This is a genomic window from Streptomyces sp. NPDC006339 (assembly GCF_040612775.1).
Lineage (GTDB): Bacteria > Actinomycetota > Actinomycetes > Streptomycetales > Streptomycetaceae > Streptomyces.
This window is the reverse complement of sequence record NZ_JBEXQW010000001.1, coordinates 54,722-109,770: the sequence shown is the minus strand read 5'-3', so window position 1 is coordinate 109,770 and position 55,049 is coordinate 54,722. Positions and strand designations below refer to the sequence as shown.

The 55,049-nt window shown below is 74.3% G+C and carries 54 protein-coding genes and 1 tRNA gene (2 of these 55 running past the window's edge); 24 read left to right on the top strand and 31 right to left on the bottom strand.

Annotated features, from left to right (window positions below; all coding sequences use genetic code 11):
* Positions 1 to 219: the end of an ROK family protein gene (locus ABZ135_RS00560; RefSeq protein ID WP_356690271.1), read on the top strand. Its footprint begins 720 nt before the window's first position; 219 of the gene's 939 nt are visible here — the last part of the coding sequence; its start codon lies beyond the left edge, outside the window; the stop codon is at positions 217 to 219.
* A 79-nt stretch (positions 220 to 298) separates the two neighbouring features.
* Here the strand turns inward: ABZ135_RS00560 and ABZ135_RS00555 are convergent, their stop codons facing one another.
* Positions 299 to 478 (bottom strand): hypothetical protein, encoded by a 180-nt coding sequence (locus ABZ135_RS00555; protein ID WP_356690269.1) that lies wholly within the window; start codon positions 476 to 478, stop codon positions 299 to 301.
* A 144-nt stretch (positions 479 to 622) separates the two neighbouring features.
* On the opposite strand from ABZ135_RS00555, the gene ABZ135_RS00550 reads away from it, so the two are divergent.
* The gene (locus ABZ135_RS00550) at positions 623 to 1,720 is read left to right on the top strand and encodes an NUDIX domain-containing protein (RefSeq protein WP_356690267.1); all 1,098 of its coding nucleotides are present in this window, start codon (positions 623 to 625) and stop codon (positions 1,718 to 1,720) included.
* Between the two features lie 181 nt (positions 1,721 to 1,901).
* On the opposite strand, the gene ABZ135_RS00545 is transcribed toward ABZ135_RS00550, so the two are convergent.
* Together ABZ135_RS00545 and ABZ135_RS00540 are read right to left on the bottom strand one after the other, a co-directional pair.
* Positions 1,902 to 2,615, bottom strand: a complete 714-nt coding sequence (locus ABZ135_RS00545) for an MBL fold metallo-hydrolase (protein ID WP_356690265.1) — start codon at positions 2,613 to 2,615, stop codon at positions 1,902 to 1,904.
* 83 nt (positions 2,616 to 2,698) lie between these two features.
* On the bottom strand, positions 2,699 to 4,063 hold the full coding sequence (locus tag ABZ135_RS00540) for a dipeptidase (RefSeq protein WP_356690263.1): 1,365 nt from the start codon (positions 4,061 to 4,063) through the stop codon (positions 2,699 to 2,701).
* A gap of 236 nt (positions 4,064 to 4,299) precedes the next feature.
* Between ABZ135_RS00540 and ABZ135_RS00535 the strand changes: the two genes are divergently transcribed.
* Entirely contained in the window at positions 4,300 to 5,670 is a 1,371-nt protein-coding gene (locus ABZ135_RS00535; RefSeq protein WP_356690619.1) for a geranylgeranyl reductase family protein, read from the top strand.
* A gap of 132 nt (positions 5,671 to 5,802) precedes the next feature.
* Here the strand turns inward: ABZ135_RS00535 and ABZ135_RS00530 are convergent, their stop codons facing one another.
* Complete coding sequence (locus ABZ135_RS00530; RefSeq protein WP_356690261.1) at positions 5,803 to 6,276, bottom strand: nitroreductase family deazaflavin-dependent oxidoreductase; 474 nt, start codon at positions 6,274 to 6,276, stop codon at positions 5,803 to 5,805.
* Positions 6,277 to 6,428: 152 nt separating this feature from the next.
* Here ABZ135_RS00530 and ABZ135_RS00525 point away from each other — a divergent pair, with 152 nt between their 5' ends.
* Positions 6,429 to 7,133, top strand: coding sequence for a TetR/AcrR family transcriptional regulator (locus ABZ135_RS00525; RefSeq protein WP_356690259.1), 705 nt, complete (start codon positions 6,429 to 6,431; stop codon positions 7,131 to 7,133).
* A gap of 174 nt (positions 7,134 to 7,307) precedes the next feature.
* Here ABZ135_RS00525 and ABZ135_RS00520 read toward each other — a convergent pair whose 3' ends face one another.
* Complete coding sequence (locus ABZ135_RS00520; RefSeq protein ID WP_356690257.1) at positions 7,308 to 8,060, bottom strand: maleylpyruvate isomerase family mycothiol-dependent enzyme; 753 nt, start codon at positions 8,058 to 8,060, stop codon at positions 7,308 to 7,310.
* A gap of 173 nt (positions 8,061 to 8,233) precedes the next feature.
* Positions 8,234 to 9,496, bottom strand: a complete 1,263-nt coding sequence (locus ABZ135_RS00515) for an MFS transporter (protein WP_356690255.1) — start codon at positions 9,494 to 9,496, stop codon at positions 8,234 to 8,236.
* Between the two features lie 201 nt (positions 9,497 to 9,697).
* Between ABZ135_RS00515 and ABZ135_RS00510 the strand changes: the two genes are divergently transcribed.
* The 3 genes from ABZ135_RS00510 to cpt all read left to right on the top strand — a co-directional run bounded on the left by ABZ135_RS00510 (position 9,698) and on the right by cpt (position 12,426).
* The gene (locus ABZ135_RS00510; protein WP_356690253.1) at positions 9,698 to 10,933 is read left to right on the top strand and encodes an ROK family protein; all 1,236 of its coding nucleotides are present in this window, start codon (positions 9,698 to 9,700) and stop codon (positions 10,931 to 10,933) included.
* Between the two features lie 83 nt (positions 10,934 to 11,016).
* Complete coding sequence (locus ABZ135_RS00505; protein WP_356690617.1) at positions 11,017 to 11,814, top strand: class I SAM-dependent methyltransferase; 798 nt, start codon at positions 11,017 to 11,019, stop codon at positions 11,812 to 11,814.
* A 54-nt stretch (positions 11,815 to 11,868) separates the two neighbouring features.
* Positions 11,869 to 12,426, top strand: coding sequence for a chloramphenicol phosphotransferase CPT (cpt, locus tag ABZ135_RS00500; RefSeq protein WP_356690615.1), 558 nt, complete (start codon positions 11,869 to 11,871; stop codon positions 12,424 to 12,426).
* A gap of 18 nt (positions 12,427 to 12,444) precedes the next feature.
* Here the strand turns inward: cpt and ABZ135_RS00495 are convergent, their stop codons facing one another.
* Both ABZ135_RS00495 and ABZ135_RS00490 read right to left on the bottom strand, forming a co-directional pair.
* The gene (locus ABZ135_RS00495; RefSeq protein ID WP_356690251.1) at positions 12,445 to 13,029 is read right to left on the bottom strand and encodes a DUF4865 family protein; all 585 of its coding nucleotides are present in this window, start codon (positions 13,027 to 13,029) and stop codon (positions 12,445 to 12,447) included.
* Between the two features lie 29 nt (positions 13,030 to 13,058).
* A complete protein-coding gene (locus tag ABZ135_RS00490) occupies positions 13,059 to 13,646 on the bottom strand; it encodes a TetR/AcrR family transcriptional regulator (protein ID WP_356690249.1) in 588 nt (195 codons plus the stop codon).
* 621 nt (positions 13,647 to 14,267) lie between these two features.
* Here ABZ135_RS00490 and ABZ135_RS00485 point away from each other — a divergent pair.
* A complete protein-coding gene (locus ABZ135_RS00485) occupies positions 14,268 to 14,675 on the top strand; it encodes a DUF6083 domain-containing protein (RefSeq protein WP_356690247.1) in 408 nt (135 codons plus the stop codon).
* A gap of 52 nt (positions 14,676 to 14,727) precedes the next feature.
* Here the strand turns inward: ABZ135_RS00485 and ABZ135_RS00480 are convergent, their stop codons facing one another.
* Positions 14,728 to 15,291: an ATP-binding protein gene (locus tag ABZ135_RS00480; protein WP_356690245.1), complete on the bottom strand. Its 564-nt coding sequence runs from the start codon at positions 15,289 to 15,291 to the stop codon at positions 14,728 to 14,730.
* Between the two features lie 299 nt (positions 15,292 to 15,590).
* On the bottom strand, positions 15,591 to 15,917 hold the full coding sequence (locus ABZ135_RS00475; RefSeq protein WP_356690243.1) for a hypothetical protein: 327 nt from the start codon (positions 15,915 to 15,917) through the stop codon (positions 15,591 to 15,593).
* A 217-nt stretch (positions 15,918 to 16,134) separates the two neighbouring features.
* Here ABZ135_RS00475 and ABZ135_RS00470 point away from each other — a divergent pair, with 217 nt between their 5' ends.
* The gene (locus ABZ135_RS00470) at positions 16,135 to 17,253 is read left to right on the top strand and encodes a PLP-dependent cysteine synthase family protein (RefSeq protein ID WP_356690241.1); all 1,119 of its coding nucleotides are present in this window, start codon (positions 16,135 to 16,137) and stop codon (positions 17,251 to 17,253) included.
* Here the strand turns inward: ABZ135_RS00470 and ABZ135_RS00465 are convergent.
* From ABZ135_RS00465 to ABZ135_RS00455, 3 genes are read right to left on the bottom strand one after another with little or no spacing between them, the layout of a single operon-like run.
* Entirely contained in the window at positions 17,213 to 17,713 is a 501-nt protein-coding gene (locus ABZ135_RS00465) for an SRPBCC family protein (RefSeq protein WP_356690239.1), read from the bottom strand. The genes ABZ135_RS00470 and ABZ135_RS00465 overlap by 41 nt on opposite strands.
* A gap of 58 nt (positions 17,714 to 17,771) precedes the next feature.
* The gene (locus ABZ135_RS00460) at positions 17,772 to 18,206 is read right to left on the bottom strand and encodes an SRPBCC family protein (protein WP_356690237.1); all 435 of its coding nucleotides are present in this window, start codon (positions 18,204 to 18,206) and stop codon (positions 17,772 to 17,774) included.
* Entirely contained in the window at positions 18,203 to 19,150 is a 948-nt protein-coding gene (locus tag ABZ135_RS00455; RefSeq protein WP_356690235.1) for a DeoR/GlpR family DNA-binding transcription regulator, read from the bottom strand. The genes ABZ135_RS00460 and ABZ135_RS00455 overlap by 4 nt, the downstream gene beginning before the upstream one ends.
* Positions 19,151 to 19,318: 168 nt before the next feature.
* Here ABZ135_RS00455 and ABZ135_RS00450 point away from each other — a divergent pair, with 168 nt between their 5' ends.
* Positions 19,319 to 21,781 (top strand): hypothetical protein, encoded by a 2,463-nt coding sequence (locus ABZ135_RS00450; protein WP_356690233.1) that lies wholly within the window; start codon positions 19,319 to 19,321, stop codon positions 21,779 to 21,781.
* Here ABZ135_RS00450 and ABZ135_RS00445 read toward each other — a convergent pair.
* The 5 genes from ABZ135_RS00445 to ABZ135_RS00425 form a co-directional block, all read right to left on the bottom strand.
* Positions 21,751 to 24,159: a right-handed parallel beta-helix repeat-containing protein gene (locus ABZ135_RS00445; protein ID WP_356690231.1), complete on the bottom strand. Its 2,409-nt coding sequence runs from the start codon at positions 24,157 to 24,159 to the stop codon at positions 21,751 to 21,753. The genes ABZ135_RS00450 and ABZ135_RS00445 overlap by 31 nt on opposite strands.
* Positions 24,160 to 24,285: 126 nt before the next feature.
* Positions 24,286 to 24,912, bottom strand: coding sequence for a hypothetical protein (locus ABZ135_RS00440; protein ID WP_356690229.1), 627 nt, complete (start codon positions 24,910 to 24,912; stop codon positions 24,286 to 24,288).
* 167 nt (positions 24,913 to 25,079) lie between these two features.
* On the bottom strand, positions 25,080 to 25,913 hold the full coding sequence (locus ABZ135_RS00435) for an MOSC N-terminal beta barrel domain-containing protein (protein WP_356690227.1): 834 nt from the start codon (positions 25,911 to 25,913) through the stop codon (positions 25,080 to 25,082).
* A gap of 50 nt (positions 25,914 to 25,963) precedes the next feature.
* Entirely contained in the window at positions 25,964 to 26,512 is a 549-nt protein-coding gene (locus tag ABZ135_RS00430) for a DUF6643 family protein (RefSeq protein WP_356690225.1), read from the bottom strand.
* 347 nt (positions 26,513 to 26,859) lie between these two features.
* Entirely contained in the window at positions 26,860 to 28,035 is a 1,176-nt protein-coding gene (locus tag ABZ135_RS00425; protein WP_356690224.1) for a glycosyltransferase, read from the bottom strand.
* 58 nt (positions 28,036 to 28,093) lie between these two features.
* Here ABZ135_RS00425 and ABZ135_RS00420 point away from each other — a divergent pair, with 58 nt between their 5' ends.
* The 7 genes from ABZ135_RS00420 to ABZ135_RS00390 all read left to right on the top strand — a co-directional run bounded on the left by ABZ135_RS00420 (position 28,094) and on the right by ABZ135_RS00390 (position 35,968).
* A complete protein-coding gene (locus tag ABZ135_RS00420; RefSeq protein WP_356690222.1) occupies positions 28,094 to 28,879 on the top strand; it encodes an aspartate/glutamate racemase family protein in 786 nt (261 codons plus the stop codon).
* Between the two features lie 59 nt (positions 28,880 to 28,938).
* On the top strand, positions 28,939 to 29,511 hold the full coding sequence (locus tag ABZ135_RS00415) for a hypothetical protein (protein WP_356690220.1): 573 nt from the start codon (positions 28,939 to 28,941) through the stop codon (positions 29,509 to 29,511).
* A 179-nt stretch (positions 29,512 to 29,690) separates the two neighbouring features.
* Entirely contained in the window at positions 29,691 to 31,286 is a 1,596-nt protein-coding gene (gene lnt, locus ABZ135_RS00410) for an apolipoprotein N-acyltransferase (protein WP_356690218.1), read from the top strand.
* Between the two features lie 89 nt (positions 31,287 to 31,375).
* Positions 31,376 to 31,858 (top strand): NUDIX domain-containing protein, encoded by a 483-nt coding sequence (locus ABZ135_RS00405; protein WP_356690216.1) that lies wholly within the window; start codon positions 31,376 to 31,378, stop codon positions 31,856 to 31,858.
* Positions 31,859 to 31,913: 55 nt separating this feature from the next.
* Positions 31,914 to 32,747, top strand: coding sequence for a 3-hydroxybutyrate dehydrogenase (locus tag ABZ135_RS00400; protein ID WP_356690214.1), 834 nt, complete (start codon positions 31,914 to 31,916; stop codon positions 32,745 to 32,747).
* A gap of 85 nt (positions 32,748 to 32,832) precedes the next feature.
* Complete coding sequence (locus tag ABZ135_RS00395) at positions 32,833 to 34,722, top strand: GAF domain-containing protein (protein ID WP_356690212.1); 1,890 nt, start codon at positions 32,833 to 32,835, stop codon at positions 34,720 to 34,722.
* A gap of 46 nt (positions 34,723 to 34,768) precedes the next feature.
* Entirely contained in the window at positions 34,769 to 35,968 is a 1,200-nt protein-coding gene (locus ABZ135_RS00390) for a CaiB/BaiF CoA-transferase family protein (RefSeq protein ID WP_356690210.1), read from the top strand.
* Here ABZ135_RS00390 and ABZ135_RS00385 read toward each other — a convergent pair.
* Complete coding sequence (locus tag ABZ135_RS00385; protein ID WP_356690208.1) at positions 35,961 to 36,827, bottom strand: LysR family transcriptional regulator; 867 nt, start codon at positions 36,825 to 36,827, stop codon at positions 35,961 to 35,963. The genes ABZ135_RS00390 and ABZ135_RS00385 overlap by 8 nt on opposite strands.
* A gap of 68 nt (positions 36,828 to 36,895) precedes the next feature.
* Here ABZ135_RS00385 and ABZ135_RS00380 point away from each other — a divergent pair, with 68 nt between their 5' ends.
* The 3 genes from ABZ135_RS00380 (at position 36,896) to ABZ135_RS00370 (ending at position 38,942) form a co-directional block, all read left to right on the top strand.
* Positions 36,896 to 37,795 (top strand): EamA family transporter, encoded by a 900-nt coding sequence (locus ABZ135_RS00380; RefSeq protein ID WP_356690206.1) that lies wholly within the window; start codon positions 36,896 to 36,898, stop codon positions 37,793 to 37,795.
* A gap of 195 nt (positions 37,796 to 37,990) precedes the next feature.
* A complete protein-coding gene (locus ABZ135_RS00375) occupies positions 37,991 to 38,584 on the top strand; it encodes an FHA domain-containing protein (RefSeq protein WP_356690204.1) in 594 nt (197 codons plus the stop codon).
* A gap of 253 nt (positions 38,585 to 38,837) precedes the next feature.
* The gene (locus tag ABZ135_RS00370) at positions 38,838 to 38,942 is read left to right on the top strand and encodes a hypothetical protein (RefSeq protein WP_356690202.1); all 105 of its coding nucleotides are present in this window, start codon (positions 38,838 to 38,840) and stop codon (positions 38,940 to 38,942) included.
* A 118-nt stretch (positions 38,943 to 39,060) separates the two neighbouring features.
* Here the strand turns inward: ABZ135_RS00370 and ABZ135_RS00365 are convergent, their stop codons facing one another.
* From ABZ135_RS00365 to ABZ135_RS00355, 3 genes are read right to left on the bottom strand one after another with little or no spacing between them, the layout of a single operon-like run.
* Positions 39,061 to 40,044, bottom strand: a complete 984-nt coding sequence (locus ABZ135_RS00365; protein WP_356690200.1) for a threonine/serine dehydratase — start codon at positions 40,042 to 40,044, stop codon at positions 39,061 to 39,063.
* Between the two features lie 42 nt (positions 40,045 to 40,086).
* The gene (locus tag ABZ135_RS00360; protein ID WP_356690198.1) at positions 40,087 to 41,262 is read right to left on the bottom strand and encodes a C45 family peptidase; all 1,176 of its coding nucleotides are present in this window, start codon (positions 41,260 to 41,262) and stop codon (positions 40,087 to 40,089) included.
* Between the two features lie 51 nt (positions 41,263 to 41,313).
* Positions 41,314 to 42,777: a cytosine permease gene (locus tag ABZ135_RS00355; protein WP_356690196.1), complete on the bottom strand. Its 1,464-nt coding sequence runs from the start codon at positions 42,775 to 42,777 to the stop codon at positions 41,314 to 41,316.
* A 180-nt stretch (positions 42,778 to 42,957) separates the two neighbouring features.
* On the opposite strand from ABZ135_RS00355, the gene ABZ135_RS00350 reads away from it, so the two are divergent.
* Positions 42,958 to 43,596, top strand: coding sequence for a TetR family transcriptional regulator (locus ABZ135_RS00350; RefSeq protein WP_356690194.1), 639 nt, complete (start codon positions 42,958 to 42,960; stop codon positions 43,594 to 43,596).
* 50 nt (positions 43,597 to 43,646) lie between these two features.
* Here the strand turns inward: ABZ135_RS00350 and ABZ135_RS00345 are convergent, their stop codons facing one another.
* The 3 genes from ABZ135_RS00345 to ABZ135_RS00335 form a co-directional block, all read right to left on the bottom strand.
* Positions 43,647 to 44,027 carry a BlaI/MecI/CopY family transcriptional regulator gene (locus ABZ135_RS00345; protein ID WP_356690192.1) on the bottom strand — a complete coding sequence of 127 codons (381 nt, stop codon included), beginning with the start codon at positions 44,025 to 44,027 and terminating at the stop codon, positions 43,647 to 43,649.
* Between the two features lie 428 nt (positions 44,028 to 44,455).
* Positions 44,456 to 45,145, bottom strand: coding sequence for an NUDIX domain-containing protein (locus tag ABZ135_RS00340; protein WP_356690190.1), 690 nt, complete (start codon positions 45,143 to 45,145; stop codon positions 44,456 to 44,458).
* Positions 45,146 to 45,264: 119 nt separating this feature from the next.
* Entirely contained in the window at positions 45,265 to 45,996 is a 732-nt protein-coding gene (locus ABZ135_RS00335; protein ID WP_356690188.1) for a hypothetical protein, read from the bottom strand.
* A 370-nt stretch (positions 45,997 to 46,366) separates the two neighbouring features.
* On the opposite strand from ABZ135_RS00335, the gene ABZ135_RS00330 reads away from it, so the two are divergent.
* Entirely contained in the window at positions 46,367 to 47,191 is an 825-nt protein-coding gene (locus ABZ135_RS00330; protein ID WP_356690186.1) for an arylamine N-acetyltransferase, read from the top strand.
* 51 nt (positions 47,192 to 47,242) lie between these two features.
* On the opposite strand, the gene ABZ135_RS00325 is transcribed toward ABZ135_RS00330, so the two are convergent.
* Both ABZ135_RS00325 and ABZ135_RS00320 read right to left on the bottom strand, forming a co-directional pair.
* The gene (locus tag ABZ135_RS00325; protein ID WP_356690184.1) at positions 47,243 to 47,635 is read right to left on the bottom strand and encodes a hypothetical protein; all 393 of its coding nucleotides are present in this window, start codon (positions 47,633 to 47,635) and stop codon (positions 47,243 to 47,245) included.
* A 63-nt stretch (positions 47,636 to 47,698) separates the two neighbouring features.
* A complete protein-coding gene (locus ABZ135_RS00320) occupies positions 47,699 to 48,793 on the bottom strand; it encodes a glycerophosphodiester phosphodiesterase family protein (RefSeq protein WP_356690182.1) in 1,095 nt (364 codons plus the stop codon).
* A gap of 308 nt (positions 48,794 to 49,101) precedes the next feature.
* Here ABZ135_RS00320 and ABZ135_RS00315 point away from each other — a divergent pair.
* Positions 49,102 to 49,189: transfer RNA gene (locus tag ABZ135_RS00315), tRNA-Leu, on the top strand.
* A 157-nt stretch (positions 49,190 to 49,346) separates the two neighbouring features.
* On the opposite strand, the gene pucL is transcribed toward ABZ135_RS00315, so the two are convergent.
* From pucL to ABZ135_RS00295, 4 genes are all read right to left on the bottom strand, one after another.
* On the bottom strand, positions 49,347 to 50,267 hold the full coding sequence (pucL, locus tag ABZ135_RS00310; protein ID WP_356690180.1) for a factor-independent urate hydroxylase: 921 nt from the start codon (positions 50,265 to 50,267) through the stop codon (positions 49,347 to 49,349).
* Between the two features lie 385 nt (positions 50,268 to 50,652).
* A complete protein-coding gene (locus ABZ135_RS00305) occupies positions 50,653 to 52,152 on the bottom strand; it encodes a SulP family inorganic anion transporter (RefSeq protein ID WP_356690178.1) in 1,500 nt (499 codons plus the stop codon).
* 10 nt (positions 52,153 to 52,162) lie between these two features.
* Positions 52,163 to 52,744, bottom strand: a complete 582-nt coding sequence (locus ABZ135_RS00300; RefSeq protein ID WP_356690176.1) for a carbonic anhydrase — start codon at positions 52,742 to 52,744, stop codon at positions 52,163 to 52,165.
* Between the two features lie 82 nt (positions 52,745 to 52,826).
* Entirely contained in the window at positions 52,827 to 53,105 is a 279-nt protein-coding gene (locus ABZ135_RS00295) for a hypothetical protein (protein ID WP_356690174.1), read from the bottom strand.
* 908 nt (positions 53,106 to 54,013) lie between these two features.
* Between ABZ135_RS00295 and ABZ135_RS00290 the strand changes: the two genes are divergently transcribed.
* A protein-coding gene (locus ABZ135_RS00290; protein ID WP_356690172.1) for an amino acid transporter crosses the window boundary here: on the top strand, positions 54,014 to 55,049 show its 5' portion. The gene runs 956 nt beyond the window's last position; the window shows 1,036 of its 1,992 coding nt (coding positions 1-1,036); the start codon lies at positions 54,014 to 54,016; the stop codon falls past the right edge of the window.

The window sequence follows — 55,049 nt, the reverse complement described above, 5'->3', positions numbered from 1 at the left end:
GCGGCCACCGCCACGCTCGTCGAGGTCGACATCGCCGTGGTCGGCGGCGGAGTGGCGGGCGCCGGCGAGGTCCTCTTCGCACCGCTGCGGCGCAGCCTCCGCTCGTACGCCACGCTCTCCTTCGTGCGGGGCCTCACCGTCGTCCCCGCCCTCACCGGCACGGACGCCGGCCTCCTGGGCGCGGCGGCCGCGGCGCTTCCGGACGCCGCCGGCGGCTGAACGGGCGTGCCGGGACCGGGGCCCTTGGCGCCATGTCGGGCCCGGTCCCCTAGGTGCCGGGCCCGGCCGGCGCGGGGCCTCAGCCCCGTACCGACTCCGCGGAGCGCTGTTCCACGATCACCAGGAACGTGTCCGACTCCAGGTCCATGACCACGCGCGCGGGCAGGCCCTCCTCGCGGCGCGCGTTGGCGAACTCCTCCGCGGGCCAGCTCCCTCGCGGCCCACCGGCCGGAAATCGCTCCAAAACCGTACGGTCCATCTCCGCACCCCCTCGTGCTCGCCGTTTCCAACGACGGTCCCTCGTGAAGTGTTACGCCGGGGAACGGGACCCCGGTTCCCCCGGGGGGTTTCCGTGGCAGGGTGGTGCGGGCAGTCCACTGGGGCCAACCGAAGAGGGGGAATCGTGATCGTCTGGATCAACGGTGCGTTCGGCGCGGGAAAGTCCAGCACCGCGCGCGAGCTGGTCGATCTGATCCCGAACAGCACGCTGTACGACCCGGAGCTCACGGGCGGCGCCATCGGCCGGATGCTCCCGCGGAAGCGTCTCGCGGAGGTGACCGACTTTCAGGATCTGCCGATCTGGCGCCGCATGGTCGTGGACACCGCGGCCGCCCTGCTCGCCGAGATGGGCGGGGTGCTCGTGGTTCCGATGACCCTGCTCCGGCAGGAGTACCGGGACGAGATCTTCGGCGGGCTCGCCGCCCGGAGGATCGAGGTGCGGCATGTGGTGCTCACTCCCGACGAAACGATCCTTCGCGGCCGGATCGACAGCCGCGCCGCCTTCGCCGGCGACCCGGACACCGACCCGGCACAGACCGGTGCCGGGACCCCCGTGGGCGGCGAGACCGCCGCCGAGGCCGCGGCCCGCGCCCGCCGCTGGTGTCTCGACCACATCGACCCCTACCGCGCCGCCCTCGACGGCTGGCTCTCCGCCGACGCGTACGCCGTCGACAACTCCGCGCTCACGGCCGCCGAGACCGCCCGGGCGGTCGCCGACGCCGTCACGGCCGGCCACGCGGCACCCTGCGGCATCGTCCAGACCCCCGAGCCCACCGGCGAGACCCTGGCCGCCGGCGTGCTGCTTTTCGACGAACAGGACCGCTTCCTGCTCGTCGACCCCACCTACAAGCCGGGCTGGGAGTTCCCCGGCGGCGTCGTCGAACGCGGCGAACCGCCCGCCCGCGCCGGCATGCGGGAGGTCGCCGAGGAGATCGGGCTCCACCTCGACACCGTCCCCCGCCTGCTCCTCGTCGACTGGGAACGCCCGCAGCCGCCCGGTTACGGCGGACTCCGCCTCCTCTTCGACGGGGGCCTCCTGCCGGCCGCCGACGCCGACCGCCTGCTGCTGCCCGGCGCCGAACTGCGCGCCTGGCGCTTCGTCACCGAGGCCGAGGCCGCCGATCTGCTGCCGCCCGTCCGCTACCACCGCCTCCGCTGGGCCCTGCGCGCCCGCGAGCGCGGCACGGTCCTCAACCTGGAGGCGGGCGTCCCGGTCGGCTGACCCCACGGCGGCGCCCCGGGGCCGGACCGCCCCCGGCCCCGGGCCGCCACCGTCCGGCGACCACCGCTCACCAGGCCAACGGACGGACGGCGACCGGAGGATGGCGACCGGAGGATGGCGACCGGAGGATGGCGACCGCCGTCCGGCGACCGCCGTCCGGCGACCGGGGGCGGGACGGCCCTCAGAGGTCCCCGGCCGCCGCCTTCTCCAGCCGCTCCGCCGTGTCGGTCGTCACCGGCTCGCCGTGCCCGCAGCACAGCACCGACGGGCGCAGCCCGGCCAGCCGGCGCATCGAGGACAGGGCCTCGGCGCGGTCCACGTGGAAGACGCCGAACATCACGTCCGGCACCGACGCCACCGTGTCGCCGGTGAACAGCACACCGTGGCGCGGGAGATGGACCGCGAGCGAGCCCGGGGTGTGACCGGGGGTGTGGAGGGCCACCGCTCCGTCGCCGAAGCCGAGCGGCTCGCCGTCCGCGACCTCCCGGTCGACCCGGGTCGGCGGGGCCTCGGGGACGGTGAGGCCGTGCGCGTACAGCGGCAGCTCCCAGTCGAGCAGATCCGGTTCGGGGACCGGGAGTTCGCCCCGGATGACCGGGGCGTCCGAGGCGTGCGCCAGGATCTCGGCACCGAAGCGGTCCGCGATCTCCTGCGCCGCGCCCACATGGTCGCGATGGCAGTGGGTGAGCACGATCCGGCGGATGCGGGACGGGTCGAGACCCGCCCCGCGCAGCCCCGACTCGATCTCGTCGGCCGCGCCCGCCCACCCGGCGTCGATCAGGGTCAGCTCCGTGTCCTCCCCGGTGCCGTCCTGCGCGCCGTCGCGCCACAGATACGCCTGGCCGATCGGGAAGCGGAGCATGTGCAGGCGGGGAGTGATCTCTATGAGGTCCATACGGGGAACGTACGTCCACGGCGCCGTCCCCGGGCCGGTCTACGCTCTGGGCGAGTTCCGCCCAGAGCGTGACGCCTGCGCCATCAGGCCCTTGAGCGCGCGTAGTTCAGCAGGAAGTGCGCCTCCGCGATGGCCAGCCGCTCCAGTTCCTGCGGCGAGACCGACTCGTTCACCGCGTGGATCTGCGCGTCCGGCTCGCTCAGGCCGATCAGCAGGATCTCGGACTCCGGGTAGAGCGTGGCCAGCGTGTTGCACAGCGGGATCGAGCCGCCCATGCCCGCCGTCTGCATCTCCTCGCCCGGGTACGCGACCTTCATCGCCTCCGCCATCGAGACGTACGCCGGGCTCGACGTGTCCGCCTGGAACGCCTGCCCCTGGCCGACCTGCTCCAGGCTGACCCGCGCGTTCCACGGCGTGTGCTTCTCGATGTGCGCGTACAGCAGCTCCGTCGCCTTCGCCGCGTCCTGACCGGGCGGCACGCGCAGGCTGATCTGCGCGCGGGCCGTCGCCGGGATCGACGGCGTCGCGCCCGCCACCGGATGGGCGTCGATGCCGATGACCGTCACGGCGGGCCGCGCCCAGATGCGGTCGGCGACCGTGCCGTTGCCCGGCAGCTCCACCCCGTCAAGCACCTTCGCGTCCTTGCGGAAGTCGGCCTCCGGATACTGCAGGCCCTCCCATACCGCGTCCGCCGGCAGCCCGTCGATGACGGTCGAACCGTCCTCCGCCCGCAGCGAGTCCAGTACGCGGATCAGCGCCGCCAGCGCGTCCGGCGCGGCCCCGCCGAACTGCCCCGAGTGCAGGTTGCCCTGGAGCGTGTCGATGGTGACCCGGATCATCGTCATGCCGCGCAGCGTGGCCGTCACGGTCGGCAGCCCGACCCGGAAGTTGCCCGCGTCACCGATGACGATCGCGTCCGCCGCGAGGAGCTCGGGGTGCGCCTCCGCGTAACGCTCCAGACCGCCCGTGCCCTGCTCCTCCGAGCCCTCCACGATCACCTTGACGGTGACCGGCACGCCGCCGTTCGCCTTCAGGGCGCGCAGCGCCAGCAGGTGCATGATGAAGCCGCCCTTGCAGTCCGCCGCGCCGCGCCCGTACCAGCGGCCGTCCTCCCGCTCGGTCAACCGGAACGGCGGCGTCACCCACGCCGACTCCACCAGCATCGGCTGCACGTCGTAGTGCGCGTACAGCAGGACGGTCGGCGCGCCGGCCGGGCCGGGCAGCACGCCGTACACCGACTGCGAACCGTCCGGGGTGTCGAGCAGCGCCACGTCCTCGAAGCCCTCGGCGCGCAGCGCGCCGGCCACCCAGTTCGCGGCGGCCTCGCACTCGCTGCGCGGGGCGACGGCCTCGTCCGCGACCGACTGGAAGGCCACCAGCTCCGTCAGCTCCGCCTTGGCGCGGGGCATCAGGGATGCGACGGTCTCGGCGATCGGATTCGCGGTCATGGGCACGCTCCTGGTGGGTGCGACGTTGTCAGGACGACGCCGTGTATCGGTTGTACGGCGAACGCATGGCCGATCCTACGGCGCAGGGCGACACGGCCGGGCCCCGCTACCGAGCCGTAGGATGCGTGCAGAGCAGGAACGACCGGTCGGATCAGGAGCAGAAGCACATCGTGAGCAGCGAGAACGCAGACGCCGGAGCGGCAGAGACGGACGCGTCCGGAGCGGGGGCGGGGGCGGTGGGTCCGGACGAGGACCGCACCGTCTGGGACGTGGTCGTGGTGGGCGCCGGACCCGCCGGAGCCTCCGCGGCGTACGCGGCGGCCGTCGCCGGACGCCGGGTGCTGCTCCTGGAGAAGGCCGAGCTGCCCCGCTACAAGACCTGCGGCGGCGGCATCATCGGCCCCTCGCGCGACGCGCTGCCGCCCGGCTTCGAACTGCCCCTGCAGGACCGTGTGCACGCCGTCACCTTCTCCCTCGAAGGCCGCTTCGCGCGCACCCGGCGCTCCCGCCGCATGCTGTTCGGCCTCATCAACCGGCCCGAGTTCGACGCCCGGCTGGTCGAGCACGCCCAGAAGGCGGGCGCCGAGCTGCGCACCGGGGTCACCGTCACGCGCGTCGAGCAGCACGGCCCGGCCGTTCCGGACCGCCGGACCGTCGCCGTCGTCCTCGCCGACGGCGAGACCGTGCTGGCCCGTGCCGTGGTCGGCGCCGACGGCAGCGCGAGCCGGATAGGCGCGCACGTCGGCGTGAAGCTCGGCCAGGTCGACCTCGGCCTGGAGGCGGAGATCCCGGTGCCGCCGTCGGTCGCCGAGGACTGGAAGGGGCGCGTCCTCATCGACTGGGGCCCGCTGCCGGGCAGTTACGGCTGGGTGTTCCCCAAGGGCGACACGCTGACCGTCGGCGTCATCTCGGCGCGCGGCGAGGGCGCCGCCACCAAGCGCTATCTGGAGGACTTCATCGCGCGGCTCGGCCTCGCGGGCTTCGAGCCGGCGATCTCCTCGGGGCACCTGACCCGTTGCCGCACCGACGACTCCCCGCTGTCCCGCGGCCGGGTCCTGGTCTGCGGCGACGCGGCCGGCCTCCTCGAACCGTGGACGCGCGAGGGCATCTCGTTCGCGCTGCGCTCGGGACGGCTCGCGGGGGAGTGGGCGGTCCGGATCGCCGAGGCGGGCGACGCGGTGGACGCGCGTCGGCAGGCACTCAACTACGCCTTCGCCATCAAGGCCGGGCTGGGTGTCGAGATGGCCGTCGGCCGGCGGATGCTGGCCGTCTTCGAGCGGCGGCCGGGGCTGCTGCACGCGGCCATCACCGGCCTGCGGCCCGCATGGCGGGCGTTCACGGACATCACGCGCGGGGCGACGACTTTGGCCGGCCTGGTCCGGGGCAACGGCCTCGCGCACCGCGCCCTCGACCTGCTCGACCGCCGGATGGACACGTCGGCGGGCGTGGGGCCGGTGGGGCGGGGTGTGGCGCCGCGCAAGGAGGACGGCGCGGCTGCCGACGAGACGCCGGAGGGAACGCCGGGCGGAACGCCGGGCGGTGCGGGGGACGCCGGCGGGGACAACGACGGTGGCGCGGCCGAGCCGAGGGTGCCCGAGGCGTCCTGAAGCGTCCCCGGTGGCCGGAGCGCCAGAGGGGGCTGAGGGGCCTGGGGCCTGAGGGCCGAGTCGGGCTGGCGGGCGTGACGCGGCCCGCTCGACGGGTACGACAGGGCGGTACGGAGGATCTCCGTGCCGCCCTCACGCGTGGGCGGTCGGGGTGATCCGGAAGACGGGGTGCCTGGGCGCGATGGCGCGCAGCTCGGCGTCGGTGGAGTCGGGTCCCACCCCCTGGAAGAAGACGCCGACCTCGGCCTTCCAGCGCTCGAGGTAGGCGCGGAGCAGGGCGGGCTTGTCGTCGTCCGCGATCTCGACGGCGGTGAACGGCTGCACGTGCTTGCCGAGGTGCAGCTCGCCGCCGCCCGCCGCCCGCATGTTGTGCGTCCACTGGACGTGACCGCGCGGGGCGATGAGGTACTGGGCGCCGTCCACCGTCAGCAGGTTGACGGGGGTGCGGCGCCATTCGCCGCTCTTGCGGCCGCGTACGGCGAGGACGCGGGAGCCCCAGACGCTGATGCCCCGGCGGGTCATCCAGGCGACCGCCCGGTTGACGACGTTGACCGCGAACCAGCCGGGCTTGAGGACGTGGTGGTCGGGCGCGGGGGTGGGGGACATCGGGATCTCCTTGAGCGGGCGGCGCCGGTGAGCACTGCTCCAAACTGTGAGCACTGATCTCGGTTGAGAACAGTGTGCACGGATCGCCGCACTCGGGCAAGAGCAGTGCTCTCGTTTCGGTGCGGTGCTCTGAACGTGGCACACTGCTCGCCATGACCAGCGTCCAAGGAGCCCGCGCCCGCGCGCGGGTCGAGATCACCGCCGCCATCAAGGACGAGGCCCGCCGCCAGCTCGCCGCCGAGGGCGCCGCCAAGCTCTCCCTGCGCGCCGTCGCCCGGGAGCTCGGCATGGTCTCCTCCGCGCTCTACCGCTACTTCCCGAGCCGCGACGACCTGCTGACCGCGCTCATCATCGACGCCTACGACGCCGTCGGCGCCGCGGCGGAACGGGCCCACGCCGCCGCCGAGGCCGCGGCCCCGCGCGACCACCTCGCCCGGTGGACCGCCGTGTGCCGCGCCGTCCGCGCGTGGGCCGTCGAGCACCCCCACGAGTACGCGCTCATCTACGGCTCCCCGGTCCCCGGCTACACCGCCCCCCAGGACACCGTCGCGCCGGCCTCCCGCGTCGGCCTGCTCCTGGTCTCCGTCGCCCGGGCCGCGTACCGCGACCGCGGCATCGCCCTGCCGCCGCTCCCGGCCACCCTGCACCCCGAGGCGGAACGACTCGCCGCCGACCTGGCCCCCGACCTCCCGCCGGCCGTCGCCACCGCCCTCGTCTTCGCCTGGGCCCAGCTCTTCGGCCTCATCTCCTTCGAGGTCTTCGGCCAGTTCAACCGCATCGTCGAGGACCGCGACGCCTTCTTCACCACCGCCGCCGAACGCCTCGGCCGCGAGACGGGCCTCCTCCCGAAGCCCTGACGCGGGCCGAGGCGCCGCGCCAAGGGCTACGCCTCGGCGCCCCCTGGAACAGGGAACGCGGGCGCGCCCTTGGGCCCCTGGCCTCGGACCTGAGCCCGCCTACGAGTCGGGCCTGGTGCGCCCCGGCTGGCTGGGCTGACACCGGCCGGCCGGCGCGCGGTCGGCGTACCGGGTCTACGACCAGGTGATGGCGGAGTTCTCCCGCCACAGCTTCGCCAGGGACGCGTCGCCGGTGACGGTCACGGCCTCCTGCGGAAGCCGGTTCCACAGCGTCAGATAGAGCCGGTCGGCGGGGCCGCTCACCTCGCAGTCGGCCGGTCCCTCCGCATCGGTCCGGGTGCGGGGCGCCTCGGGCGACAGCCGTACGGTCCAGACGTCACCGGTGTCGGTGGCGCGGACCCGCAGGGTGCGCGGCTCGGGCGTGCGCACCCGGCTCCGGTCGCGGCCGTGGAAGGCGCGGAGGAGCTCGTCGACGCCGTCGGCGGCGAGGGCCGGGTCCACCGGGCCGGGCCCGGAGGCGAGCGCCGACTCGGCGTCGGCCCGGTGCACGGTCGTCTCGTGCGCCTGGCGCCGCGCCCAGAACGCGAGCGGCGACGGCGCGGGCAGGAAGGTCCAGCACTCCAGGTCGGCGGGCGCCTCGCGCAGGGCGGTCACCAGACGGGCGTGCCCGTCGCGGACGTACGCGAGGAGCGCGTCGCCGTCGAGGTCGGTCTCGCCGCCGTCGGGGTGGTACGAGGTGTGCCCCTCGACGATGAAGGCGGTGGCCCAGCGGTGGACCATCGTGATGTGCCGCAGCAGGTCGCGGACCCGCCAGCCGGGGCAGGCGGTGACCTCGGCGTCCGGTCCGGCCGCCGACGCGGCGTCCAGGAGGGCCTTGCCGGCGGAGTCGAGCGCGTCGATGTGGGCGTCGGTGCTCAAGGTGTCCATGACCGGATTATCGCGTCCTGCCGCTGGGGTAGGGGTTGTTGGGCTTCCGTCGAGCCCTCGGCCGGTGCCCCGGCCGTCGGCTCCGATGGACGGCGACGGGCACGCAGGCCGGGGACGGGGGGCTACCGCCGGCCGATCGGTGGCCCCGCACCGATCTCGCGCCCGGCGCCGACTCAGCCCCGCCCCGCGGTCTCGGCCGTCCTGGTGTTCCGCGCGGCATAGCCCATGGCGGCCGCACCGGCGGCGAGGACGGCGACCGTGGTGAGGGCCACCGGCAGGGAGAACCAGTCCGCGAGGAAACCGATGGACGGCGGTCCGAGCAGCATGCCGCCGTAACCCAGGGTGGAGGCGGTCGCGGCGCCGCTCGGTCCCGCGAGGGCGCCGGCGCGGGCGACCGCGACGGGGAAGATGTTGGCGAGCCCGAGACCGGTCACGGCGAAGCCGAGCAGCGCGGCCCACACCGTCGGGGCGAGCGCCCCGAGCAGCATGCCGGCGGCGGCGGTGAGCCCGCCCGCGACCAGGGTGCGGGTCTGGCCGAGCCGTTCCAGGAGCGCCGTGCCCGAGAGCCGTCCGGCGGTCATGGTCAGGGCGAACAGCGAGTATCCGGCGGCGGCCACGCCCGGGTGCGCGTGCAGGTCCTGCGCCAGGTGCAGGGCGCCCCAGTCGGCCAGCGCGCCCTCCCCGTACGCCGTGCAGAGCGCGATCACGCCGAAGACGAGCACCGTGCGGCGGGTACGGGCGGGTGGCGCGGAGGCCGCTCCGCCACGGCCCGCCGGGTCCGCCGGGTCGGCGGGGGCGGCGGGCAGGGACTCGGGCGGGGCGGGGGAGGGGTGGCGCAGGAGTACGGGACCGGCGGCGGCCGTCAGGAGCAGACCGGCCGCGGTGAGGCCGAGCAGGTGCGCGGTCGGGGACAGGCTTCCGGCGACGAGCCCGCCGAGTCCCGCGCCGAGCATGCCGCCGAGGCTGAAGGCGGCGTGGAAGCTCGGCATCACGGGCCTGCGGAGGGCGGTGACGAGGTCGACGGCGGCGCTGTTCATGGCCACGTTGATGCCGCCGTACGCCGCGCCGAACGCCAGCAGGACAAGGCCGAGGGCGAGCGGCGAGCGGGTGAGCGCGGGCAGGGCCAGGGAGAGGGAGAGCAGGACGGCGGTGACGACGGTGACGGGGTGGCTGCCGTAGCGGCGGCAGAGCCGTCCGGTGAGCGTCATCGTGACGACGGCTCCGGCGGAGACGCCGAGCAGGGCGAGTCCGAGGTCGCCGGCGGAGGCGCCGGTCTGCTGCTTGATGGCCGGGATGCGGACCACCCAGCCGGCGAAGAGGAAGCCGTCGAGTGCGAAGAACAGGGTCAGGGCGAGGCGGAGGCGGGTCAGGGGGAGGGTGGCGGTGTCTCCGCGGGAGCCCCCCGAGGCGGCCCGTACTTTGTTTAGTAGCGGCACAAACTCAGGATAGGGGCCTCCGCCCGACCGTTTCAACCCGTCGGCCGCCGTGACGGGCCGGGAGGGCCCCGGGCGGCCCGGGAGGTCGCTGCCTCGCCCGGCGCCAGCGCCACCGCCCCGCGCCAGCGCGTCCGGCCCGGGACCCGGTCGAAGAGGGGGAGGGGCCACTCAGGGCGGGGCGATCATGGGAGACTCGGCCCCATGAACGGCAAGGCGACGACGGCGACGCGGACACGGCTGGACAGGGGGCGCAGCGCTCTCGGCCCCGCGCTGGAACTGGTGCACACGGGCAGGGCGCCCACCCGCGCCGTGCTCACCGCCGAGCTCGGGGTGACCCGTGCCACCGCCGGAGCCGTCGCCGCCGAACTGGAGGCGCTCGGCCTCATCCGCGTCGACTCCAACCCCGGCGCCGCCGCCGGTTCCCAGGGCCGGCCCTCGCACCGCCTCGCGGTCGCCGAGAAGGGGCCCGTCGCGCTCGCCGCCCAGGTCCACGCCGACGGCTTCCGCGCCGCCCTCGTCGGTCTCGGCGGCACCATCGAGGCCACCGCGCCCGGCTGCGTCACCGTCTCCGCCGACCCCGCGCAGGTCCTCGGCGCCGTCGTCGAGGCGGGCGCCGCGCTGCTGCGCGCCAGCGGGCGCCGCTGCGTCGGCGCCGGGCTCGCCGCGCCCTCCGCCGTCGCCGAGCCCGAGGGCACCGCCCTCAACCCCCTGCACCTGGCCTGGCCGGCCGGCGCGCCGGTCCGCGAGATCTTCGCCGAGCAGGTCCGCGCCGCCGGCATCGAGGGCCCCGCCTTCACCGGGAACGACGTCAACCTCGCCGCCCTGGCCGAGCACCGCCACGGCGCCGGACGCGGCGCCAAGGACCTGCTCTGCGTGGCCACCGGCCACCGCGGCGTCGGCGGCGCGCTCGTCCTCGACGGCCGTCTGCACACCGGCAGTTCGGGCCTCGCCCTCGAGGTCGGCCACCTCACCGTCAACCCCGAGGGCCGCCCCTGCCACTGCGGCTCCCGCGGCTGCCTCGACGTCGAGACCGATCCGCTCGCCTTCCTCACCGTCGCCGGCCGCGACCCCGGACCCGAGGTCTCCCTCCTCCAGCAGGCCCGTGACCTGCTGCGCGACCACCGCGACGACCGCGGCGTGCGGGTCGCGACCGAGGAGCTGATCGACCGGCTCGGCCTCGGTCTGGCCGGCCTCGTCAACATCCTCAACCCCGACCGGATCATCCTCGGCGGCCTCCACCGCGAGCTCCTCGGCGCCGATCCCGAGCGCCTGCGGGCCGTGGTCGCCGACCGAAGCCTGTGGGGGCGCAGCGGCGGCGTACCGATCCTGCCGTGCACCCTCGACCACAACAGCCTGGTCGGGGCGGCCGAACTGGCCTGGCAGCCGGTCCTGGACGACCCCCTTAAAGCGCTGGGCGGTGCGGCCGCCGCCGAGTAGGGTCCGACCCCATGACCGATCCGCACACAGACGACAGCCAGGGCCGGGACACGGCCGCCGCGGCAGGCGCTCCTCCGACCGCCGTGCAAGACGCTCCTCCGGCCCCGGACGTCTCCACCGACGGCGAGGGCCTCCCGCCCCGCCTCTCCGCCGGACTCACCTTCCACGGGCCGCTGTCCGAGGCCCGGGCCGAGCGGATCGTCGCGCGCCTCGCCGCGGCCTCGCCCGGCACGGTCCTCGACATCGGCTGCGGCTGGGGCGAACTGCTGCTGCGCCTGTGCGCCGCCGTCCCCGGCGCCAAGGGCCTCGGCATCGACATCAACGGCGACGACCTCGCCCTCGGCCGGCGCCTCGCCGCCGCACGCGGCCTCGCGGAACGCGTCGAGTACGCCGAGGAGTCCGGGGTCGCCACCACCCGCGGTCCCGCCGACACCGTCCTGTGCCTCGGCTCCGGCCAGGCGCTGTGCGATCCCGACGCCCCGTACGATCCGGCCGTCGTCCTGCGCGAACTGCGCCGTCTCGTACGCCCGGGCGGCCGGGTCCTGCTCGGCGAGGGATTCTGGCAGCACACGCCCACCGAGGCCGAGCTCGCCCGGATGTGGCCGGGCGCCTCCGCCGACGACCACCTGACGCTGGAGGCCCTGGTGGACCTCGCGATCGAGGCGGGTTTCCGGCCCGCGTGGATCGAGACGGCGAGCCGGGAGGAGTGGGAGGAGTTCGAGTCCGGCTACCGCCACGCGACCGAACTCTGGCTCGCCGCCCACCCGGACCACCCGCTGGCCGCCGAGACCCGCGCCCGTGTCGACCGCCAGCGCTCGGCCTGGCTCGGCTACCGTTCGGTCCTCGGCATCGCCTATCTGACTCTCGTGCCGGTCGGCTGAAAAGCGTTTGATGCCCCGCCGGAACCGGCCTACCGTGGCGCGGTGGCCACTCGGATGATCATCCTCAACGGCGGTTCCAGCGCGGGCAAGTCGGGCATCGTCCGGTGCCTCCAGGCCGTGCTCCCCGACCCCTGGCTCGCCTTCGGCTGCGACTCCTTCGTCGACGCGCTGCCCGCCGCGATGCGCGCCTCGGACGACGGGATCGTGTTCGCGGACGACGGCGGCGTGAGCGTCGGGGACGACTTCCGGACGCTGGAGGCGGCCTGGACGGAAGGCATCGTGACGATGGCCCGGGCCGGTGCCCGGATCGTCGTCGACGACGTCTTCCTCGGCGGCGCCGCCTCACAGGAGCGGTGGCGCAAGGCCCTCGGGGACCTCGACGCGGACGTGCTGTGGGTCGGCGTCCGGTGCGACGGCGACGTCGCCGCCGGCCGGGAGATCGCCCGGGGCGACCGCCCCCGGGGCATGGCCGCGCTGCAGGCGGACCTGGTCCACCGGGGCGTCTCCTACGACCTGGAGGTCGACACCACCCGTACGGAATCCCTGGAGTGCGCGCGCGCCATCGCCGCCCGTGTCGTCACCGACAGCGTCATCACCGACCGCGTCCGCTGAACGGGCCGTCGATCAGGCTCACCACAGCCGCCCCGGGCCGAGCCCCGCGCGCCCCGGGGCCGACAGGTGCAGGACCTGGAAGCGCTCACCCTCGCCTGCCGGTTCGGCGTCCGCCCACAGGGTGAGGGACAGCAGCTCCCAGTGGCGCGGGTCGACGGCGAGGGCGCTCGCCACGACCCCGTCCGCCGCCGCCTGCCGGGCGTGGCGGGCCAGGGCGTCCGCGACGGCGTCACCCGGAGCGGTTCCCTCGGGAAGCGGCCGCCGGTGGCGGGTCGCGGCCCGGGGCGGCGCGGAGCTCGCCGGCCCCTCGTCGTACGCGAGGCCCGTCCAGTGCTGGACCACGGGCCGGCCGAAGTCGCTGACGATGCCCTGGAAACCGGGGCCCCACAGGAACGCGTTCATGCCGGTCGGGTCCGCCCACAGATAGAACGGCGCGTACTGGTTGACCGGCGAGCCGCCGTCCTTCCGCTCCCGCATCAGATACGCCTTGAGGCCGAGGCCCGGGAAGTCGTCGAGGAGACGGCCCCGGGTCGCCACCCGCTCGCGGATGATCTCCATGTCGTAGTCCGCGGGCAGCGTGATCTCGTACTGCATGGCGTGCATCGGGGTGCGGTCTCCTCGGTGAGGTCGGGTCAGGACGTGCGCGGGCGCGGCGGGGACGGCGGGGCGAGCAGGGCGAGCAGGCCGCGTACGGCGGTGTCGAAGGCGGCGGGGGAGCCGGAGGCGCGGGCGAGGACATAGCCGCCCTGGACGGTCGCGACGACGGTCGACGCGATCTCCTCCGCCCGCAGCGGGCCGGTGAACTCCCCGCTGTCCAGGCCCTCTTGGACGATCCCGGCGAGCCGACCGCGCAGCCAGTCCAGCGTCTCGTCGACCGGTGCGCGCAGCGCGTCGTCCGCGAGGACCTCGGGGTCCATCGTCAGCCGGCCCACCGGGCAGCCGCGCAGCACGTCGCGCTCGCGGAGCAGATACGCCTCGATCCGCGCGTACGCCGAACCCTCCGCGCCAAGGACCTCCTCGGCGGCGGCCCGCATCTCGTCGGCGGTCCGCCGGATCGCGGCGAGGGCGAGGTCGGGCTTGCCGGTGAAGTGGTGGTACATGCTGCCCTGCCCGGCCCCGGCCGCCTGCTGGATGGCCTTGGGGCTGGTGCCGACGTAGCCGCGCTCCCAGAGCAGCGCGCGGGTGGCCTCGATCAGTCGCTCGGACGTGCTGGCGCTCATACCGTGCACTGTACATACCAGTAGGTACAGAGTCGAGGAGCAGCCGCCGGGGCGCCGGATGCTCCCGCCGTCGTACGGGCGAAGCCGCCGGCCGTACGACGCCCCGGCACCCTCGCGCGGGCCCCCGCTCGTCCGGGCCGCGGTGATCATCGCCGTGATCGCCACCCTGCGCCGCTTCGGCCCGCGCCGCGGACGCGGGCCGACGGGCTTCCTCGGCGCCGACCGACCCGGGGGCCCGGACGCCTCCGCCGGCGACCAGCGCTCACCGATCGCGGTGCTCGGCCACCGCTTCGCGGCCGGCGAGATCGACGAGGGCGAGTACGGGTGCCGGCTGACCGTCCTGGAGGAACGGTTCGGCCGCCCCACGGCGGGCAAACGGCGCCGCGACTCACGCGGCACGCCCCCCGTAGCGCCCGCGACCACCCCGCAGCGCCCGCGACCCCCCGGCCGCCCCGCGCTCCTGCCCTCCGCCACCGCGTCATCGGCCGTGACCGGTGGGGCGCCGGCGGCAGCCGGGTGGCTCGTGGGGCGGCTCACGTCGCCGGGCGTACCCGATGTCACGTACGGCTTTGCCCGGTTCGCGCCCTACCGCCGTGCGGCGGCAGCGCCGACCCTCGCCTCATGGGGGAACTCGACTCGGCGCCTCGGGCCGCCGCCGCACCGCGACCGGGCACCGACGGTGCCACTGAGCCCGTCTGGGAAGCCGTCGACCGTGAACAGGCGCGCGACGAGGGCGCCGACGGCCCCGCGCCCCCCGCGCCGCCGCGGTGCCCGCGCTGTGGGCGGCTCTGCGACCGGCGCCCCACCTACTACGGCGCGTACGTCCTGCTGGAACCCGGTACGCGTCGGGCCGCGCACCGCGTGCCGGCCGGCCACCGCTGGTACCTGGATCCTGACGGCCGCGCCTGGAAGGGCGGGGACGTCGAGCCCGCGGCGGGCGGGCAGTGCCTCGTGCCGCACCGGGTCGAATGCCCGGCGCTCGTTCTCGTGGAGCCCGCGCCGGACCCCGAGGCGCGTCCGGCGGCCTGAACCGGCCCGCCGATCGTCGCCGATCGTCCTGGACTCCCGGGCGCGGCGCGTGTCAGTGGGAGGCCAGTGCCGTCCGTGCGACCGCGGGTGTGCGCAACGGCTCGTCGGGGGTGCCGAACGGGACGGTCTCCAGCGGCCGGTCGGCGAAGGGGCCCGTGGTGGTGGCGCCGTAGACGGCGCGCTCGCGCGGGGTCGGGGCGAGGGAGGAGGGCGGGGCCTGGAGCGTGAACCAGACGACCTTGCCGGAGTCGCCGTGCGGGCGGGCGCCCCAGCTCTCGCTCACCGCCTGGATGATGGCGAGGCCGCGTCCCGAGGTGGCGAACTCCTCGCCGTCCCCGGTCGCCGCACACAGGTCCGGCAGCCGTGGGTCGTTGTCCCGTACGGAGACGGTCAGCCGGTCGAGCAGCAACTCGACCTCGACCGTGCAGGTCTTGTCGGGCTGTGCGTGGCGGTGCACATTCGTCAGGAGCTCGGTGACACCGAGCGTGGCATGGTCGATCAGTGCGTCGACCTGCCAGTGGCGCAGATGCGCCGACACGATTCTGCGGACCTGTCCGATCCGCGACGGCAGGGCCTGGAGCTCCACCGTGCAGTATCTGCTGGGCTCACTGATCACGGCTGCGACTCCCCGAAGTAGGTCCGGAAGAAGACGGAGATTCGGATCTGTCATGCGGTGTAGCAGGGCGATGGGCTGCTTCGCAGCGTCACCGCCGGTCAACCCTCGGTGAGGTGGTTCCAGCCTGAACCAGTGGTGACCTCCCCGCAACTCGCGGCGACCCGTCGCAGGTCAGCGGTGTGTCGCAGGCACCGTCATGATCCTGAGCCGCACGTACCGTCATGATCGTGTGTCGCACGCGCCGTCACGATCGGTGTGCCGCACGCGCCGTCACGATCGGTGGGGTGCCGTACGCCCGGTCAGGGGCGATGCGTCAGTTTCTCCAGCGCTTCGAGCAGCCGCCCCGAGCCCGAGATCCGGTAGCGCGTCCCGTTCACGGTCGCCACCGCCTCGTCCGGCTTCGCGAACCACGGCCGCGCCGCCCGGACCGTACCCAGCGGGGCGCTGTCGATCTCGCTGCCGTAACTCGTCAGCAGGGACAGCCGCCCGTCCTCGATGCGGACCTCGCCCGCCCGGGTCAGCGACCGGGGCCAGCGGTCGATCCGTACCCCCGTGGCCGTGAACTCCGGCTCCGACACGGGCTCCGGTGCGGGCTCCGGCAGGGAATCCGAGATGGGATCCGACATCGACTCCGCCCCCTTCGCGCAGACTGCCTCCCCTCAGTGTGCCCGGCGTCCGCCCCCGGCACCAGAAGGGCCCCGGCGCGCGAGCCCGGCGCTCCTCCCAAGGCACTCCTATGGACCCTCAAAGGGAACGTTTGCCCAGGTGAGAGGGGTATCGTCGGTCAGTGGGCACCCCGGCGACGGGCACCCCGCCGGGCACCAGGAGAAGAGGCACGCACGCATGACCACCATCGACAGCCCCATGGCCACCGTCGACGTCGACCGCAGCGACCCCGCCTACCGGTCCTGGCTCAAGGAGGCCGTCCGCAAGGTCCAGGCCGACGCCAACCGCTCGGCCGACACCCACCTGCTGCGCTTCCCGCTCCCGGAGAGCTGGGGCATCGACCTCTACCTCAAGGACGAGTCGACCCACCCCACCGGCAGCCTCAAGCACCGCCTCGCCCGCTCGCTCTTCCTCTACGGCCTGTGCAACGGATGGATCCGCCCCGACGCGCCCGTCATCGAGGCGTCCAGCGGCTCGACCGCCGTCTCCGAGGCGTACTTCGCCAAGCTGATCGGCGTGCCCTTCATCGCCGTCATGCCCCGCACCACCAGCCCGGAGAAGTGCCGGCTCATCGAGTTCCACGGCGGCCGCTGCCACTTCGTGGACGACTCGCGCACCATGTACGAGGAGGCCGCCGCGCTCGCCGAGCGCACCGGAGGCCACTACATGGACCAGTTCACGTACGCGGAGCGGGCCACCGACTGGCGCGGCAACAACAACATCGCCGAGTCGATGTTCCAGCAGCTCGAGCTGGAGCGCTATCCCGAGCCGGCGTGGATCGTCGCCACGGCCGGCACCGGCGGCACCTCGGCGACGATCGCCCGCTACGTGCACTACATGCAGTTCGACACCCGGATCTGCGTCGCCGACCCCGAGAACTCCTGTTTCTTCGACGGCTGGACCCACCACGACCCGGACGCCACCTCCGACTGCGGCTCCCGCATCGAGGGCATCGGCCGGCCCCGGATGGAGCCGAGCTTCGTCCCCGGCGCCATCGACCGCATGATGAAGGTGCCCGACGCGGCGAGCGTGGCCGCCGTCCGCGCCCTGGAGGCCGCGATCGGCCGCAAGGCCGGCGGCTCCACCGGCACCGGCCTGTGGAGCGCGCTGAAGATCGTCGCCGAGATGGTGGCCGAAGGCCGTACCGGAAGCGTCGTCACCCTGATCTGCGACCCCGGCGAGCGCTACCTCGACAAGTACTACTCGGACGACTGGCTGGCCGCCCAGGGCCTCGCCATCGCGCCGTACACCGCCGCTATCGACCGGTTCCTGGCGACGGGTGCCTGGCCGGAGTGAGCCGCCGGTCCAGGCGGCGGACCGCGTCCCGGAAGGACAGCCCCATGCCGGGCCGGGCCAGCCGCAGACCCACGGCGAAGGGACGGCTGCCGTCGGCCGCCATGGTCCACCGCACCCGTGTCCCGCCCGCGGCGGGGGACAGGGCCCACTCCTCCAGGAGCGCCGTGACGCCCGGCGCGTTGGTCGAGTCGACCCGGTAGGCGTAGCGCGCCTCCGGGTCGGCCGCCATGACGGTCTCCTCGAAGAAGACCCCGCCGCGCAGCCGGATCGTCCGCCCCGCCCCCTCGCCCGTCGGGGCGGCGGACCTGACCGCCGAGAACCACGCGGGCCAGCTCCCCACCTCGACCGCGAGCGAGCGGTAGACCGCGGTGGGCGGGGCCGCCACCTGCGCCGAGAACACCAGGCGGACGGGAGCGGACGCGAGGAAGTCGAGCTCCACCGGCCTCAGTCGGCGTGCCATGGACCGTACCTCCGTGGGGACGGGGCTGCGGGGAGCGCACACCCTAGCTGACGGCTGTTCAGTTGCCCAGGAGTCCGTCGAGCGCCCTGGCGAACAACCGCCGTCCCACGGCCGCCAGTACGGGGTCGAGGGCGGCCGGCACACCGCGCAGCCGCAGCTCCTCCGCCCACCGCACCCGGCAACCGGAGTCCTCGCCCACCACCTCGAAGACGGCCGAACCGCGCACCGCCCGCCCGAGCTTCACCAGCCGGCACACGCCCGGCCGGCCCGCCTCGGGCGGATCGAACCGCACGACCTCCATCGGGTCGTCGAAGCCGAGGCGTCCCACGCCCGTCCGGGCCGTGAACCGCGTGCCGACGCCGGCGGGGCCCTCGGTCAGCACCGTGGTCCTGGTGAACGGGATCAGCGCGCCGTGCGCCGGCCAGTCCGTGAGCCGCCGCCACGCCTCGGCGGGCGGCAGCGGCACGGTCCGCTCGATGCGGAACCGGCTCACTCGGCCTCCGCCCCGTCGACCGCACGGGTCTTCGCCGCACGGGCCTCCGCCTCCGGTGCGCCGTCCCCGGCCTCTGCGACCGTCTCGCCGCCCTCGTCCCCGTCCCCGTCCTCGCCCTCGTGCGCTTCCTCGCCCGCCACCACGAGACCCGGCAGATGCTCGGCCATCTCCTCGCGCAGTCGTGGCGACAGCCCCCGGTCCGTCACCAGCGTGTCCACCTCGTCGAGCGTCGCGAACGAACTCAGGCCCACCGTCCCCCACTTGGTGTGGTCCGCGACCACCACCACCCGACGCGCCGAACGCACCAGACGCCGGTTGGTCTCCGCCTCCGCCAGGTTCGGCGTGGACAGCCCGGCCTCCACCGAGATGCCGTGCACCCCGAGGAACAGGGCGTCGAAGTGGAGCGAGCGGATCGCCTGGTCGGCCACCGGGCCCACCAGCGCGTCCGACGGGGTCCGCACCCCGCCCGTCAGCACCACCGTCGCCGCCCCGGCCCGTGCCTCGCCACCCGAGCCGGAGTGCTGCGCCTCGTAGAAGACGTCCGCGACCCGGACCGAGTTCGTCACCACGGTCAGGTCCGGCACGTCCAGCAGATGCCGGGCCAGCGCGTACGTCGTCGTGCCACCCGAAAGGGCGATGGCCGTGCCCGGCCGCACCATCGCGGCGGCCGCCCGGGCGATCTCCTCCTTGGCGCCCAGCGCGAGCGCCGACTTCGCCTCGAACCCCGGCTCGTGGGTGCTCGCCTCGACCACCGGCACCGCGCCGCCGTGCACCTTGGCCACCACACCCTGCCGGGCCAGCGCGTCGAGGTCCCGGCGCACCGTCATGTCGGACACATGGAGACGGCGGGTCAGCTCGTTGACCCGTACACCACCGCGCCGGCGCACCTCGTCGAGAATCAGGGCGCGCCGCTGTTCCGCGAGGAGGTTCTGATTGTCACTCACCGCCGGGGCCGGTCCTTTCCGAAGGGGATCTGGGAACTGAGGAACTCGATGAAGGGGTAAAGGCGTAGAGGGACGTCGGATTCGGTGAGGACCGTGCCGTGGGGCGCGACCGTCCGCGATCCTGGTGCCCGCCGTCGCATCCTCCCATCCAGAGAGGGAGTCCCCGAAGTGTCCCCTGCCACACCCGACCCGCTGAGCGGGGGTGCGGCGCTCGAACTGCTCGTCCACGGCGTGGGCGGAGCCACCGCGGCCGACATGCTGGACGACCCGCGCACGGTACGGGTCACCGGCGACCACACCGCCGCGGTGCACCGCCGCAGGGACGACGTCGACGCCGAGGACCACCCCGAGCGGTACGCCGACCGGCCCGTCCCCGAGGCGTACTGCTGGTCCAACCTGACCTCCGGCAACGGGACCCGCGCCCTGTGGCTGCTGCTCCTGCCGTTCATGGTCGCCAACCTCGCCCACTGGATGCGCCCGCCCACCGAAGGGCGCGCCGGTCTCGTCCGGCTCTACGGCGTCCTCGTCCGGCTCGTCGCGCTCACCCTCACCGTCCTGCTGACCGCGGCCGCCTGCGAGGTCGCCCTCGACCTGACGGCCTGGCAGTGCGCGGGCTCCGGGCCCTGCGCCGGGCAGCGGTCCTGGCTCGGCTTCCTCTCGGCGGAGCGCGCCGGCTGGTGGTCGCAGCCCGGCCGCCGCCTCGTGCTCGCCGCGCTCGTGCCCACCGCCCTCGTCGGGCTCCTCTGGTACCTGTCCAACCGCACCTGGAGCGCCTACGAGGCCCAGCGCCCGCCCACCGGTGACGAGACGGACCCGGCGGCACCCGGCACCGAGGCCGCCGGCACCGAGGGGACCGGCACCGCGACCACCGACACCACCGACACCGAGGCCGCCGACAGCGGGGCACCGACCGAACTGCGGCCCGCGCTCGGCCGGCCCGGCTTCTGGTACGGGCGCCGGCTCGTCGCCCGGCTGCGCGCGGCGCACACCGCCGCCGGTTTCCTCACGGTCGCCGCCGCCCTCGCCGGGGCGGCCGCCGGGCACGACCAGCGGGCCGCCGGCGGCTCGGCGCGCGAAGTGATCGGCTGGGCCGTCCAGGGCGGCATCGGCGTGCTCGCCGCCGTCGTGGTGGGGGTGGTCTGCCGCCGGGGCCGCAGCGAGCACCGCCTCGACCTGCGGCTCGAACGCGCCCTGGTCTCCTGGCTGCCCGCCACCGCCCTCCTGCTGCTCGTGCTCACCGCCGTCCACACCGGGTGGGCCCGACCCGGCTGGCACTCCTCCGGCACCCTCCCCGGCAACACCGTCTTCGGCCTCCTCACCCTCGCCCAGGGCGGGCTCGTCGTCGCCCTCGGCGTGGTCGCCCTGCTCCTGCACCGCCCCCGCCGCCACCCGCGCACCGTCCTGTACGGGCTCGGCGGCCCCGCCGTCGCCATGCTGGCCTGCGCGCTCGGCGGGGTGATGTCCGGCGGCGTCGCCCAGCGGGTCGCGGACTGGCTCGACGGGCCGGGCACCCCCGGCGCCGGGGACGGGCTGATCACCGGACCGCCCGTGCTGCTGAGCTGGCAGGCGTCCGTGATCCCCGTCCTGCTCCTGCTGCTCCTCGTCCCGAGCGCCCTGCTCGTCGCCCGCACCGTGCTCGCCGCCCGCGCGCTGCGCCCGGTCGTCGACGCCGACTACGGCACCGAGGACCCCGACCGCCTGCGCACCGACCAGATCGCGGCGAGCCGGGCCCGCGCCGGACTCACCGACGCGGCGCCCGTCCTCGTCGGCGTCCTCTCCGGCGCCACCCTGCTGCTCGGCGCCGCCTCCGTCGCCGGGGCCTGGGCCAGCGACAACGTCCCCGGGCGGGCCTTCGACGGCGCCCATCCGGCCATCGCCTCGGCCGCCACCGCCGCCCAGGCGCTGGGCTCCTGGATGATCGGCTTCGGCTTCCTGCTCTTCGTCACCTGGGGCCGCCGCGCCTACAAGGACGCCTCCGCGCGCCGCACCATCGGCATCCTCTGGGACGTCGGCACGTTCTGGCCGCGCGCCGCCCATCCCTTCGCCCCGCCCTGCTACGCCGAGCGCGCCGTCCCCGACCTCACCTGGCGGATGAGCTCCTGGACACGGCAGACCGGCGGACGCCTCGTCATATCCGGCCACTCGCAGGGCAGCGTCCTCGCCGCCGCGGCGGTCTGGCAACTGCCGCCCGCCACCCGCGGCCGGGTCGCGCTGCTCACGTACGGCTCGCCGCTCGAACGGCTCTACGGCCGCTGGTTCCCGGCCTATTTCGGCCCCGCGTCGCTGCGCGACCTGCACCGCACGGTGCACTGCTGGAGCAACCTCTACCGGTCCACCGACCCCATCGGCGGCCCCGTCCGGGTCCCGGCCGAGGGCGACCGCCCGGCCGTCGACCGGCCCGAGCTGCTCGACCCCGTCGCGTACGGCCGCACCCGCCGGCATCCGCTGCCCGAACCGATCCTCGGCCACTCCGACTACCAGGCCGACCCGGCCTTCGCCGAGACCCGCTCCGCGCTCCTCGACCGGCTACCGCCCGCCCTGCCCCGCCAGCGCGACGCCGAGCCGCCGCTCCTAGCCAGCCGGACCGACGCGGCCCCGGCTCAGGGAAGCTCGGGCAGGTCCTCCGGATAGAGCAGGGTCAGGTCGTCCGTGCTCGGCTCGGCGAGCGCGGCGACCCGGCCCGCGTGCCGCTCCACCATCGACTCGAACGTCTGCCGCGCCGTCCGGCCGTTGCCGAACGTCGGGCCCTTCGGCAGCGCGGTGAAATACTTCAGCAGCGCCTCACCGCTGCCGGGCGCCAGCCGGTACTCGTGCTCCTCCGCCTGCTGCTCCACGATCCGCAGCAGCTCCTCCGGGTCGTAGTCGGAGAAGGTGATGGTCCGTGAGAACCGGGACGCCACCCCGGGGTTGACGGTCAGGAAGCGCTCCATCTCCGCCGTGTACCCGGCGGCGATCACCACGACCGCGTCCCGGTGGTCCTCCATCAGCTTCACCAGCGTGTCGATGGCCTCCCGGCCGAAGTCCCGTCCGGAGTCCTCGGGGGACAGCGCGTACGCCTCGTCGACGAAGAGGACACCGCCTCGGGCCCGGTCGAACGCCTCCTGGGTACGGATCGCGGTGGAGCCGATGTGCTCGCCGACCAGGTCGACGCGGGACACCTCCACCAGATGGCCGCGCTCGAGGACCCCGAGGGACGCCAGGATCTCCCCGTACAGCCGGGCCACCGTGGTCTTGCCCGTCCCCGGGTTGCCGGTGAAGACCAGATGGCGCCGCGCGGACACCGCCTTGAGGCCGGCCTCCTGACGGCGGCGGCCCACCTCGATCATGTTGGTGAGCGTCCGCACCTCGTGCTTGACGCTCTCCAGGCCCACCAGGGCGTCGAGTTCGCCGAGCACCTCCTGCGAGGAGCGGGCGGCCGGCGGCTCGGCGGCCGGGACCGGCGCCGCGGCCGGGGTCACGGCGGCGGGGCGGGGGACCGGGACGGTGCCGAGCAGCCCGCCCGGCTGGGCGGCCGTCAGCACCGGCCCTTCCGGGGACGACGGAACCCGCACCTGGCTCTCGTCGCTGGTGCAGTCCTCGGCGACCGGACCGTCCTCCGGGAACTCGTAACCGCCGCGCGCGCACCGCTCCGTACGGCACTTCCGCAGGGTCGTCCGGCAGCCGTCCATCACGTGGAAGCCGTAGCCGCCGCTGCCCGTCACCCGGCAGCCGTGGAAGGAGCCGCGGCCCTCGGCCGACACGTAGAACCCGGCCTCGGCGGGGGAGGTGACGGTGCACCGCTCGATCGTCGGATCGGCGCCCTTGGTGACGATGACCCCGGTCTGCACGGAGTCGATCGTGCAGCCGCCGAGAGTGCCGCCGCTGCCGTGGTCCCGGAACCAGGCGCCCGTGGACGCCTCCCGGATCCGGCAGTCGTCCAACTGCGCGGTCGCCCCGTCGCTCACCGACACGGCCGTGTTCCGCACCTGCGACAGATCGCTGTCGACGACGTCGGCGCGCGAACCGCGGTCGAGCACGAACAGGGCGTCGGGCACGTCGTGCACCCGGCAGGAGTCGAGCACCGCCGTCGCCCCGTCGCTCACCCAGACGGCGGGATAGTCGCCGGTGCTGTCGTGGATCTCGCACTGGTTGGCGTCCACCCGGGTGCCCGGGTCCCACACGGACAGGCCGTTGCGCCCGAACCGCCGTACGGACGAGCGGGTCAGCGTGAGGACCGAACGGGAGCGCAGGTCGACGGCGTTCTCGGGGATGTCGTGGATGTCGCAGTCGGAGAGCGTGAGCACGGCGTCGGTGTCGAGGGTGATGCCGTCGGCGGAGGTGCGGTGCACGGTGGAGTCGCTGAGGTGGGCCGTGGCCCGGGCGGCGATCTGCAGGCCGGAGCCCTTGATCTCGTACACCTCGCAGCCGATGCCCTCCAGGCCGCTGCCCTCGCCGTTGACGGTGATGCCGGAGCCGGAGGCATGGTGGACCCGGCACCGTTCGAGGCGGGGGTGGGCGCCGCCGCGCACGGAGATCCCGGACTGGCCCGCCGACACGACCTCGCAGTCCTCGAACACGCCGCCGGCGCCGTCGAGCACGGCGATCCCGACCCCGGCCGGATTGTCGACCGTGCAGCGGCGGACCGTGGGCCGGGCCGCGCCGCGCACCTCCAGGCCGGCGGCGGAACGGGTCACGATCCGCACGTCGAGCAGTTCGGGGGTGCCGTCCTCCACGAGCAGCGCCGGGGCGGCCGCGTCCTGCCCCTCGATGTGAAGGTCCTGCAGGGTCGCCGAGGCCCGCACCGTCAGCGGCACGCCGTCGGCGGGCGCGATCCGCACCGGCCCGTCGCCGCCCCGCAGGGTGACGGCGCGCCGGATGACGAGGTTCTCCCGGTAGGTGCCGGGCGCCACGGTGAGGACGTCCCCGTCGCCCGCGGCCTCCAGGGCGGCGGCGAGGGAGGCGTACTCGCCCGTGCGGCGCCGCCACCGCGACGTGCCGGTGTGCGTCACCTGGACCGTGCCCTGTGCCATGGGTGTGCTCTGCCCCCGCCTCGTGCGTCGACGCCGGATCCGGATCCCGGATCCTGGATCCGATGCCCCACCGTAGCGCGCGCGGCGGCCCCGGGTTGACGGGTCGCCCGCTCTCCCGTTACGGCGTCAGCTTCCCGTGCCCGTACGACCCCAGTCCGGACCGACCTGCGCCCAGGCGCGGTCGAGTCGCGCGTACCGCCGCCGGAGCAGCCGGTGGACGACCACCCTCCTGGTGGACTCGACGAGGAACCCGGCGAGCAGGGCCACGGTGAGCCCGGCGACGAGCGCGTGCGCGCGGGCCGTCCCGGGGTGCATCGGCGGGGTGACGGCGCGCCCGGTGCGGTCGGTCCACAGCGGGAAGTGGTCGCCGGGGTCCGCGTGCTCCCGGGCGGTGGTCACGGTGCCGGTGCGTTCGGTGCCGTCGGGGGCGGTCCAGGCCGCCACGACGGCGGGGCGGAGCCGCTGTTCCCCGGCCGTCTCGGCGGTCCGCCGGCCGGTCGCCCCTGCCTCGCCGGTCTCGGCGGTCTCGGCGGGCCGCACCACCCGGGCGACGGTCGGGACGCGTTCCTGCTGCTGGGCGCGGACGGCGCGCTGCAGGGACTCGTTCGCCGAGGCGCCCACCGCCCAGCCGGCCAGCGGCACGGCCAGGCAGAGCAGCAGGGCGGCCGTCATGGCCACCCATGCCTCGACCAGATCGGTGGTCCGGCACAGGGGGTTGTGCCGCCAGCGCCAGAGTCCGGTGGCTGCGCGCACGCTCCGCACCCCCTCGTCTCGTCGACGGCCCGCCCGGGGCCCTTCGGCGGTTGCCGCTCTTCCAACGAGTGTGCCCCGGGGGTGGGTTCCTCGCCTGTCGGAGGGAATCGCCCGGAGCGAGGTCGACGAAGGCCCGGAGCGGGGCCGACGGGGGGAGGTGCCGGCCGTCAGTCGAGGATCTTGACCGGGTCGCCGACCCGGATGACGCCGGGGTGCTCGGGCACCAGGTTCTGGCCGAAGATCAGCCGGCTGCCGTCCTTGCGATGCCGGGCCAGGGTGCGCAGCGGCTCCTTGCCGCGTTCGCCGGTGAGCTGGTCGGTGGTGGTGACCACGCACCGGCCGGAGGACTTGGCCACGCGGAAGGCGACGTCGCCGATGGACAGCCGCCGCCAGCCGTCCTCGGCCCAGGGCGCGGTGCCGTCGACGACCACGTTCGGCCGGAAGCGGTTCATGGGCAGCGGGCCCTCGTCGGCGTGGTCGCCCTGGGCGATGAGGGAGTTGAGGGCGTCGAGGGAGGAGGTGGTGGTGAGGAGCAGCGGGTAGCCGTCGGCGAAGCTGACGGTCTCGCCGGGCAGGGCGTAGGCGGGGTCGACGGGCCTGCGCCGGGCCGGGTCGTCCATGTGGACGAGCCGGACCTCGCTGTCCAGATAGGCGCTGAACCAGGCGTCCGCGGCGGGGTCGGCGGGGACGGCCTCCACCGTCGTGCCGAAGACGTCCACCGGAAGCGTGCCGTGCGCGGCGGAGGGGCGCGGCACCTCGACGGTGAGCGGTGCGCGGCCGGGCCCCGACAGCGTGACGCCGCCGTCCGGCAGGAGCGCGGCCGACGCCAACGCCAGCCGGGCGTGCTGGCGTTGGGTCACGACCTTGCCCGCGGTGTCCACCACCGTCCAGCGGCGGTCACCGGCCAGTCCCCATGGCTGGACCTCCGCCTCCGCGGGGGCGAACCCGCGCAGTGCCTTGACCGGGTGGACATGGACGGAGCGCAAGACAGGATTCGGCATGCCCTCATCCTGCCAGTCGCTCCGCCGTGTTCGTCCGCCGCGTTCGAAGGTCAGTACCCCCGGCCCTGGTAGGGCTGGTTGTACGGGTCGTCGTACGGCGCGGCCGTGGGGGCCGGGGCCGGTCGCGGGGCCGCGGGGCGCATCGCCTCGTACCCGCCGGCCATGGGGCGCGGCGGCTGCGGCGCCTGGGGGCCGGGGTAGCCGCGCGGGGCGGTGAGCTGCTGCGGGATGTACGCGGTGGGGGCGGCGTGCTGCATCGGCACGGGAGCCATCTGCGCGGCGGGCGCCATCTGGGCGGCGGGCGCCATGTGCTGCGCGGGCTGGGGGTAGCCGTAGCCACCGCCGTGTCCGGCGTACGCGGGGGCGGGCTGCGGGCTGGGCGCCGCCGGGAGGGCGGGCAGGGCCGCGGGCAGGGCCGGCAGGTAGCTGTCGCTGCCGTTGCTTCCGGAGAAGCTGCCGGTGTCGTACGCGGAGGGCACTCGGATCGGGGCGATCTGAGGCGTGCCCCGCTCTGCGACGAGCGAGTCGTAGATCGGGGTGTCGGGGAACGACGGCGCGGTGTAGTAACCGCCTCCGTAGGTGGAGCGCGGGGAGGTCATGGCCATAAGTTAAGCCCACGATGTGGTGGTTGGGGAGACCGATAAGAGGGTTGTTTGACGGGTTCCTTGAGGCTGTCGATCGGCAATGTGAGCGAACCTGTCAAAAACGGTCGTCGGGTGAGTAAGGGATCTTGAAAAACCCGAGCTCGGAAGGGGTTACCGACGGGTTGCGGTGGGTGACCGGCAGGCCCCGGCCCCAGCTCCGCGCAAAGAAATCTTGATGTCGTGACAATGACGGCGGCGGACGATGTTCACGCTCAAGGGAGTCGATGTTCCGCCGTGCGTACGCGCCGTCCGCACGGAATTGGCCCGGTGTTCGACAAGGGCGCGCTTTCCGGCCCTTCGCGTCAGCGGTCGGGCGTGGCCTCGGGACGTGCGTAGGTACGCCCCTTCCAGGCCGCGCCCCGGCCCCGGTAGTGCTGCACGGCCGAGTCCACCGTCATCGCCATGTAGAGGAGCGCCGTGAACGGCAGCAGCGGCGCGAGCCAGGACGGCTGACGGTAATAGCGGAGCATCGGCAGATACGTGCCCGCCATCACCGCCCAGGCGAGCCCCCCGGCCCACGCCGCCGCCCCGTCCCCGTACACCAGCCCGGCCACCAGCGTCGCGGGCGGCGCCGCATAGACCAGCGCGAGGCCCGCGACCGTACCCGCCAGCAGCAGCGGTCGGTGGCGCAATTGCGCGTACGCGCTCCGCGAGACCATCCGCCACAGCTCGCCGAGGCGGCGGTACGGACGGACGCTGTCCACCCGCTCGGCGAGCCCCAGCCAGACCCGGCCGCCGGCCCGCCGCACCGCCCGGGCGAGCGACACGTCGTCGATCACGGCCTGCCGGATCACCTCCGGGACCCGGGCCCGCTCCGCCGTCTCCGCCCGCAGCAGCACACACCCGCCCGCCGCCGCCGTCGCCCGGGGACGCGGCCGGTTGATCCAGCGGAAGGGATAGAGCTGACAGAAGAAGTAGACGAAGGCCGGCACGATCAGCCGCTCCCAGCCGCTCGCCACCCGCAGCCGCGCCATCTGCGACACCAGATCGAGGCGGTGCCCCGTCGCGGCGGCGACGAGCAGCCGCAGACTGTCCGGCTCGTGCGCGATGTCCGCGTCCGTCAGGAGCAGGAACTCGGGGCCACGCGTGCGTGCCAGGGCCATCCCGTGGCGCAGCGCCCACAGCTTGCCCGTCCAGCCGGCCTCCGGCTCGCCCGGCGAGACCACCGTCAGCGGCAGCCCGCCGTGCTTGCGCGCGAGCTCCTCCGCCAGCCGCCCGGTGCCGTCGGTGCTCCCGTCGTCCACCAGGATCACCTCCGCCGGCCCCGGATAGTCCTGCGCGAGCAGCGACGGCAGGCTCACCGGCAGCACCTCGGCCTCGTCCCGGGCCGGCACGACCACCACCACGCGCGGCGGGCGCTCCGGACGGCCGAGCGGGCGGGGGAGCCGCTGGTCCGTGCGCCAGAAGAAGCCCTGACCCAGGAGCAGCCACCCCCAGACGGACAGCGAGGCGAACGCGATCCAGGCAAGCGGGCTCATTCGCCGCAGTCTGCCCCAGATTGCCGGGGAAACAAGGGTGGTCGGCTAGGGTGACCGGGTGAAGATCGCCCTCATGGACTCCGGAATCGGCCTGCTGCCGGCAGCGGTGGCCGTCCGCCGCATGCGGCCCGACGCGGATCTGGTGCTCTCCTCCGACCCCGACGGCATGCCCTGGGGCCCGCGGACCCCCGAGGACCTCACCCAGCGTGCCCTCGCCGTCGCCCGGGCCGCCGCCGCACACGCCCCCGACGCCCTGATCGTCGGCTGCAACACCGCGACCGTGCACGCCCTGCCGGCGCTCCGCGCCGAGCTGGAGCCCCGCATCCCCGTGATCGGCACCGTCCCCGCGATCAAGCCGGCGGCGGTCGGCGGCGGCAAGGTCGCCATCTGGGCCACCCCCGCCACCACCGGCAGCCCGTACCAGCGCGGACTGATCCGCGACTTCGCGAACGGCGCCGAGGTCACCGAAGTCCCCTGCCCCGGCCTCGCCGACGCCGTCGAGCACGCCGACACCGACGCCGTACGCCGGGCCGTCGCCGCCGCGGCCGCGCTCACACCCCCGGACGTACGGGCCGTCGTCCTCGGCTGCACCCACTACGAGCTGGTCGCCGACCTCATCCGGACGGCCCTGCACCGCACCGACGGGCCCCCGGTCGTTTTGCACGGCTCCGCCGGGGCAGTCGCCGCACAGGCGCTCCGGCGGATCGGCGCCGAGGCCGACCCCGAGGCGGCCCCGACGGGCGCCCTGACCGTGCTCCTGAGCGGCCGCGAGGGCATGCTCTCGCGGACCGCGCTCGGCTACACCGAAGGGCGCGTCCTGGGGGCGGCGACCGCCGCGCACTGAGCGTCACCGAACGACTCCGCCGGGGCGCCGTCACAGCGGAACGTGCTTAGGCTGTCACCATGAGGGACCAACCCCAGAACCAGGGTCCCGAGGGACCCGCACCCCCGGTCTGGACCGGTCGCGCCACCAACCGGATGCAGTGGCTGCCGGCCATCGGCGGAGCCGCCTGCATGGCGCTCGGCATCACGCTCGCCGTCGCCTCCCCCTGGACCTCCGGCATCGCCCCGCTCCTGATGGCCGTGATCGGCTGTGTCGCCGCCGGCCTCCTGGTGCTCTTCGGCACGCTCGCCTTCGTCCACGTCGCCGTCCGCGTCGACCACCGGGCGATGGAGGTCCGCTGCGGCCACATGGGTGTGCCGCGCCGCCGCATCCCGCTCTCCCACGTCGTCGGCGCCGACTTCGCGCCGTCCGTCACCCCGCGCCAGTGGGGCGGCTGGGGCTATCGCTGGCGCCCCGAGATGGGCACGGCGGTCGTGGTCCGCCGCGGCGAGGGCCTGGTGCTGCGCCTCGGCGACGGCCGCACCTTCACGGTCACCGTCGACGACGCGGAATCCGCCGTCCGCGCCATCCGCGCCCTGCTCCTCCACCGCACGACCCCGCCGACCCCCACGGGCCCGACGGGCGGCGGCTGAGGGCACGCGGTGGCCCCCGCCGGGACCGGCCCCCGCCCCTCGCGGCAGGCGAGCGGCCCGGCGGCGCCCCGCGAGGAGCACCGGAGGCACCCGGACGGGAAGGAGCGCCTCCTGATGAGGCCCCCGAGGGCCGGGGCCGCACTGCTGCCGCGGGCGGGGCGCGCCGTAGACTCCGGCAGGTGAGCACCGCCATCGCCCCCGCCGACGTGCCCGAGTCCCCCGCCGTACCGGAGCGGGGCCGTGGGCCCCGGTGGCTGCTGCGGCCGGGCGCGGCCGTCCTCGCCGGGGTGCTGCTCTTCCTGAGCTTCCCGCCGCGCCCCCTGTGGTGGCTCGCGGTGCCCGCGTTCGCGCTGCTCGGCTGGACCCTGCGCGGCCGCCGGCCGCGCGCCGGATTCGGGCTCGGCCACCTGGCCGGTCTCGGCTTCCTGCTGCCGCTCCTGGTGTGGACCGGCGAAGAGGTCGGACCCGTGCCGTGGCTGGCCCTGGCCGCCGTGGAGGCGCTGTTCGTGGCGGCCGTCGGCCTCGGGATCGCCGCCGTGTCCCGGCTGCCCGCCTGGCCCGTGTACGCGGCCGCCGTGTGGATCCTCGGCGAGGCGGCACGCGCGCGCGTGCCGTTCGGCGGCTTCCCCTGGGGCAAGATCGCGTTCGGACAGGCGGACGGAATCTTCCTGCCGCTCGCGGCGGTCGGCGGCACCCCGGTGCTCGGCTTCGCCGTCGCACTCTGCGGATTCGGCCTGTACGAGCTGCTGCGCCAGGTCCGCGCCCGCCGCTCCGGCGCCTCCGGCACCGCACCGCTGCTCGCCGCCGTCCTCGCCGTGCTCGTCCCCGTCACCGGCGCCGTCGCCGCGCTGCCGCTCGTGTCCGACGCCGCGGAGGACGGCACCGCCACCGTCGCCGCGGTCCAGGGCAACGTGCCCCGGCTCGGCCTCGACTTCAACGCCCAGCGGCGCGCGGTGCTCGACAACCACGCCAACCGCACCCGGGAGCTGGCCGCCGACGTGAAGGCGGGCCGCGCACCGCGGCCCGACGTCGTCCTGTGGCCGGAGAACTCCTCCGACATCGACCCGTACGCCAACCCCGACGCGTACCAGGTCATCGACCGGGCGGTACGGGAGGTGAACGCGCCGACCGTCATCGGCGCCGTCATCGCCCCCGAGACCGGCAAGCTGCGCAACACCCTCATCGCCTGGGAGCCGGGCAAGGGCCCCGTCGCCGAGTACGACAAGCGGCACGTCCAGCCCTTCGGCGAATACATCCCGATGCGGTCGTTCGTCCGGCTCTTCGACAGCGACGTCGACCGGGTCCGCCGCGACTTCGGCGCGGGCACCGAGGTCGGGGTGTTCGACCTCGCCGGTACGAAGGTGGGCCTCGCCACCTGTTACGAGGCGGCCTTCGACTGGGCGGTCCGGGACACGGTCACGCACGGCGCCCAGGTGATCAGCGTGCCCAGCAACAACGCCACCTTCGGCCGCAGCGAGATGACCTACCAGCAGCTCGCCATGTCCCGGGTGCGCGCCGTCGAGCACAGCCGCAGCGTGGTCGTGCCGGTCACCAGTGGCGTCAGCGCGGTCATCCGGCCCGACGGCACGATCGTGGCCCAGACGAAGCTGTTCACCCCGGACGTGTTGGTGGAGAAGGTGCCGCTGCGTTCCTCGCTGACCCCGGCGACCCGGCTGGGCACCCTGCCCGAGGCGCTGCTCGCCGCCCTCGCGGTGGCGGGCCTGGGCTGGTCGGCGGCGCGCTCGCTGCGCGCCCGCCGGACCTGCCGGGCCTAAAGCGCCCCGAGGGGCCGGCGCCCAGGAGGGGCCCGGCCCGGGCCGAGGGCAGGGCCGGCCGGGCGCGAATGATCATTTAGGGTCGGGGTATGGGCACCCCCGACTTCATCCGCGACCTCCGCGCCTCCGCCGGTCACCAGCTCCTGTTCCTGCCGGGGGTCTCCGCCGTCGTCTTCGACGACCAGGGGCGCGTCCTGCTCGGCCGGCGGACGGACACCGGCATGTGGGCGATCGTCGGCGGCATCGTCGAGCCCGGCGAGCAGCCCGCCGCCTGCGCCGTCCGCGAGGTGTACGAGGAGACCGGCGTGCACTGCGAGGTGGAACGGGTCGTGCTCGTCCAGACCCTGCGCAAGCCGGTCGTCTACCCCAACGGCGACCGGTGCCAGTTCATGGACGTCTCCTTCCGGTGCCGGGCCGTCGGGGGCGAGGCCCGGGTGAACGACGACGAGTCGACGGAGGTCGGCTGGTTCGCGCTGGACGCCCTCCCGGAGATGAAGCGCTTCTCGCACTTCCGCATCGAGCGGGCACTCGCCGACGAACCCACATGGTTCGACACCACGCCCCTGGGCTGAACTATGTGCCGAGCACACATCGGTCGGAGGTGGGGCGCTTCATAGGGTGCGGAGCATGAGCGCCCCCACCACATCAGGGCCCGTCCCGGCCCCGGCCCCCGCGCCCCGGCCCGCCCCGGGCTCCGTCACCCTCGACCTCTCCGGGCGCACCGCGCTCGTCACCGGCGCGGCCGGCGGCATCGGCCGCGCCTGCGCCCTGCGGCTCGCCGCCGCCGGAGCCCGGGTCAGAGCCGTCGACCGGGCCGCCGAAGGACTGGACGCCCTCACCCGGGCCGCGCACGGGCTTCCCGGGCAGGTCGAGAGCCGGCTGCTCGACCTCACCGACCTGGACGCCGCCGAGGCCGCCGCCGCGGGCGCCGACATCCTCGTGAACAACGCCGGACTCCAGCTCGTCCGCCCCATCGAGGACTTCCCCCCGGACGTCTTCCACACCGTCCTCACCGTGATGCTGGAGGCGCCGTTCCGGCTGATCCGGGGCGCCCTCCCGGAGATGTACGCCCGCGGCTGGGGCCGGATCGTGAACATCTCCTCCGTCCACGGGCTGCGCGCCTCCCCCTACAAGTCCGCCTACGTCGCCGCCAAACACGGCCTGGAGGGCCTGTCCAAGACCGCGGCCCTCGAAGGCGCCCCGCACGGCGTCACCTCCAACTGCGTCAACCCCGGCTATGTCCGCACGCCGCTCGTCGAGCGCCAGATCGCCGACCAGGCCGCCGCCCACGGCATCCCCGCCGAACGGGTCCTGTCCGAGGTGCTCCTGAAGGACTCGGCACTCAAGCGGCTGATCGAACCGGAGGAGGTCGCCGAGGCGGTCCTCTACCTCTGCACCCCGCAGGCGTCCTTCGTCACCGGCGCCTCGCTCACCCTCGACGGCGGCTGGACGGCCCACTGAACGCCGACGCGCCCGTGCCGGTTGTCCACAGACGGTTTTCCACAGGGCTGGTGCGAGCCCCCGTACGGCAGGTATCCCTGTGACCATGACCCACGAACAGGCCGTCTACCTGGAGCTCCTCGCCCGCGGCGCCGCACCCGAGGCGTACGACCGCCCCGTGCTGCTCGCCCGCGCGAGCGGCGCGGGGCCCGAGGAGCTGGCCGAGCTGGAGCAGGCCAAGCAGCTCGCGCTGCGGGTCAGGGCCGAGCTGGAGGGCCGCAGGCGCCGCGAGGCCGAGCTCTCGGCGCTGTTCGAGACCGCCCACGACCTCGCGGGCCTGCGCGACCTCGACGACGTGCTCCGCGCCATCGTGCAGCGCGCCCGCTCCCTGCTCGGCACCGAGGTGGCCTACCTCAGCCTCAACGACCCGGTGCGCGGCGACACGTACATGCGGGTCACCGAGGGGTCGGTCTCGGCGCGGTTCCAGCAGGTCCGGCTCGGCATGGGGGAGGGCCTCGGAGGGCTCGTCGCCCAGACCGCCCGCCCCTATGTCACGGACGACTACTTCCGCGACGAGCGGTTCCAGCACACCGAGGCCATCGACAGCGCCGTCGGCGACGAGGGCCTGGTCGCCATCCTCGGCGTGCCGCTCACCCTCGGCAGCCAGGTCATCGGCGTCCTCTTCGCCGCCGACCGCAGGGCCCGGGTCTTCGAACGGGAGCAGGTGGCCCTGCTCGGCTCGTTCGCCGCCCACGCGGCCGTCGCCATCGACACCGCCAACCTGCTCGCCGAGACCCGCTCCGCCCTCGCCGAGCTGGAGCGGGCCAACGACATCATCCGCGAGCACAGCGGGGTCATCGAGCGGGCCTCCGAGGTCCACGACCGGCTCACCGAACTCGTCCTGCGCGGCGGCGGCGTCCACGACGTGGCCGCCGCCGTCTCCGAAGTCCTCGGCGGCACGGTCGAGTTCGTCGAGCAGCGGCCCGGCCCCGCCGGGATCTCCGAAGGCCACGCCACCCGGGACGGCGACGACTGGATCGCCGCCGTCACCGCCGGCGGCGAGACCTTCGGCGCCCTCGTCCTGCGCGAGCGGCCCGACCTCGACCCCGTCGACCTCCGCACCCTGGAGCGGGCCGCCCTCGTCACCTCCCTGCTGCTGCTCGCCCGCCGCTCCGCCGGGGAGGCCGAGCAGCGGGTCCGCGGCGAGCTCCTCGACGACCTGCTCGACGCGCCGGACCGCGACCGGCGGCTGCTGCGCGAGCGCGCCGCCCGGCTGCACACCGACACCGACGCCCCCCATGTGGTGCTCGCCGCCCGCATCGACCGCGCCGGCGCCGGGCCCGACCCCGACCCGGGCGGCCGGGAGAGCGCGGACCGCCAGCGGCTGCGCTCGGCCGCCTCCCATCTGGCCGCCACCCGCCACGGACTGGCCTCGGCCCGCGACGGGGGCACGGTCCTGCTGCTGCCCCTCGGCCCCGGCGAGAGCGCGGCCGAGGTGGCCCGGCAGACCGCCAAACACCTCGGCGGAGCCCTGCGCGAGCCCGTCACCGTCGGCGCCTCCGCCCCCGTCACCGCACCCCTCGCCCACCCCGACCGGGTGGCCCCCGCCTACGAGGAGGCCCGCCGCTGCCTGGAGGCCCTGCGGCTCCTGCACCGCCAGGGCGAGGGAGCCGCCGCCGAGGACCTCGGCTTCCTCGGTCTGCTGCTCGCCGACACCCGCGACATCGAGGGCTTCGTCGAGCGCACCATCGGCCAGGTCATCGCCTACGACCGGCGCCGCGGCACGGACCTGGTGCGCACCATGGACGCCTACTTCGCGAGCGGGATGAGCCCCGCCCGTACGAAGGACGACCTCCACGTGCACGTCAACACCGTGGCCCAGCGCGTCGAGCGGATCGGCCGGCTGCTCGGGCCCGACTGGCAGACCCCGGCCCGCGCCCTGGAGATACAGCTCGCCCTCCGCCTGCACGCCCTGTCCGACGCCGTCATACGCTGACCGCTCAGCCAAGCCGCCGAACCCCCACGGCCCAGGAGGTCGCCCGATGTCCGGACGTCCCACAGACCTGCCCCTCTCCGGCATCACCGTCGTCAGCGTCGAACAGGCGGTGGCCGCCCCCTTCGCCACCCGCCAGCTCGCCGACCTCGGCGCCCGGGTGATCAAGGTCGAGCGGCCGGGCGGCGGCGACTTCGCCCGCCGGTACGACACCACCGTGCACGGTGAGTCCAGCTACTTCGTCTGGCTCAACCGGTCCAAGGAGTCGATCACCCTCGACCTGAAGACGGACGCGGGCCGCGAGGTCCTGGAGCGGCTGCTCGCCGAGGCGGACGTCTTCGTGCAGAACCTGGCGCCCGGAGCGGCCGCCCGGCTGGGCCTCGCCCCCGAAGCCCTCGCCGAGCGGTTCCCCTCCCTGATCGCGGCCGGCCTCTCCGGCTACGGGACGAGCGGACCGTGGGCCGACCGCAAGGCGTACGACCTGCTCGTGCAGTGCCAGACCGGCCTGGTCTCGCTCACGGGGAACGAGCACGGCACCGCCCGCGCCGGTGTCTCCGTCGCCGACATCGCCGCCGGCATGTACCTCTACAGCGGCATCCTGACCGCCCTGTTCACCCGCGCCACCACCGGCGTCGCCCGCGCCGTCGAGGTCTCCCTCTTCGAGGCGCTCGCCGAATGGATGCACCAGCCCGCCTACTACACCCGCTACGGGGGCACCCAGCCCCCGCGCATCGGCACCCGGCACGCCACCATCGCCCCCTACGGCGCCTTCACCGCCGCCGACGGCAAGGACGTCCTGTTCTCCATCCAGAACGAGCGCGAATGGGCCGCCCTGTGCGAGCGGTTCCTGGAGCGGCCCGCGCTCGCCGCCGACCCGAGGTTCGCCACCGGCTCCGACCGCGTCGCCCACCGGGAGGAGCTCGACGCCCTGGTGGCCGAGCGGTTCGCCGAACTCGACAGCAGGGCGGCCGGCAAGCTCCTCGACGAGGCGGGCATCGCCAACGCGGGCGTCAACGACATGACGGAGTTCCTGGCCCACCCCGTCCTCGACGCCCGAGAGCGCTGGCGGGACGTCCGGATACCTGGCGGAGCGCAGGTGCCCGCCCTGCTGCCGCCGGCCGACCTTTCCGGCACCAGCCCGCGCATGGACGCCGTCCCCGCCGTCGGCGAACACACCGCCGGCATCCTCGCCGAACTGGGCTACGGGCCCGCCGACATCGACGCCCTGCGGGCCCGGCAGGTCATCTGACCGGACCCGGCCCCCGGTAGAGCGCGCTGAGCAGCTCGATCACCGACTGCGTGGCGGGATGCGGGTCGTCCCGCCACCACGCGAGGCGCACCGCGACCGGCTCGGCGTCGCGCACCGGCCGGTAGACCACCCCTGGCCGGCGGTACTGGCTGGCCGTGGCCTCCGCGCTCATGCCGATCCGGCGGCCCGTCGAGATCGCCGTGAGCCAGTCGTCCACGTCGTACGTCTCCTCCGTCGCCGGCCGGGAGTCGGGCGGCCACAGCTCCGGCGTCGTGGTGCCGGTGCGCCGGTCGATCAGCAGCGTGTGCCCGCTGAGATCGGCGAGCCGTACCGAACGGCGCCTGGCCAGCGGCTCGTCGGCGGCCATCGCGCACAGCCGCCGCTCCAGGCCGACGATCGCCGAGTCGAAGCGCCGGTCCTCCAGGGGCCTGCGCAGCACGGCCAGGTCGCAGGAGCCCTCGGCGAGCCCCGCGCTCGGCGAGTTCACCCGCACCAGCCGGAGCTCCGTACCGGGATGGGCGGCGGCCCAGCGCCGCTGGAACGCCGGCGTGTGCCGTCCCAGCGCCGACCAGGCGTACCCGATCCGCAGGACGCGCTCCCCGGACGTCGCCTCCCGGACCAGCTCCTCCGCCTCCGCCAGCACCCGCCGGGCATGCCCCACGACCCGTACCCCGGTGGCCGTCGGCGTCACCGAGCGGGAGGTGCGGCGCAACAGCCGTACGCCGAGGGCCCGTTCGAGGGAGGCGAGCGTGCGGGAGACCGCCGCCTGCGAGACGCCGAGCGCGAGCGCGGCGTCCGTGAAGGTCCCCTCGTCGACGATCGCGACGAGACACCGGAGCTGCCGCAGTTCCACATCCATACGATCAGCGTATAGACGAATCCGCGCATGCATTTTGCGCAAACACGGGCGGCGAGCACCATCGGGCCATGCCCGCAGCCCCTGCCGCACCCGCCGCGGCGATCCCCGCCGCGACCTCGCACCGCACCTCCCCGGCCGGAGTGGCCGCCATGCTCGGCAGCGGCCTCTCCAACCAGATCGGCGCCGCGACCGGCTCCCTCGCCTTCCCCGTCCTCGGCCCCGTCGGAGTCGTCGCCGTCCGCCAGTACGTCGCCGCGATCGTCCTCCTGGCCGTCGCCCGCCCCCGGCTCCGCGACCTCACCCGCCACCAGTGGCGCCCGGTCATCCTGCTCGCGGTCGTGTTCGGCACGATGAACCTCTCCCTCTACACGGCCATCGACCGCGTCGGCCTCGGACTCGCCGTCACGCTGGAGTTCCTCGGCCCGCTCACCCTCGCCCTCGCCGCCACCCGCCGCCGCGTGGACGCCTGCTGCGCGCTCCTCGCCGCGGCCGGAGTCGTCACCCTCATGCGCCCCCAGCCCACCACCGACTACCTCGGCATGGCCTTCGGCCTCCTCGGCGCCGTCTGCTGGGCCGCGTACATCCTGCTCAACCGCACGGTCGGCAGCCGCATACCCGGCGCCCGGGGCAGCGCCGCCGCGGCCACCCTCTCCGCACTGACCTTCCTGCCCGTCGGACTCTTCGTCGCCCTGCACCACCCGCCCACCGCCGCGTCGCTCGGCTACGCCGTCACCGCCGGCGTCCTCGCCTCCGCCGTCCCCTACCTCGTGGACCTCTTCACCCTGCGCCACGTACCGCCGGCGGCCTTCGGCCTCTTCATGAGCGTCAACCCCGTCCTCGCCGCCCTCGTCGGCTGGATCGGCCTCGGCCAGCACCTCGGCCCGGCCGACGCGGCCGCGATCGGCGCCGTCGTCACCGCGAACGCGCTCAGCATCCTCACCGCGTACCGCCGCCCCGCAGAAGGCTGACCCCCGGGGGCGCCCCCGGTGGTCACGGGGGCCCGTATCGACGGGCGTTCCGGAGCATCGGCGGACATCCCAAGAGCGGACGTCCCAAGAGCGGACATCCCAAGGGCGGACATCCCAAGGGCGGACCTCGCAGCGGCGAACTAGGATCGGCGGAGCGGGAGTCGGCCTCCCGGGAGTGACCCTTCGGGAGAACACATGGCGACCGTGACCCGCTACCGGTGCCCGGTGACACCGGACGCGTGCCCCACCTCGACGACCGGCGGTTTCTGCCCCACGCACGAAAGGGAACGGCTCGTACCCGAACGGCTCCTCCGGGCCGACGAGTTGGCGCAGACCGCGGTGCAGCGCCTCGTCCCCGCCGCCCGGGTCCACGGTGAGGCACGGGGCCAGGACGCGGCCGAGCGCGAAGCCGAGGGTGCCGGGCGGGCGGCCGGGATCGAGCCGACGGTGCGCTCCAGGCCCGCCCGCCTCGCCCTCGTCCTGGCCGGCACGCTCGTACCCCTGCGCGGCGAGGGCGAGGCACCCACCCGACTGGGCCGCGACGCCCCCGAGTGCGCCCATGTGAGCGGACTCCACCGGCTCCACCAGATCTCCCGCGAACACGCCGAGCTCTACTGGGAGTCCGGACAGCTCTATGTCCGCGACACACGGTCGAGCAACGGCACCTTCGTCGACGGCGAGCGGATCCACGGCCCGACCCGGCTCTGGCCCGGCACGCACCGACTCCGGCTCGCCCAGGACGTCGACCTGACCGTCGTCGAGATCGACGACTCCGGATCCCCGGCCTAGGCGCGTCCGGCGCGTCCTGCGAGTCCGGCGGATCCGATGGTTCTGGGGGATCGTTCGTCGCGGCCCACCCGTCGGTTGCGCGGTCAGCCCGGTTCGTCAAGGTCTGCGATCATGACGGAGAGCACCGCAGAAACCTGGCCGGAACCTCCCCTCACTTCGCCCGGCTCTGGCTCGGCTCTCCCGTCGGGGCGCCCTGGGACGGCGTCGACTGGGACAGCACCCCCGACTGGGACTACCGATCCGCCGCATCCTCTTGGACCTCGTCGAGGAGTGCGCCCGCCACGCCGGCCACGCCGGCCACGCCGACCTCATGCGCGAATCCGTCGACGGGCTCACGGGCGAGGACCCGCCGAGGTGAACCGAGGGACCCCGGGGGAGAGGTGACGCTTCCTGCGGGACCCGGCCGCGTACCGGTGGGCACGCCAGGAGGCCGAGTCGCCGCCGACCCTGCCCCGGCAAGATCCGAAAGACACGGCCTAGTCCGCCACCAGGTCCGTCGGGTCGGTGTTGGCGCCGCAGAGGACCACGCAGACCTTCTCGCCGGGAGAGGGGCGGTAGGCGTGGGGCAGGGCCGCGAGGGCGGTGGCGGCGGCGTGTTCGACGGCCAGACGGCGGTCGTCCCACAGGGCCTGCCGGGTGCGGACGATCTCGCCGTCCGGGACGAGGACCGAGCGGACGTCGCCCCGGAGGGCGGCGTCCAGGGCCATGGCGGAGGCCCGGCGGGCGCCGAGGGCGTCCGCCGCGATCGAGTCCACCGGAACGTCGACCGGAGTCCCCGCTTCCAGCGCCGCGTCGAGCGCCCGGCAGTGCTCCGGCTCGACGGCCACGGTGCGGATGCCGTGCTGCCGCGCCGCCGTGGCGATCCCCGCGAACAGGCCGCCCCCGCCGACCGACACGACGACCGTGTCCAGGCCCGGTACGCGGTCGAGGATCTCCTCCAGGAGGGTGCCCGCCCCGGCGGCGATGAGCGGATGGTCGTACGCGTGCGAGGCCAGCGCCCCGCTCTGCTCGGCGAACGCCTCGCAGGCCGCCAGCGCCTCCGCGTACTCCGTACCGACGAGCCGGACCTCGGCCCCGTACCCCACCAGCCGGTCGACCTTCACCTTCGGTGCCGTGACGGGCAGGAAGACGGTGGCCCGCACGCCCTGCCGCCGCGCCGCCCACGCACAGGCCAGCCCGGCGTTGCCGCCGGAGGCGATCGTCACCCCGGCCTCGGGCAGGGTGCCGGCCTCGTGGTGCGCCCGGAGGAAGTTCCAGGCGCCGCGCGCCTTGAAGGACCCGGTGTGCTGAAGGAACTCGAGGGCGAGGAAGAGCTCGTGGCCGGCGCCTCCGGACGGTCCCGCCTCGGCGGGGGTGACGGTCACGGGGCGGATGTGTCCGGCGACGCGTCCGACGGCGGTCTTCACGTCGTCGTAGGAGAGGGCCTGCTCGGGGAGGGGGCTGTTCCCGGGAGATTCCATGGTGGCGATCATGGCACCCGCCGACCGCGGCGGCCAGGCCCCTCAGGCCGTCAGCCGGGGGCGGGTGCGGTGCTCGGCGGGGGTGCCGTCGAGGACGCGGGCCGTGCGGGCGGCCGGGTCGAGGACGACCGTGGCCAGGCTCCCCCAGCGGCGGCCGGTCGGCGCCGCCATGTCGGGAACACAGGTCACGGGCGGTTCCGCGGGGCCGGTGACGAGCTGCCGCCGCAAGTCGTCACCCGGCTCGAACCACGCCCCGGCACCTGCCCCCGCCGCCGTTCCGGTCTCGTCGAGCGGTGCGCGGGTCAGGCGGTCGCGGAGGAAGTCGAACCGCTGCCCGGAGTCGGGCTGGTAGAGCCAGGTCTTCTCCCGTGCGGCCGGTTCCCCGGTGAGGAAGTGGTTGGTCCGCAGGTGCGTGCCGGCGTTCACCGGAGGGGCCTCGAAGACGCCCACCGGGCTGAGGTCGAGCAGAGCGGCGCTCTCCGGGTCGAAGAGCAGGAAGGAACCGGAGGAGGTGATCGGGGCGGAGCGGACGATCTCCCGGGCGTGGGCGACGCTTTCGGCCTCCTCCAGGACGAGCGCGGCGAGCACGTGCACGGGGACACCGCCGACGCGGTCCTCCTGGTGCCCCAGGATGTTGAAGTGCAGCGCGAGCCCGGCGCTGTTGACACCGATCTTGGCGAGGATGCCGTGCTCGGTGAGCCCGACGTACCGATGGGCGCCTCCGGCGGACTCCAGGGTGTGCCAGAAGCGGGCGAGTTCGATGTGCCAGTCCCAGGTCTGGACGCCGACGTGGGTGAGACCGGCGCCGTCGGCCCCCCGGAGCCCACGCACCCGAGGGACCCGGCGCACGATCGTGGAGCACTCGCCCGGCGGTACGGCGGCGGAGCGGGCCAGGATCTCCGTACGGGCGTTGAGCGCCGCGATCCGCCAGGGCTCGACCCCCGCCCCGTCCGCGATGCCCTCCATCTGCGCGCGCAGCGCCGGGCGGAAGGCGCCGACCGCGTCCAGGGCCCGTGAGGCGTCGTCCCGGACGGTGTCCGGCCGGATGCCGCCGAGGGCGAACAGCCGGTCGTAGGTCTCGATCGCGCCGTGCAGCAGCGGCGTGAGCCGCCGCCCTCGGTCCTGGCCGCGTCGGCGGGGGTCGGGATCGGCGACGGCCACGTGCGGTCGGTGCTCGGGGCGGGGGAAGGGGGCCGGGGCCGGGGAGGCGTCGGTCACGGGTCTGGCTCCTGTGGTGCGTACGGGGAGGGGCGGTGCGGGTGGTCGTGGTCAGTCGCGGGCGGCCGCCGCCGTGGACGGCAGGGTGCCCAGGATCCGGGAGAGCGTCCAGTAGAGGAGCGAGGAGCCGAACACGCCGACCGGGACGGCGAGGTTGAGGCCGGACAGGCCCGCGGAGACGGGTCCGGCCCAGAAGGTGGAGCTCGCGCACAGGGCGGCCGCGGCCGCGCCGACGACGGTGGCGAGGACACCGGCCCAGTTGACGCCGCCGCGGTACCAGTAGGGGCCGGTACGACTCTGGTCGTGCAGGGCCGCGCCGTCGTAGCGGCCCCGGCGCAGCACGACATCGGTCGCGTACACGGCCATGGAGGGACCGGTGACGATCACCACCAGTTCCATCATGGCGTTGACGGCGGTGAGGAAGTCGAAGACGAGGATCGCGAACAGCGTCATCGCCGTGCCGATCGCGCCGACGACGAGGACGGCGGCGACGCGGGGGAGTCGGACGCCGATCGACTGCAGGGACAGGCCGGCGCTGTACGCGGTCATGCCGTTGTTGGCCATCGTGTTCAGGACCACGCCGATGACGAAGACGGGCACGAACCAGCCCGGCATGACGCTCTCCAGGGCGCCCTGCGGGTCGCTCATGTCGAGCGTCGTGGCCGCGAGCGCGCCGACGCCCGTGAACAGGACGCTCGGCAGGAAGGCCCCGGCCGCGGTCCACAGGGTGACGGCCGTGCGGCCGGTGTCGCGCGGCAGGTAGCGGGCGAGGTCGGGGCTGTTGGCGTACGAGAGCGGGGCGGAGGCCACGAGCGTGAAGCCGGTCGCGAGGGCGACGGCGTGCCCGAGCCCGGTGAGGGGTTCGGCCGGGGCGTACGACCAGTCGGCGCGCAGGACGACGAGGACCGAGACGACGAGGAAGACGAGGACGAGCAGGACCGTCAGGGCCGCGTAGAGGCGCACGATGGTCGCGTGGCCGTAGATCGCGACGAGGACGGTGCCGCCGGCGATCAGACAGATCACGACGGTGTCCAGGGCCGCGGAGTCGGGCAGTCCGATCCGGCCGGCGAGCCCGATGCCGGCGACGGAGGCGGCCGACCAGTTGAGTGCGAGGTAGAGGGCGGAGATCAGCCAGCCGGTGAGCGCGACGACCGCCTTGTTGCCGAGGACGCCGTAGATTGCCCGTGACACCACCGAGCCGGTGGTGCCGGAGGCGGGCCCGCTGATCGCGATGAAGCCGGTGAGCAGCCAGCACAGGTTGCCCGCGACGATCACGGCCAGTGCCTCGCCGAGGGGCAGTCCGATGAGGACGAGGGTGGCGCCGACCACGAAGCTGAGATAGCTGACGTTCGGGGCGGCCCAGAGCGCGAAGAGCTCGCGGGGCGATCCGTGCCGCTCGGCGTCGGGCACGCAGTCGATGCCCCGGGTCTCGACCTGTCCGGCCCGGTCGACGCCGGGGGTCGTCGCGCCGTGGGTCCGGCCGGCCACGTCGTGGCGTGCGGGGGATGAGGCCATGGAGGTGTCCTTGTCCGAGGAGGGGCGACGGAGGAGGGGAGGGGGGCTCGGGAGTCACGGGGAGCCGGGCGGTCGCGGTCGTCGGCCTCGCGGCCGGCGGACGACCACGTGGCCGGCTCCTCGCGTTATTGGTGACGTAACCAATAGCTTGTTGGTGCGTCATCCAATAGGGTGTGCCGTGTGACGTCAACCCCCCGGAGCACCCGGATCCGCAAGGACCCCGCCGAGCGGCGCGCGGAGATCCTGGACACCGCCGCCCGGCTCGCCCTGGAGCAGGGCCTGGAACGGGTCACCATGCAACTGGTGGCCGCCGAGCTCGGCGTACGGCCCGGTCTGATCAGCCACTACTTCCCGGCGATCGACGCCCTGCTCTGCGAGGCGTTCGCCCGCGCCGTCACGCGCGAGCGCGACGCCCTGCTGCCGGACGCCGACCGGGAGCTGCCGCCCGTGCGCCGGATGGCCCGCTTCCTCGACCGCATCGGCGACCCCGGCTTCGCCAACCTCGGGCGCCTGTGGCTGAACGCCCGCCACCTCGCCCGCTACCGGCCGAACCTCCGACGGGTGGTCGTCGAACAGGAGGCGGTGATGCGGGAGATGCTGACCGCCCTGATCGAGGAGGGTGTCCGCGCGGGCGACTTCGTCACCGACGACCCGGCGGAGGCGTGCGTGGTCCTCCTCGTGACCGTCGACGGCCTCGACTCGTACTCCAACACCGACGACGGGGCGGCCCCCTGCCACCCCGTCCTCGACACCCTCGTCCTGCGCGTCGCGGAACGCGAACTGGGCCTGCCGCACGGAGCCTTGAGCGTCGAGCGCTGACCTTCAGGGGCCGGGCCGCGAGCCGTCGCCCGTGTGGGCGGGGAGTCGGGTTACGGGCCGGGACGCGAGCCCGGGCGGCGGCCGACCGCGCGCAGAGCACCGCGCAGCGCGGCGCGTTCGTGCGCGTCGAGGCCCTCCACGAAGCGGAGCAGCACGGCGGACGCGTCCTCGCCGGCGCGCAGGCCGTCCTCCATGAGCGCCGCCGCGTACGCCTCCCGCGTGGCCGCGGCCCGGTACACCCAGATCCGGCCGTCCCGGTCACGGGTGAGATAGCCCTTGTGGAACAGGATCGTCGTGACCGTGGTCACGGTGGTGTACGCGAGGTCCCGGTGCCGGTTGAGGTCGTCGACGACCTCGCGCACGGTGGCGGGGCGGTTCCACCTCCAGAAGCGGTCCATGATCTCCGCCTCCAGGTCCCCCAGCCGACGCATGCCCCCGTGTTCCTCTCCGCCGACGTCTCCCGGCCGACGTCCGGCCGTACGCACATCCCCGTACGAACGTCCCCGGCACGCATAGTAGACGCGTGGCGCGCGGCGGCCGGGAGCCCTTCGCGGTCGGGTGGGCCGGGGTGGCGTGAACGCGCCATCGCGCGTTCACGCAGCCCGGCTCCTCTGGCCGCGCCCCGGGCCGCCCGGTGAGGATGGATCCCACGACGCGCCGCCCCACGGCACGCGGCCCGCGCGTCCGAACGGCCAGGACCGGGCGACGCCCTGGAGGGTCGGTACGACGACGGGGAGACCTCCCCCGCTCCCCGTCGTGTCCGCGGCGCCCGCCCGGTCCTGCCGTCCCACCGCCCTCCGGAAGGGCGTTCAGCCGGCGCGTACCGGGCGCGGCGCGCCGGCGCCTCGTCGTCCCCTTCTCATACCAGGGTGGTCCGTGCGTACCGGTCGAGCAGCCGGGGCAGGTAATCCGCCGCCGGCCCGCCCAGACGCTCGGCGTCCGCGGACGACGACACGAAGGCGATCGCGTCGAGCTCGGCCTCGCCGAGTGCGGCGTGCCGGCGCCGCACCAGGGCGGCGGGCAGGGGCGGAGCCAGGAAGTGGAAGCCGAGGCTCCCGAAGCGGGCCTGCCGGGTCAGCGCCCACAGGCGCGGCACGCGCTCCGGAAGCCGGACACCGAGCTCCTCGTCCAGCTCGCGGACGGCGTGCCGCCGGAGCACCGCGAGGTCCAAGGGCTCTCCGGGCGGGGGAGGTTCGGCCGCGCCGCCGGGCAGGGTCCAACGGCCGGGAGCGGCGGTGGCGGCGGAGCCCCGGCCCACCACCAGGCCCTCGTCGGTGGGCAGCAGCACGGTCACGAAGACGGAGCCCGGCACCTCCTCGGCCGGGCGGAGCACGCGCAACGCGCGGTACCGGTACGTCATACGGGCCCACCGCACCGTGCGGTGCCCCGGCGCGGTCCGGTCGAGGCCCAGGCTCGCGACGAGAGGACCGTCGAAGGCGGCCGGTTGCTCGGCCGTGGTGCGCACCCACAGCCGGTCGATCTCGCGCCGCTCCTCCGGCGACAGGGAGGGCGGCGGGCCCTCGGCGAAGTCGATGCGTTCGGCGTCCACGAACGCGACGGGTTCAGCGCCACGGGCGCCCCCGCCTCCGCCTCCGTCTCCGCCTGCGGGGCCGTCCTGGGGGCCGTCCCCGGAAGCGCCCCCGCTCCCGCCCCCGGAACCGGGCCTGTTCAGGCCACCGTGTCCCATGCCGTCGTCAGTCCTTCCAGCCACGCGGGCGGCAGTTCGGCGGCGTCCCACTCCTTGCGCAGGCTCTCCGGCGTCGTGGTGAGCCGTTCCAGGACGGCGATGCTGGTGGGGGAGTGGAGCAGGGAGTAACGGCCGTGGATGGCGATGGGGCTGCCCGGACCGAACTCCGCGTACATCCGCTCCACCCGCGCGCGATGTGTCGACGCGAACGCGGTGAGCCGGCCCGCGTACCCGGCCCGCCGGCGCGCGCTCATCGTGCCGAGCACGGCCGTCAGGACCTGCTCCGAGACCTCCGGGTCGAGATCGGAGGCCGTGGTGAAGGAGAGATAGAGCGGCAGGACCACCACCTTCGCCCGTTCCAGCTCCATCCGGCCGACCGGCGGCCGCGGCTCCGCGTCGGCGCCCGGCCCGTCGGAGCCGACCACCTCGCGCAGGGTCCGCTCCGCGAGCCCGCCCAGGGCGTCGACCACCGCCTGGGCACCGTCGAGCCAGTGGGACGCGCAGGGCTCACCCTTCTCCACGGGCGCGCTGCGGGCCAGGTCGCCGAGCTCCTCATGGGCCAGGGCGAGGGCCCCGGCCTCGACGAGCCCGATCAGCTCCTCGGCGTCACCGGAGTAGACCCCGGCCCGGGCGAGCAACTGGACGAGGGTCTTCTTCGCGTTGAGGACGTCGGCCGCGTCCAGCCGCTGCCGGCCTTCCTCGGTGGCGTTCATGGGAACCTCCTTCTCGCATGGCCGCGCCGCCGTGAGCCTACGTGGCCGCGCCGCCCGCCCGCGCCCGGCCACACGGGAAAACCCGTTGTCCGGCAGGTGGCGACGCCACCCACGCCGGGCGGGCCGTCACCGTAGCGGGGGACCGTCTCGCGGCACCGGCGGCACCGGCGGCACCGGCGGCACCGGCGGCACCGGCAGGACGGCCGCACCCGCACCCGCCCCCGACGTCGCCCCTACCCGCCGGCGACGGTGCCATGGCGCCGGGGCCGACGGCGCCCCACGGCTCGGCCCGAAGTCCTAGGACCGGCCCGGTCCCCGATGGGACGTCAGGCCGAAGCGGCGGCCGGGACCGGCTGCGTACGGTGGGCGCATGAGCATCGACCTCCACGCCTACCTCGACCGCATCGGCCTGCGTCTCCCGGCGGACCCCCGCCCCACCCTCGACGTGCTGCGGGAGGTGCACCGCGCGCACATCCACGGCATCCCCTTCGAGAACCTCGACCCCGTCCTCGGCGGCGCGCCCTCGCTCGCGCTGTCCGACCTGGAGGCCAAGCTCGTCCGCGGCGAGCGCGGAGGGTACTGCTACGAGCACAACACCCTGCTGGCCGCGGCCCTCACCGCCCTCGGCTTCCGGGTCACGCTGCTCACCGCGCGCGTGCTGGTCGGCGCCCGGCCCGGCGAGATCCGCCCCCGGACGCACATGCTGATGCTGACCGACGTGCCGGGCGAGCCCGTGCCGTACGTGACCGACGTCGGCTTCGGCAGCATCGGCGCCCTGCTGGAGCCCCTCCCGCTGACCGCCGGTCCGGAGCTGCACGACGCCCCGCGCCGCCACCGGCTCGTCCACGCCCCGCACGACGGGCCGCTGGAGCTGTGGGTGCTCCAGACCCACCTGCCGGCCGAGGACGTGTGGGAGGACCAGTACTCCTTCACCGTCGAGCCGTTCGAGGCGGCCGACTACGAAGTGATCAACTGGCACATCGCCACCAACCCCCGCTCGCCGTTCGCCCGAGGGGTCTACGCCCAGCGCACCACCGCCGACGCCCACCTGTCGCTCAGCGGCCGTCGCCTCACCGAGACGGCTCCCGACGGCACCCTGAAGGAGCGGGATCTGGCGGACGCCGACGAGGTGCTGCGGGTCCTGCGGGACGAGTTCGGCATCCGGCTCCCGGACGGCACCCGCCTGCCGGAGTGAGGGCCCCGGCCGCCCCGGGCCGCCCGGCCCCCGGGCCCCCCCGGCCGACGTCTAGCGCGGGACGACCACGACCTGCACGTCGTCCTCGTAGACGATCCGCCCCGGATCCGCCGACTCGACCCGCACGCACGGCACGCCGTGCGCGGCCAGCAGCTCCAGATAACCGGGCACCCGGTCGAGGAGGTGGGTGGCCGTGGCCTTGAACCAGGCGACGGCACCGGGGTTCACACGAGGGTCGTAGACGGCCGGGTCGGTGCGGGACGGGTCGGGGTAGGCGGCGTCGTACCAGTCGTTGGCGGCCCGCCAGAAGCGGTACTGCTCCTCGCTCGGCCGGCCCTCCCGGGCCAGGCCGTTGGTCAGCGCGAAGACACCGGGGAAGTGGCCGCGCGGACTGCGTACGGTTCCCTGGTAGCGCACGAACAGCGGTGACGGGGTCTGCGGCATCGCAGCAGTATCCCCGACGCGTCGCGGGGCCGGGTCCGCCTGGCGTCCACCGGGCCCGGACCGTCAGCGGCGGTCGTACGGCTTCGGCAGTCGCATCCCGCGCTCCGCCATCACCCGGCGCAGGCGGTCCGGATGGTCCGTGATGATCCCGTCGACGCCCATGTCGATCAGTGCGCCCATGGTGGCCGGATCGTCACAGGTCCACGGCACGACCTTGAGACCGCGGGCGTGTGCGTCGGCCACCATGCGCGGCGAGGGGTAGAAGCGGAAGTCGGGGTCGGCGACCGTGCCGTTCTGGGGGAACCCGTAGACGGGGGAGAGCGCGGTCAGACCGGGGATCGTGGCGGCCGCCGCCACGAAGTCGCCCCCGTAGTCGTCGGCGTCGATGCCACCGAGCCACGGCGACGCGCCGGGCTTCCCGACCTGGAGGAAGTCGTGGTTCGTCAGCGCCACGAGGGGATACTGCGGCGCGATCCGGTGCATCTCCTTCAGCGCGCCCCAGTCGAAGGACTGGACCGTCACCTGACGCCCGAGCCCCGAGGCGTCGATCTCCTCGTGGACCCGCCGGACGAACAGGGCACGGGGGGCGGTCTGTTCCGGGGCGCCGGCCTCGACCTTGGTCTCGATGTTCAGGGTGACGCGGTGCGCGCGGAACTCCTTGACGAGACCCAGGACGTCCTTGAGCTCGATCATGCGGGCCCCGGCGATCCGCTCCTGCTCGGGGAAGCCGGGCAACTGCTGGTAGCCGCAGTCCATGCTCCGCAACTGCCGCAGCGTCAGGTCCTTCACGTAGTCGCCGACGTACGGGTACATCGGGTCGCCCGGTGTCACGGGGCCGGTGTCGCGGCACTTGTGGGCGCTGACCTTGCGGTCGTGGGTCACGACGACCTTGAGGTCCTTGGCGATCTGGGTGTCCAGTTCGAGCGTCGTGACGCCGAGCCGCAGGGCCTTGGCGAAAGCCTCCAGGGTGCTCTCGGTGGTGAGTCCCAGGCCGCCGCGGTGGGCCTGGACGTCGAAGTGGGTCTTCCGGGGGAGCGGCGGCGGTCCGGCGGGCGCCGCGGCGACGGCCGGCGACGTCGCCGGGGCCGTCACCAGGACCGTGAGCAGAGCCGTCGCCAGGGCCATGGCCGGGACGGCGATCGTACGGCGCGGAAACATCGGGACCTCCCGCTCGCTGGGCGAACATGACGACGTGACGACGTGACGACGTGACCGCAGTGACCGTAGAGCGGGGACCCCGCCGCCGGAAGGCGGCCGTACGGCGGGCATGTGAACGGCGGCGGAATCGGCGGCGGAAGCGGGGGCGGCAGCCGAGGCCCGGCCGGGGCCCGGCCGGCCGTCCCCCGTGAGGCCGCCCGTGCCGCCAGCACCGCCCTGACCACGGGAAACGTGGTGCGGAGCGGCTCGAACACCTGGTAGATTGATCCCTGTCGCCGCGGGGAAACACCGCGTACGGCACACACCCTGTCCGGGTGGCGGAATGGCAGACGCGCTAGCTTGAGGTGCTAGTGCCCTTTATCGGGCGTGGGGGTTCAAGTCCCCCCTCGGACACCATGGTGACGACGTTTCCGCGTTCGTCCCGATCCCTTCACCGCAACCGGTCGAGCCGCACGGCTCGACCGGTTCTTCGTCGTTCCACCCCCCCGGGCCGGACCCCGGCGGCGGTGAACAGGCGGTCTACGGCAGGTCGGAAGGTCCGACGGTCAGACGGTCAGGCGGTGATCCAGTCGCTGGTGGCGATGACCGGCTGCACGCCGTCGCGGTGGATGGTGCCCTCGATCAGGCCGTACATCCGGTCGGCCGCGTAGTAGACCTCGTTGTCGTTCTTCAGGCCGAAGGGCTCGAGGTCGACGAGGAAGTGGTGCTTGTTCGGCAGGTTGAGGCGCACCTCGTTGACCGTCGGGCAGTGGTCGAGGACCCGCTCGGCCATGGCGTTCAGGGTCTGCTGGAGGGAGTAGCTGTACGTCTCCGCGAATGCCTCCAGCATGTGCCGCCGGACCTGCTTGTAGGAACGGTCCCAGTCGAAGTCGTCCGCGCCGGCGGCGGCCACCGAATGCGCCCAGCGCGCGGTCACCTTGGTGGCCAGGATGCGGTCGTACGCCTCCTGGAGCGTGGTGTACCGGTCCTTGATGAAGCCGTGGAACTCGGAGTTGGTCGAGTTCATGACCGTCAGGTCCTTCAGGCCGGAGATGACCTGGAGCTGACCCGTGCTGCCGCTGTACGTGATCTGGGCGGTCCGCACCTCCTGGCCCTTGCGGACGAAGGAGTGCTGCTCCGGGCGGGTGGGGACCGGTATGCGGTCCCAGGCGAACTCCTCGACGCGGATCTGCGCCTCGTGGATCACCGGCTGGGAGTTCACGAAGTGCCGGGCGAGAAGGATGCCGAACGCCTCGGGCGACTCGACGCCGTGCTCCTTGGCGAAGGCGTAGACGGTGTTCTTCGTGGTGTCCGTCGGCAGGCAGTTGCCGTTGTCACCGGTCAGGTGGACCTCGCGGAACTCGCCGCGCAGGGCGACGGAGACGTTGAGGTCGCGGATCTCGTGCCAGGCGCCCTCGTTGCCCTGACGGGTGATCTTGACGATGCGGTTCTCGGCCTTGCCGTACTGGTTCTGGGCCAGAACGTGCTTGCTCATGGTGCAGCTCCTGCGGGTACGCGAATACGTGGAAACGTGTTTCCCGTACGCCCGGCGTCCAGCGCGCACGCGCATCGCGCGCCGCGCTCCCCGCCGTCCGGCCTCGCGCCCCGGGGCCGCCCCGGGACTGACACGCATCCCGGTCCGTAGGTGACGCCACGGATTTGAGCACGTCGACCCCGCGTTCGGCAAGGGGTCACCGCAAGGGGCCACGGTGAGCCGGTGGTGAGCCCGCCTCGGCCCGGCCGCGCCTCGGCCCACCGGCCGGAGACCTGGATCAGGTCTCCGGCCGGTGGGCGCGACGGGCCGAGGCGGGCCGGCTCGGCCGAGACGGGCGGACCCGAGGTGCTCGGATGGGCTCGGAGCCCGCGCCGGCCGACCGGGATCAGACGGGTCCGGCGGACACGGCCTTCACCGGTTCGGCCGCCCGCACCGGCTCGGTGACCCTCACGGGCTCCGTGCCGGCCGTGCTGTGCCGTTCCGCCCAGGTCTCCAGGGCCGTGCGGCAGGCGTGGTCGAGGTGGTGCAGACCGGACAGGTCGAGCTCCACCGGCCGGTTCTGCGGCAGCGCCTCCAGGCTGTCGAGAATCTTCGGCAGCCGCAGGAAGGTCGCGTTGCCCGACAGATACGCCTGGATCGGGCCCGCCCCCTTGTCGATGACCTCCAGCTTGACGTGCGACGCGTCCCAGGCCGTCTTGACCACGGACAGGGCCAGACCGATCAGCACGCCCTCGAACATGTTGACCGTGACGATCGCCACCGCCGTGGCCACCAGGATCAGCGCCTCACCCCGGTGCCCCCGCCACAGCGTGACGACCGGGCGCCAGGGGATCAGCTTCCAGCCCGCGTGGACCAGGATGCCGGCGAGCGCGGGGAGCGGGATCAGCGCCAGGGCCGAGGGGAGCAGCGCGGCGAACAGCAGCAGCCACACGCCGTGCAGGACCCGGGACGCCTTCGTCTTCGCACCGGCGGCCACGTTGGCGGAGCTGCGCACGATGACGGCGGTCATCGGCAGCGCGCCGAGGGCGCCGCAGACCGCGTTGCCCACGCCCTGCGCCATGAGCTCCTTGTCGTACTGGGTGCGCGGCCCGTCGTGCAGCCGGTCCACCGCCGCGGCGCTGAACAGGCTCTCGGCGGAGGCGATCAGGGTGAAGGCGAGAATGGTGCCGATGAGGGCCGGTTCGGCGAGTCCGGCGAAGGCGTCGGCGCCGGGCGGCTGGATGGAGTCGATCAGGCCGTTCACCTCGACGGCCGCCACCGGCAGGTCGAAGGCCAGGGTGGCCGCCGTCGCCAGGACCACCGCGGCGAGCGCGCCCGGCACGGTCTGGGCCTTCCGCGGCAGCTTCTTCCACCCGACGACCACGGCGATGGTGCCCGCGCCGACCGCGAGCGAGGCCAGCGCCGCGGTGCTGCCGAGCACGTCGCCGGCGGCCCCGGGCAGACCGAGGATCTTGTCGACGCCGGACGCGGGGGCCTTCAGGCCGGCCGCCGCGTAGAGCTGGCCGGCGATGATCACCAGGCCGATGCCGGCCAGCATGCCCTCGACGACCGAGACGGATATCGCCCGGAACCAGCGTCCCAGCTTCAGGGCGCCCATGAGGAGCTGCAACAGCCCGGCGGCCAGCACGATCACGCCGAGCGCCGGCAGTCCGAACTCGCTGACGGCCTCGAAGACCAGCACGGTCAGACCGGCCGCGGGGCCGGACACCTGGAGGCTGCTGCCGCGCATGAGACCGGTGACGATGCCGCCCACGATGCCGGTGACGAGTCCGAGCTCGGCCGGGACTCCGGAGGCGACGGCGACGCCCACGCACAGCGGGAGGGCGACGAGGAACACGACGAGCGAGGCGGCGAAGTCCTGCCGCAGGTGAGGGAACCTGGTCATGACGGCCCCCTCACAGCGCTTCGAACGTGTCGGTGTCCGCGCGGTGTTCGCGTACGGCGCCGGTGTGGACCTCGTAGTACCAGCCGTGCAGGCTCAGCTCCCCGGAGGCGAGTCGCCGGTCCACGCAGGGGTAGGACCGCAGCCTCAGCAACTGCGTCAGGACGTGGTGCTGGACGGCCTCGGCGACGGTGGGGTCGGCCGGGTCCGTGCACGCGGGCTTCTCCGCGGCGTGCGCGAGCCAGTCGCGGACGGCGGGAACGGTGTCCAGGTCGTCACCGCGCACCACCGCGCCCACGGCGCCGCAGTGCGAGTGGCCGCAGACCACGATGTGGCGGACGCCGAGGACCTCCACGGCGTACTCGATGGTGGCCGCCTCGCCGGTGGGGGTGCCGGAGCCGTACGGCGGGACGATGTTGCCCGCCGTGCGCAGCTCGAAGAGCTGGCCGGGCCGGGCGCCGGTGATCAGGGCCGGGACGACCCGGGAGTCGGCGCAGGTGATGAACAGGACCTCGGGGGACTGGCCGGCGGCCAGTCGGGCGAACTCCTCAGGGCGCTGTCCGAACGTGCGGGCGTTGTCGATGAGGGGTTGCATGGCGTCGTGACTCCTCCTGGCGCGTCGTGGGACGCGTCGGGTGTGCAGGGCAGGTGTGTGATGTGGGGGGCTGCTCTGCCGATCAGCAGCGGAACACCTGGAGTGCGGTGAGGGAGTGCGCGTTCGACGATCTCGCCGCATGGGGGGCCGCGGAACCGGGGGTGGCCGGTCCGGGCGCGGTCGAGACGCGGTGGTCGGGCGACGGGCGTTCGGACATCCCGGGGTGGTCGGCGGTGCGTTGCCGGTCGCGGGTGCGCAGGGGACCGGTCGGATCCTCCGGCACCGCGGTGTCCTGGCAGCCGGCGATCTCGTCGTGCCAGGTCGTCCCGGAGGGCTTCGTACCCCACGGTGCCGCGGTCACGGCGTGGTGTGTCGTGTGCGCAGTTGCGAAGACGGCCGTAGGGGCGAGGAACTGGAGGGTGATCAGGATGAGGCCCAGGACCGATAACCGCGTCCATGACGTCGCACCCCGGTGCATACCCCTCCCTCCAAGTAGCCCGCCAGGTCTGGGAATTCCCAACGGTGTGCCAACGGCCGGTCAAGGAGGACCATAACTCGGCAAAGCAGTTTGCAGGGTTAACCGAACGTTACGAGTGGAAGTGGGTCTGAGCACCTTCGGTTCGTTGACACGGACCGACCGGTCGACGACGACGTGCGTCGGGCCGCCGCCGTCGTGGCGTCCCGTGTCCGTGGAGGCCGGATCCTTTCCACGGCGTTAAGAACGCGCTAGAAATCGCGACGCTCCACGCGGGGGCGTGCCGCTCGGCCGCACGCTGCCGCCGTGATGCGCGGGGCGGGGTCGGCCGGAACGGGCGCCCGGTCGCGGGCGGGCCCGTGGTGCCGCCGTACCCGTGATCGGACGGGCGGCCACCCGTGACCCTCCGGGGTCGCCGAGGGCCGGTTCCGCCGTCGCCGTGCGCCGCCGCTCCTCGCGTACGACCGGATGAAACCGCAGCTCAGAGGTGGTCTCGGCGGTCTTTCCGGCCGTTCCCTCCGCGTGGCGTGACGGGTCTCGCGCGCGCCGCCGCGGTCCGCCGCCGCGCGTCCGGAAGCCGACATTCCCCGCGCGTCGGCCGGGCCGGGAACGGCGCCGTACACCGTGCGGAAACGGCCCGCCGCCGACGCTCTCCGCCGCGCGTCGAGGCGTCGGCCCGCTGCCGGTGACCAGGGGCGGACGGTCGGGAGGCCCGGCCGGGGCGTCGCATACTCGGTGGTCGCTGCGGAGCCGCTGTGGTGACCGCACGCGTGTGCCCGAGCGAGGAAAGGTTGATGGGGGAGATGGAAGACCCTGGCGAACAGGCCGTCCCCGAAGTGGTGGACAGTCCGACCCTGCGCGCGCAGCCGACCGGCGCCCTGGCCCGGTGGATGCTGCGCCATCAGGTGCAGCCGGTGGGTCCGGCGGCCGGCGAAGCCCATGCCAGGCCGCACGCCTGGTGGAAGGTCATGTGCCTGACCGGGGTCGACTACTTCTCCAGCCTCGCCTACGTACCGGCCATCGCCGCGCTCGCCGCCGGGGCGGTCTCCCCGCTGGCGACGCTCCTGATCGTGGCGCTCACCCTGCTCGGCATGCTGCCCATGTACCGCCGGGTGGCGCGCGAGAGTCCGAACGGGGCCGGGTCGGTCGCCATGCTGGAGGACCTGCTGCCGTTCTGGTGGGGCAAGCTCTTCGTCCTGGTGCTGCTCGGCTTCGTCGCCACCTCCTGGATCATCACGATCACCCTGTCCACCGCCGACGCCTCCGTCCACGTGGTCGAGAACCCCTTCTTCCCCGCGGCCCTGCACGGCCACGAGGTCGCGCTCACGGTGGTGCTGCTGCTGGTCCTCGGCGGCGTGTTCCTGCTCGGCTTCAGCGAAGCCGTCAGCGTGGCCATTCCCCTGGTCGCCGTCTTCCTGGCGCTGAACGCCGTCGTCATCGCCGTCGGCCTCGTCCATGTGATCACCACCCCGGGCGCCTTCACGGCCTGGACGGACGCCCTGGTCGAAGGCGGCGCCGGCTTCGGCGACCTGATCGGTCCGGCGCTCCTGGCGTTTCCGCTGCTCGTCCTCGGCCTGTCGGGCTTCGAGACCGGGGTGAGCATGATGCCGCTCGTGTCCGCCGAGGGCGCCGACGACGAGGCACGGCTCCGCTCGCGGATCCGCAACACCCGCAAACTGCTGGCCACCGCCGCCCTGATCATGAGCGTCTACCTGCTGGCGGCGAGCTTCGTCACCACCGTCCTCATCCCCGAGGAGCAGTTCGAGCCCGGCGGGGCGGCCAACGGACGCGCGCTGGCCTGGCTGGCGCACGAACACGTCGGCGAGGCGT

Bases quoted from the DNA above. Each gene is read 5' to 3' on its own strand.
- ABZ135_RS00415 (WP_356690220.1), top strand. From the start codon at position 28,939: ATGAGGGACCAACCCCAGAACCAGGGTCCCGAGGGACCCGCACCCCCG.
- ABZ135_RS00475 (WP_356690243.1), bottom strand. From the start codon at position 15,917: ATGTCGGATCCCATCTCGGATTCCCTGCCGGAGCCCGCACCGGAGCCC.
- ABZ135_RS00320 (WP_356690182.1), bottom strand. From the start codon at position 48,793: ATGTTTCCGCGCCGTACGATCGCCGTCCCGGCCATGGCCCTGGCGACG.
- ABZ135_RS00300 (WP_356690176.1), bottom strand. From the start codon at position 52,744: ATGCAACCCCTCATCGACAACGCCCGCACGTTCGGACAGCGCCCTGAG.
- ABZ135_RS00335 (WP_356690188.1), bottom strand. From the start codon at position 45,996: ATGAACGCCACCGAGGAAGGCCGGCAGCGGCTGGACGCGGCCGACGTC.
- ABZ135_RS00525 (WP_356690259.1), top strand. From the start codon at position 6,429: ATGACCAGCGTCCAAGGAGCCCGCGCCCGCGCGCGGGTCGAGATCACC.
- ABZ135_RS00495 (WP_356690251.1), bottom strand. From the start codon at position 13,029: ATGCACGCCATGCAGTACGAGATCACGCTGCCCGCGGACTACGACATG.
- ABZ135_RS00435 (WP_356690227.1), bottom strand. From the start codon at position 25,913: ATGCCGAATCCTGTCTTGCGCTCCGTCCATGTCCACCCGGTCAAGGCA.
- ABZ135_RS00395 (WP_356690212.1), top strand. From the start codon at position 32,833: ATGACCCACGAACAGGCCGTCTACCTGGAGCTCCTCGCCCGCGGCGCC.
- ABZ135_RS00445 (WP_356690231.1), bottom strand. From the start codon at position 24,159: ATGGCACAGGGCACGGTCCAGGTGACGCACACCGGCACGTCGCGGTGG.
- ABZ135_RS00470 (WP_356690241.1), top strand. From the start codon at position 16,135: ATGACCACCATCGACAGCCCCATGGCCACCGTCGACGTCGACCGCAGC.
- ABZ135_RS00530 (WP_356690261.1), bottom strand. From the start codon at position 6,276: ATGTCCCCCACCCCCGCGCCCGACCACCACGTCCTCAAGCCCGGCTGG.
- ABZ135_RS00385 (WP_356690208.1), bottom strand. From the start codon at position 36,827: ATGGATGTGGAACTGCGGCAGCTCCGGTGTCTCGTCGCGATCGTCGAC.
- ABZ135_RS00555 (WP_356690269.1), bottom strand. From the start codon at position 478: ATGGACCGTACGGTTTTGGAGCGATTTCCGGCCGGTGGGCCGCGAGGG.
- ABZ135_RS00520 (WP_356690257.1), bottom strand. From the start codon at position 8,060: ATGGACACCTTGAGCACCGACGCCCACATCGACGCGCTCGACTCCGCC.
- ABZ135_RS00490 (WP_356690249.1), bottom strand. From the start codon at position 13,646: ATGAGCGCCAGCACGTCCGAGCGACTGATCGAGGCCACCCGCGCGCTG.
- ABZ135_RS00425 (WP_356690224.1), bottom strand. From the start codon at position 28,035: ATGAGCCCGCTTGCCTGGATCGCGTTCGCCTCGCTGTCCGTCTGGGGG.
- ABZ135_RS00545 (WP_356690265.1), bottom strand. From the start codon at position 2,615: ATGGACCTCATAGAGATCACTCCCCGCCTGCACATGCTCCGCTTCCCG.
- ABZ135_RS00400 (WP_356690214.1), top strand. From the start codon at position 31,914: ATGAGCGCCCCCACCACATCAGGGCCCGTCCCGGCCCCGGCCCCCGCG.
- ABZ135_RS00510 (WP_356690253.1), top strand. From the start codon at position 9,698: ATGAACGGCAAGGCGACGACGGCGACGCGGACACGGCTGGACAGGGGG.
- ABZ135_RS00355 (WP_356690196.1), bottom strand. From the start codon at position 42,777: ATGGCCTCATCCCCCGCACGCCACGACGTGGCCGGCCGGACCCACGGC.
- ABZ135_RS00345 (WP_356690192.1), bottom strand. From the start codon at position 44,027: ATGCGTCGGCTGGGGGACCTGGAGGCGGAGATCATGGACCGCTTCTGG.
- ABZ135_RS00465 (WP_356690239.1), bottom strand. From the start codon at position 17,713: ATGGCACGCCGACTGAGGCCGGTGGAGCTCGACTTCCTCGCGTCCGCT.
- ABZ135_RS00430 (WP_356690225.1), bottom strand. From the start codon at position 26,512: ATGACCTCCCCGCGCTCCACCTACGGAGGCGGTTACTACACCGCGCCG.
- pucL (WP_356690180.1), bottom strand. From the start codon at position 50,267: ATGAGCAAGCACGTTCTGGCCCAGAACCAGTACGGCAAGGCCGAGAAC.
- ABZ135_RS00380 (WP_356690206.1), top strand. From the start codon at position 36,896: ATGCCCGCAGCCCCTGCCGCACCCGCCGCGGCGATCCCCGCCGCGACC.
- ABZ135_RS00305 (WP_356690178.1), bottom strand. From the start codon at position 52,152: ATGACCAGGTTCCCTCACCTGCGGCAGGACTTCGCCGCCTCGCTCGTC.
- ABZ135_RS00365 (WP_356690200.1), bottom strand. From the start codon at position 40,044: ATGGAATCTCCCGGGAACAGCCCCCTCCCCGAGCAGGCCCTCTCCTAC.
- cpt (WP_356690615.1), top strand. From the start codon at position 11,869: ATGATCATCCTCAACGGCGGTTCCAGCGCGGGCAAGTCGGGCATCGTC.
- ABZ135_RS00325 (WP_356690184.1), bottom strand. From the start codon at position 47,635: ATGCCGCAGACCCCGTCACCGCTGTTCGTGCGCTACCAGGGAACCGTA.
- ABZ135_RS00330 (WP_356690186.1), top strand. From the start codon at position 46,367: ATGAGCATCGACCTCCACGCCTACCTCGACCGCATCGGCCTGCGTCTC.
- ABZ135_RS00375 (WP_356690204.1), top strand. From the start codon at position 37,991: ATGGCGACCGTGACCCGCTACCGGTGCCCGGTGACACCGGACGCGTGC.
- ABZ135_RS00390 (WP_356690210.1), top strand. From the start codon at position 34,769: ATGTCCGGACGTCCCACAGACCTGCCCCTCTCCGGCATCACCGTCGTC.
- ABZ135_RS00405 (WP_356690216.1), top strand. From the start codon at position 31,376: ATGGGCACCCCCGACTTCATCCGCGACCTCCGCGCCTCCGCCGGTCAC.
- ABZ135_RS00540 (WP_356690263.1), bottom strand. From the start codon at position 4,063: ATGACCGCGAATCCGATCGCCGAGACCGTCGCATCCCTGATGCCCCGC.
- ABZ135_RS00485 (WP_356690247.1), top strand. From the start codon at position 14,268: ATGGGGGAACTCGACTCGGCGCCTCGGGCCGCCGCCGCACCGCGACCG.